Raw genomic sequence first — 57,671 nt, 5'->3', positions numbered from 1 at the left:
AAAATAACAGCGGCTTTGTGCTTGTTACCTTCGTCACGCTGTTTATGGCAAGCTTTTCGGTAATTTGGTTACTGCACTTAAATAGCTTGCATCGGCAACAGTTAGAGTTTGAAGGCAGGTATCAATACCAACTACATCAAGCGCGAGTGCAATTATTTTGGCTGGCACGAGACAAGCCTGAAGAACAAAGCTGGCTGGCATGGCAAACAAGCTTAAATGTACAGCAATGGCTAACAGCGCTTGTGCAACAGGGTATTGCTGCACAAATTGAAATAAACCCAGTGAGCCTAGTGGTGGAAACAGGATCGCCACGGCAGGCAAGCCAATTAAGTGAGCGCATGGTTCATAGTATCGCTGAAGGCTCAGCGGTAAAGCTGCAGCTACCTGAAGATACGGTCAGTGGAGAAAATGATTTATGGTTAGACCGACACTACCGACCGCACTTACCCATGGCCACAAACTTGGTTAGTAATAGTACCAAGGGGGTGAATATAGGTACTTTAGAAGGTGACCAGGTGCATTTCCATCAATTACAGAGCAGCCAATTAAACAGCGAACATTTAACGGCAACAGTGTTAGAAACACAACATATTCGGCAAGGGCAGGCGCTTAATGTAACTAGCTTGCAAGCAGTAAAGGTTACTAATGAGCAAACCGCAGCTGTTGCTGCAGAAATACTGACGAGCAAGGTGGGTTCCGCTGCAGTTGGCTCTGCAACGTTAGAAAATTCAACAGTGGCTACAGCTACAGCGAAAATAAGCTCCGCTTTTAATATTGCCGCGGAGCAGGTTAAGGCTTATCAGCCGGTTCAGTTACAAGGCGATGCGCGGGTGCGTTTAAATACGATTTATAGTCAATTGGCAGGGCTTGAGCAGTCTATTTATTACTGCATTGAAGAAACATTATGGTGCCTTGCGCCAGTTAAACCAAACGCGGTAATTCAAAGCTGTAAAAATTGTCAGTTAGAGCAGCAAGCAATACACTTTGAAGCTGAAATTACTATTAATGTTGGCTTGTGTATTCATGGCTGTGGAGTCCGGCTTTCAGCGCCTACGGGTGTAGCAGTAAGCTGCTCAGCACCAAGTATACCAGCAAGGCAGCAGGGGCAGTTACGTTGCCAGCTGTCGAGTACCTTAGCAAATATGGATGAGCTAGCATTTGATTTGCAAGTAGACATTTACAGCGAGAAAAATGCAGCAGTGTACACGCGGCTTATAACGCCTATTCGCTGGCAAGTAAGCGCTCTTTCGTGCGCACCAGAAAACCATACCGTAACTGTTGGGGATTCAGCGCCTACCATGAGCTACACCTTTTATTTACCGGAACACCCAGGTGGCGAACTCTATTTTTGGAGTGGTATGGTTTACCAGCAATGTCGTGCATCAGGCCAAACAACATTTATGCGCTGCGAATTATTTGCTTCTTGTGGTACTAATGGCCAGTGGCAAACAATAGAAGGGCGCTGCAGTTGCCTGAATTGATAAGCAAGGGTTAACGGTACTGCCGTTAACCTACTTTGTGTTTCAGCATACGCTCTTTCTCGCGGGCCCAGTCACGATCTTTAATAGTGTCACGCTTGTCATGAGCCTTTTTACCTTTTGCGAGGTAAATTTCTAGTTTAACCCAGCATTTTTTCCAGTACATAGCGGTGGCAACAATGGCGTAGCCTTCGCGATCAACTTTATTCATTAACGTACTTAATTCACGTTTTTTCAATAAAAGTTTACGCGTACGTTCAGGATCGCACACAACGTGCGATGAGGCACTTTGCAGCGGTTGGATGTGAGAGCCAAATAGAAAAGCTTCCCCATCTTTCAGGATCACGTAGCTGTCGGCAATATTTACTTTGCCTTGGCGAATACTTTTTACTTCCCAGCCTTGCAGTTCAATACCCGCTTCAAATTTATCTTCAAGGAAGTATTCATGGCGGGCCTTTTTATTCAAGGCAATGGTGTTATTAGCTGATTTTTTTGATTTCATAGGCCTATTATACCTTTTGCAGCGCAACAGAAAAGGGGAAAGAATAATTACAATGCTATAAAGTCGTCGTGGCTCGATGTAGAATGCTTGCTTCGTTTATTTTGTCGTAAATTTAGGACTTAAGTAATGTCTCGAATTGAGCGAAGCGCGCTCGTACCTTATAGCGATTATCAAATGTTCTTGCTAGTAAATGATGTGGCGCGTTATCCAGAGTTTGTCCCTAGTTGTGAAGCGTCACGTATTATCAGTGAAACAGAACAAGAAATCGTTGCCGAGCTGTCTATTAGCAAGGCGGGTATCCGCCATGCCTTCACGACGCGAAATATATTAACTAAGCCTACTGAGGTTAGGCTTGAGCTGGTAGATGGGCCTTTTAAGCGATTGTCCGGGAGCTGGGAATTTCAAGCCTTAGCTGCAGATGCTTGCAAAGTAACCTTGCGGCTCGACTTTGAGTTTTCTAGCAAACTGTTACACTTTGCCTTCGGTAAAGTGTTTAACGAGGTTACTTCACGTATGGTGGACGCATTTGCCCAACGGGCGCGGCAGGTTTATGGTCATGGCAAATAATATAAGTATTGAAGTAGTTTACGGCACGCCGGAGCGACAAAAAATACTCAATATTAGTGTACCAGCAGGAACAACAGTGGAACGAGCCATTGAGCTTTCTGGTATGCAACGATATTTTCCCGACATGAAAGTAGAAAAAAACCGAGTGGGAATTTGGAATCGTAGCTGTAAGCTAACCGATATAGTTAAAAACCATGACCGCATTGAAATTTATCGCCCATTGATCGCTGATCCGAAAGAAAACCGGCGGCGTCGAGCGGAGCGAGCAAAAGAAGAAGGGCGAGCTGATCAAACCACCGGTGGCCGCCCAGATAGAATGCGCCAAACTGGCACGGCTTCAAACTCAGAAAATGAGTAGGGGTATATGGTCATGAAGTTGTATGTAATGCGACACGGAGAAGCTGAGCCTCCTCGTGCTGGTTATGGTTTGCCAGGCGCCGACGCTGCTCGTGTGCTTACTTCGGCGGGTCATGCAGAAGCTGAAAAAGCTGCTCAGTGGCTGAGTATTCAGCAGCCTAAAATAGACTTAGCCATTGTTAGCCCTTACGTGCGGGCACAGCAAACGTTTAAGCACGTGGCGCACCAGCTGCCTATAGAAGTGATAGAGCAAAGTAATGAAGTAATGCCTGAAAGTGATCCGCAGCTATTTGCTGGCGCATTACTCGCTCGGCTACAAATTGAACCGGCAGAGTCTATTCTGGTAGTGTCGCACATGCCTTTTGTGTGTTACTTGGTCAATTATTTAGACGCCGGTATTCAACCGCCACTTTTTCCAACGTCGGGTATAGCGGTGCTCGATTTAGAGCCGCTTGCTATGAGTGGCAAGTTTAAGCAATTTTACCGTGACACCGATGACTGAGAGTAACTTGCTATGAGTGATGAAAAAAATAAGCTGGGCGATGGTTTAAAAACCATCGGCGATTGGCAACGCTACATTGCCACTCAGCTACATCAAGCGGAAATATGGTTTGGCCATGGAGCGGTTGACGGCTGGGATGAAGCAAATTTGTTTTTATCGGAATTAACCCAAATACACCATACTAAACTAGCCAATTACTTAAACTGTCGTTTAGCCAAGCACGAGCGCAAACAATTGGTGCAATGGTTAGAGCAGCGTTTAGAAAAACGTATTCCGGCAGCCTATTTGGTGAACAAAGCCTGGTTTGCTGGTTTACCTTTTTATGTCGACGAGCGGGTGCTTATTCCGCGCTCGCCTATTGCCGAACTTATTGAAAACAACTTTGCACCTTGGTTAAGCACAGAGCCTGAACAAATTTTAGACTTGTGTACCGGCTCCGCTTGTATTGCCATTGCCTGCGCCTATGCCTTCCCAAATACTATTGTTCATGCCAGCGATATTTCCGACGATGCCCTACAAGTAGCAGAAATAAACGTAGTTGATCATGATTTAGAAGAGCGGGTGGCGTTATTTCAGTCCGACGGTTTTAACCGCCTACCCGAAACAAAATATGATTTAATTGTAACTAATCCGCCCTATGTGGATTCAGACGACATGGCCGACTTGCCAGAAGAGTATTTGCACGAACCAGAACTGGGCTTGGCGGCAGGTAACGACGGGCTAGACTTAGTTCGCGAAATACTGCTTCAAAGCCCCGACTATTTAACCGCTGATGGTGTGCTTATTTGTGAAGTGGGTAACAGCTGGGTACATATGACTGAATTATGGCCTGACGTGCCCTTTGTATGGTTGTCATTTGAACATGGTGGCGAAGGTGTATTTGCTATTAGTCGTACTGACTTAGTAGCTGCACAGGCGCTATTTAGCACGCAATAGTTTCTGTAACATATAATTTCAGCAATAACCGAACCTGTGGGAGTAATATATGGCCGGTAATAGCTTTGGTGTTCTTTTCACAGTAACAACAAGCGGTGAAAGTCATGGGCCGGCATTAACCGCTATTGTCGACGGTTGCCCACCAGGCTTGGAGCTCACTGAAGCCGATTTACAGCGTGAGCTCGACCGCAGAAAGCCAGGCCAAAGCCGCTATACCACAGCCCGCCGTGAAGCCGATGAAGTAGAAATACTCTCGGGTGTGTTTGAAGGCAAAACCACCGGTACCCCCATTGCGCTGCTTATTCGCAATACAGATCAACGCAGCCGCGACTACTCCGACATTAAAGACTTATACCGCCCGGGCCATGCGGACTATACCTATGATCAAAAATATGGGGTGCGTGATTATCGTGGTGGAGGACGTGCCTCGGCCCGTGAAACAGCCATGCGCGTAGCTGCTGGCGCAATTGCTCGTAAGTTTTTAGCTCAGCAAGGTATTACTATTCACGCTGGTATGACGCAAATGGGGCATATTGTTGCCGAGCAATACAACTTTGCTGCCGCCAAAGAAAATAGCTTCTTCTTTACTGATCCAAATAAGCTCGATGAGCTTGACGCATCTATCCGTGAATTACTAAAAGCCGGTGATTCAGTTGGCGCCCGCATTCGCGTGGTGGCTAAGGGTATGCCAGCAGGTTTGGGCGAGCCAGTGTTTGATCGCCTCGACGCAGATATAGCCAAAGCATTAATGAGTATTAACGCCGTAAAAGCGGTAAGCATTGGTGACGGTTTCGATGTTGCGGCCCAGCGCGGCAGTACCCACCGCGACGCTATGACTCCAACAGGCTTCAGCAGTAATCATGCTGGTGGCGTGCTCGGGGGTATTAGCTCAGGGCAACCATTAGTAGCCGATCTTGCCCTAAAGCCCACGTCGAGTATTACCGCACCTGGTCATACTATTAATACCCAAGGTGAAGCACAGAGCATTAGTACCAAAGGGCGCCACGACCCATGTGTTGGAATTCGGGCTGTACCTATTGCCGAAGCCATGTTGGCATTAGTGGTTATGGACCATTGGCTACGCCAACGGGCTCAAAATGGTGGCATTACACCCGCAGGATATAAAATCCCATGAGCGAAGTAATGAGCAAGCAAGACGGTAACAAGCTACGTTGGTCCTACTTCGGTTACTTTGCCGTATTAGCACTGATCATGCCTTACTTGGCAGTGTTCCTAGATGCGTTAGGGTTTAAGTCACGTGAAATAGGTGAGCTCATCGCTATTTCAACCCTGTGCCGTATTGTTGGCCCACCACTTTGGGCCACCTATTGCGACTATAAAGGCAAGCGCCTGCCGGCGATTCGCGTCGGTGTATTCACCACCTTTGCGTTATTCTTTGCCCTAAACCAAGTCACCAGTTTTGCTGGCGTTGCTTTGGTTATGGCCTTAATTAGCTTTTTTTGGTCGGCCATATTGCCTCAGCTAGAAGTGGTTACGCTGAATACTTTGGGCAACGAACAGCATAAATACAGCGGTATTCGAGCCGCAGGTAGCATGGGCTTTATTGTGGTTGCTCTAGTTGCAGCCTGGCTCATTGATTGGGGTGGCAAAACCAGCTTCCCGTTACTGGCTGCGTTTTTAATGATCCCGCTCATGGTGTCGGTGGTGCGGCTTAAGGAAGTTCGCCAAATCGCACAGCAGGTGGTGGAAGGGGCCAGTGCTTCTTTGCTGCAAAATATACTGAAGCGGCAGTTTTTGTCGTTTATGGCGGCAAGTATATTACTGCAACTTAGCTTTGCGCCATTCTATGCCTTCTTTGCATTGTATTTAACGCAGCTTGGCTATTCACCTTTTGCCATTGGCGCCGTTATTGCCGTTGGTGTTGTGGCCGAAGTGGTTATGTTTTTGGTTGCCAGTAAGCTATTAGTGCGGTTTCGCTTGTCGCGTGTTTTGGCATTTTGTATGGCCTTTACGGCTTTGCGTTGGTGGTTAGTGGCAGACTTTGGCGCCACACTATGGTTACTGGTTTTTTCCCAGTTACTGCATGCTTTTAGTTTTGCGCTCCAACATAGTGCCGCCATGCGGTTTTTACACCGCCATTTTCCCAAATCGCAACAAAGCCGTGGCCAAGCCATTTATATTAGTGTGGCTTGGGGTGGCGGTGCCGCCATTGGTGCTTGGGTGTCGGGTATTACTTGGCAAGACGGTGCTGGCGCGTCATTTACTTATTCATTAGCCGCTATAGCAGCGTTGATCGGTATGGTGTGTGCATTAGGTATTGCTCGCGACAAACAGCCCCAATGAGATTACCCGCTCCCTGCATGCGATTGGCGGGTAGCTATAGGCTAGCAGTTGGTGGTTGAATCCTAGATAATCGAGATAGACCTTTTGCTTACCATTCATTATTAATTGATTTGAGGCGGCTTCATGCGACACCCAATTCATCATGCTTTCCAAGCCCTTGTACTGTTAGTTTTTACCAGTGCAAGTTTTATGGCGACCGCCACAGCGGATACACCAACAAACGCGCTGCGCCCCTTAGCCGTTACCGACATTATGAAGTTCCGCGAAATAGAACGCCAAACATGGAACGAAACAGGCTTGGTGTATGCTTACGGTGCGGTGCCCGATAGGGGTGACGCTACCGGCTATGTGGTGCGCTTAAATGAAGCAGGCACTGCAGTAGCAGAAGAATTTAGCGTTGTGAGGGGAGTGAAGCCGCAGCTGAGTAAAAGCGGTAACCATGTTGTTTTTGAACAAGAGCCTAGCTTGCTCGCCCGCGAACAAGCTACCAATGCGAAAGAGCGTAAAGCCCTGAAGAATAATGCGGTGCTGGTAAATACCCTTACTGGTGAACAAACCGTATTTGAAAACGTAAGCAGCACAGCCTTTACCGGCGACAGCGCAACCCTTGTTGTGATGTTTGCTAAAGACAATGGCAGTGAAGAGAAAGACGACAACAAAAAAGCCGGCCAGCGCGTGATGTTTTATCGTTTAGCCGACGGTACTCAGCGTGAAGTGACCAACATTGCTAGTTATGCCGTAGCAGAACAAGGCCCACGAGTTGCTTTACTTACCCAAGCCAACGACGACACGCCGGGCAAAGTGATTATTCGCAATACTCAAAACAATTCGCAATTAGTACTACGCGATAATGTGGGAAGTGCATCAGCAACATTTCAGTTTAACGAAGTAGGTTTGGCCTTAGCTATGGCCGTTGGCGCAGCAGACAGCGACAAAGACGCTGCCGTACGTGAACTATGGGTTTGGCGCTATGGTGAAAGCATTCAGCAGTTAAACCTTGCAGAAAACCACTGGGACATTTCAAAACACACCTCGCTGCGTTGGATTCTAGATGATCAAGCCTTAGTGTTTGGTACGCGTCCAAGCCAGCCTGAAAAACCTGCTGAATTAGCGAAACCAGAAACCGAAGCCGATCTGTATAACCTCGAGCGTATTCTTGACGACCGTCGCTTGCAAGTTTGGCATGGCGAAGACGACCGCATTATTACGCAGCAACGAGTAGTACAAAAGCAACGTGAACGTGCCACAGCCGAAGTGGTTTACTGGTTTACAGACCAGCGCATGGTGAGGCTAAGTGATAACACTGAATATAATCTGCGTATTAATAAAGACACACCAAGTGCATTGTTAGTCGACGCGACACCTTATTTACGCGAGTTTACTTGGAACGGATCTTATCAAGATCTGTATCACGTTAATTTAGTTACTGGCGAGAAGCAGAAAGTTGCTAGCCGCTTACCTTCTTCTTGGGCACGTGGCAGTTTATCGCCAAATGGTCGTTATGTTGCTTATTTAGAAAATGAGCAGCTATATGTATTCGACAGCCAAACAGGCAGTTCACGCCAGGTAGCAAGCAAAGTAAACACCACGTGGACTGACGAACTAGAAGACCGGCCTAGCGAGCCTTCTGCCTATGGTTTTGGTGGTTGGTTAGCCGACAGTACAGCGTTTTATGCTTACGACCGTTTCGACATTTGGCTGGTTAGCCCGCTCGACACTGCCCGTAACATTACCGCCGGCTTAGGCAGAAAGAACACCACGGCTTATCGTATTGAAGCGAAAGACGAAGGCCATTATCGTGCGGGGGAGTCATTGTTAGTAAATAGCTTTCACGACACCTTAAAAACAGCTGGTTTTCATCGCTTAAATCCAACCACGAGCGAGTTAACAGTACTTCGTGAAGGTGAAAAGTCGTACCGGTTAGTGAAACAATTCCCAGCTGAAAACCGCTACTATTTTACCGAGCAAGACTTTCGTCAGTTTCCGAACATGCAGGTGGCCGACGTAAACTTCGCTAATAGTTTGCAAATTACCGATGTAAACCCACAGCAAAGCGAGTTTATTTGGGGTAATGCCGAGCTGGTTGAATGGACCAGTGCAATTGGCGAGCCCTTGCAAGGTGTGTTGATTAAGCCAGACAACTACGACGCAAGCCGTACTTACCCTGTAATGGTGTATTACTACGAGAAGTTTTCGCAGCGGGTGTACCAGTACAACCAAATGAAAGTAAACCATCGCCCTAACTTCCCGCTTTATTTAGGGCAAGACTACTTAGTGTTTTTACCCGACGTGAACTTCCGTATTGGCGCACCAGGGCCTAGTGCTACTGAATCACTCGTGCCAGCCATGCAAATGCTGATCGATAAAGGCATTGCAGATCCTAAAGCCATTGGCCTACATGGTCACAGCTGGTCAGGGTATCAAACCGCCTTCGTGGTTACTGAAACCGATATGTTTGCGGCGGCGGTTTCTGGCGCACCGGTGTCGAATATGACCAGTGCCTATAGTGGTATTCGTTGGGCCAGTGGCTTAGCCCGCCAGTTCCAGTATGAGCGTGGCCAAAGCCGTATTGGTCCGAGCTTGTATGAGGATCTCGACTTGTACGTTAAAAACTCGCCAGTATTTTTTGCGGACAAAATTAATACCCCAATGTTGATTCAATTCGGCGACAAAGACGGTGCAGTGCCGTGGGAGCAAGGCATTGAGTACTACTTAGCGCTGCGCCGCTTAGACAAGCCCGTGGTTATGTTACAATACGAAGGCGAACCGCATCACTTACAGCGTTATGCGAACAAAGTTGACTACACCATTAAAATGCTCGAGTTTTTCGATCATTATTTGAAAGGTGCTGAAGCGCCGAAGTGGTGGGAAGAAGGCTTAGAGTTCCAAGTGTATAAATAACGTATTGGCTTATTGGGTAAACAACCATTGTTAGACCAAAACAGAGTAAATGAATTAGCGGCGTTATTTAACGCCGCTTTTCTTCGTTCAGAAAACACCATGTTATGTGGCGGTGCCGCCGAGCCTGTGTATTTACCGGCAACCAATAAGCACCCGCACCATCGAATATTTTTTACTCGCGACTATTTTCGCTCTGCCTTACACGAAATTGCGCATTGGTGTGTGGCCGGTAAAGTACGGCGGCAACTGCTCGATTACGGTTATTGGTATTACCCCGACGGCCGTGACCAACAGCAGCAACTTGCTTTTGAAGCTGTCGAGGCTAAGCCACAAAGTTACGAATGGTTATTAAGTTTAAGTGCGGGTCAGCAATTTGAAGTTAGCCTCGACAATTTAAGTGGCAGCTACGAGCCCGATCGCTTTGCTTTTACCCTGAGGGTTATGCATGAAGCGCAGCAATTATTTAAGCCTAATGGCGGGGGCTTACCGCCGCGCTTAGCTTTATTTTGTCAGCAGCTTCAGGCCCATTATCAGCAGCCGCCATTGTCGTTGCAGCTATTAGCCAAAGCAGGGCATAAGTTACTACAGAGTATAGATCCTATTCGGGCAGACAGTTTTTTAGAGGAGCAGCAACAATGCAACGATTTCGTTTCGGTTTAGTTATTAATCCCTATGCGGGTATCGGTGGCTCAGTTGCCCTAAAAGGTAGTGACGGTCCAGAAATACGCCAGGAAGCGTTAGCCCGTGGAGCAGAGCAAAAGTCAGCGAAGCGTACCATAGCTGCACTAACAGAATTAAACGATGTAGCCGACCGTATAGAGTGGTTTACTGCGGCCAACGACATGGGTGCCGACGTATTGGCCGAGTTAGGTTATAACGCACAGGTTTGTTACCAGCCTGCGCAGCAACAAACAGAAGCAAACGACACCCACGCCGCCATTACTAAACTACTTGAACAAGGTATCGACTTGCTCGTGTTTGCTGGCGGCGATGGTACCGCCCGCGACGTGTATTCAGTAATGGGCGATAACACTACACCGGTTGTTGGTATTCCGGCTGGGGTTAAAATTCACTCGGGGGTGTATGCCATCACACCAACTGCAGCAGGCCGAGTGCTACATCAAATGGTGAGTGGCGAACTTACCACATTACGTGGTGCCGACGTGATGGATATCGACGAAGTAGCGTTTCGTGAAGGCGTTGTACGAGCGCGGCGCTTTGGCGAGTTAAATGTGCCCGGTGAGTTGGAATACATGCAGGCCGTAAAAATTGGTGGCCAAGAAAGCGATGAGTTAGTGCTGGTAGATATAGCGGCTGATGTGATTGAAGGCATGGACGACGACGCGCTGTATATTATGGGCTCGGGTTCAACCGTGGCAGTTGTAATGGAAGAACTAGGCTTAGAGAATACGTTGCTAGGCGTTGATTTAGTGTCGAACAGCGAACTGGTTGCCAGCGATGTTACTGCAGCAGATATCGAAGCGGCGATACATAACTATTCGAGTGTGCACTTGGTGGTAACCCTTATTGGTGGTCAAGGACACTTATTTGGTCGTGGAAATCAGCAGCTATCACCGGCAGTGATTCGCAGTGTACCCCGCGAAAATATTACAGTAGTGGCCACTAAAGAAAAATTGTCTGCTTTGAATGGTCGACCGCTTATTGTAGATACGGGCGACAGTGAGCTTGATCGAGAATTAGCCGGCTTTATCGCGGTAACCACCGGCTACCACGACAAAACCATGATGACCATTGCTTCGTTTAACTAAACGGAGCAATTAAAACTGTGAAACCGGTAAACGCACAATAATGCCGTCGAGTTCCTCAGTCATTTCGATCTGACAACTTAGGCGGCTATTATCCATTGGGTCGCGTGCCACGTCGATCATGCTTTCTTCCAAGTCGTCTGCGGGCGGCAATTTAGCCAACCACTCAGCGTCTACGTAAACATGGCAGGTGGCACAAGAGCAAACACCACCACATTCGCCTACAATACCGTCAATCATATTGTCGGTTGCGGCTTCCATTAATGTTTGCCCAACGGCTACATCTACTTCATATTCGCCACCGTTGGCTTCAATAAATACTGCTTTTGGCATTGAATTTCCTTTCACTATTATTTCGCTAATGTATCAAAAGCGATGAGGTGCTATTATCAGGCGCAATATACTACCACAGCTGACCTGCCGTAGCAGCAGGAACGAAAGGAGAACTCATGACTCAACATGAACACCGCGAGTATTTTGTATCTTGGGAAGAACTACACCGTGCCACGCGCGAGCTTGCTCGCCGCCAGCTACCAGCTGAACAATGGCGTGGTATTATTGCTGTTAGCCGCGGCGGCTTAGTGCCTGGAGTTATTATGGCGCGTGAGCTCAATTTACGCTTAGTCGACTCGGTTTGTGTGAGCTCGTATGAGTTTCAAAGCCAGAAAGCAGAGCCAGAAATGTTAAAAGACGTGACCTGCACGGAAGACGGCGAAGGCTTTATTGTGGTTGACGACCTAGTCGATTCAGGAAATACGTTAAAGTTTTTACGTAAACGCTTCCCTAAAGCAAAGTTTGTTACCGTATATGCCAAACCTGCCGGCTTGCCATTTGTAGACGAGCATATTGCCGATATTGAACAAGACACCTGGATTCACTTCCCATGGGACATGCACTTGCATTATATCGACCCAATAGCTGGTGCTGAAACCTAAACGCTAAGCCCTAAGTGTTAAATCTAGTACATTTAAAGGTGCATTTTACATAGCTAAAATGCACCTTTTTATAATTAAAAAGTTATGAGTGGTTTACTTGTTCGTGTTCTTGGTTTCGCGTAACTCAGGCAATGCCGTCTCTTGGCTTACTAAACCTAATGAATACTGACCAGAAACACTCGACACACCACCTAAAAAAGCAGCATCGGTTAAAGTTGCTGTTAAGCGAATGAAATAGGTTTGATTTGCTTTTAATTCTGCATTTATTAGCAAAGGGCCTGCTCGCCAATTTGATATCAAACCGCCTTCTTTAACGGAGAAAGTAGTCACTCCAGGATTTAAAGATAAAAGCTGATAGCCACCATTGCTAATTTTGAAGCTGGCTTCGTTATTAATTTGTACGGTCGGAGATGCAGCTCCGTCGAGCATTGCCCAAGGTCGGTAAAAGTACACCTGAGCCATATTGTTTTCAGGTTTGGTGAGTTGCGAAAAATTTTCACCCGTAGCGCTACATCCAAGTACAACAAAGGAAACAATACTTATAAAAGACAACTTTTTGAGCATATAGGTTGGCCTCACCAATGAATGTTACAGTAATGGAATAAGTTAAGTCCAAGCTTCAAGCTTAGACAGTATAAATATTAACTTTCAACGTAATGTGCTTTATTTCTGAAGTATCAGCAACAATAATTTTCACTCCGATTTCAGAGGTATATGCAGAAGTTAAGATAGTTTCCTGTCCATCGGGAAATCTAAGGTACAGTGAAAATTTTTGATTCCCTTTCGAAAATTTCGTTGTATCTAGGCCATTGCTTATGGTCGAATTAGCTAGGTCTCCATTTTGCTTTGAGAAAACAGCGCTTTTTCAACTTCAACTTTGCCCCACAAAACGTATTCAATAACACCAGAAAACACTAATCACTTGTGTAATAATTTTAGACCTGGCAACGTTTGACGGTATAGAAACGGATAATAATTCTGATATCCACCAGGTTGTTAATTGTTTACCTTTGGATAGATTGTATTTGAAACAAAGAGGCTTAGGAGAATTCATTGCATATTGGCATTTTAACCATCAGCTTTTCATTACCAGGTTGTGGCTCATTAAAAGAAAAACGTCAGCGTATGGGAGGCATACATGAACGTTTTGGGCGAAGCCCCTCGGTGGCCGTGTGTGAAAGTGGCGAACGTGACAAGCACGACGCCAGTGAATGGTCTTTTGTGGTGGTGGCCCCCTCACGGCGCGAGATTGAATCGCAGTGTAGCCAGATAGAAGATAAGATACTGCGTACCGTAGATGGCCGGGTGATGAATGTTATCCGCGAATTCATCTAATTTACTTTTCAGACCACAGGTACCTCAATGAGCAATTTACAAATAAATATAGTGCCGGATATTGCCTGCCCTTGGTGTGCTATTGGTTATGCCCGACTCTGTTTGAACTCTTGAGCGTTAGGCCTATATTGCCTACAATGTCGCACTTTTTACTTATGCTGGAACCATCATGAACGATACTAAATTATTACCTGCTTTACCGGATCGCCTGTCTATTAACCCGCGTAGTCCGCATCATGTGAAAGAAGTGTTTGAACACAATATTGGTATTCGGTTAAATGGCAAAGAGCGTACCGACGTTGAAGAATATTGCATAAGTGAAGGCTGGGTAAAAGTTGCTGCACCGAAAGCGTTAGACCGCCGTGGCCAGCCTTTACTTATAAAGTTGAAAGGTACGGTTGAAGCCTTTTATAGCTAAGCTGAAAAAGCTAAGCAGGCAAAAACTTTTGCTAAAAAGCCCCATAGCCATTCAAACAGCTATGGGGTTTTTTAAACTTAAAGTGCTTTTAAGTAGTTAACAACATCACTAATAGGCATTTTAACTTTGTCGCTGCTGCTGCGCGAAGTGTACTCCACCGCTTGTTCGTCAAGGTTACGCTCACCAATAACGATAGTGTGCGGTATACCAATCAGTTCCATGTCGGCAAACATAACGCCTGGACGCTCTTTACGGTCGTCAAAAATCACCTCAAAGCCAGCTGTTTTAAGGTCACTATAAAGCTGTTCTGCTACTTCTTTTACCCGTACCGACTTATGCATGTTCATAGGTAGTATGCACACGTCGAATGGTGCCATAGAAGCAGGCCAGATAATGCCGTTGTCGTCGTGGTTTTGCTCAATAGCGGCTGCCACAATGCGCGACACGCCAATGCCATAACAGCCCATAGTTAAGTTTTGGTTCTTACCAGTTTCGTTCAACACACCTACTTTCATGGCGTCGCTGTAGGTGGTGCCTAATTGAAAAATATGTCCTACTTCAATACCGCGGGCAATGCTTAGGGTGCCTTTACCGCATGGGCTTAGGTCGCCTTCAATAACGTCGCGTAAATCGGCCACTTCAGTACAAGCAACGTCGCGCTCCCAGTTCACCCCAAACAAATGGAAGCCGTCTTCGTTTGCACCGGTAACAAAGTCGCTTACTACGGCTGCGCTGCGGTCTACAATGGTACGCAATGGTAAACCAACAGGGCCAATTGAGCCTGGGCTTACACCGGTTGCTTCGCGAATTTCGTCGTCGTTGGCAAATTCAAGAGGCGACAGCAAACCTTCAATTTTAGCCGCTTTAATTTCGTTCAGGTTGTGGTCGCCACGCAACACCAGCGCGACTAAGTTTGGCTGGTCGGTTTCAGACACACCATGAACAATAAGTGTTTTAAGTGTTTTCTCAACAGGTACATTAAACTGTTCAACCAAATGCTGAATCGTTTTTGTATCTGGGGTGGCTGTTTTCACCATTTCTTCAGTGGCAGCGCTGCGCTCTGCTGCAGGCGCAACTGCTTCAGCAAGCTCAACGTTAGCGGCATAGTCCGACTCACTACTAAAGGCGATGTCGTCTTCACCAGAGCTGGCTAAAACATGAAACTCGTGCGACATGCTGCCACCAATAGAGCCGGTATCAGCAATAACCGGGCGGAAGTTTAAACCTAAGCGGGTAAAAATACGCGAGTAGGCGTCGTACATGGCTTGGTAGGTTTTTTCTAAGCACGCTTCCGAGGTATGAAATGAGTAAGCGTCTTTCATAATAAATTCACGCGAACGCATTACACCAAAACGAGGGCGTATTTCGTCACGGAATTTGGTTTGAATTTGGAACAAATTAAGTGGCAGCTGTTTGTAACTGCTCACTTCTTTACGCACTAACTCACTAATAACTTCTTCGTGGGTTGGGCCGAGCACAAAGTCGCGTTGGTGGCGGTCTTTTAGCCGTAATAATTCTGGGCCGTAGTCATCTAAACGGCCTGATTCTTGCCATAGGTCGGCAGGCTGTACCATGGGCATGAGAATTTCAATGGCGCCCGTGGCATTCATTTCTTCACGAACTATTCGTTCTACTTTACGCAATACGCGCAAGCCAGTTGGGGTCCAAGTATACAGGCCCGAAGCGACTCGACGCACCATACCGGCGCGCAGCATAAGCTGATGACTAACTACTTCGGCATCAGCGGGGATTTCTTTTAAAGTGCCAAGAAGGTACTGACTGGTACGCATGTTTAATGTCTCGTTGGTTTCAAATAATGCCAGCAACGGCATAATAAATGTCGTGCCTGAATTCTAGCAGGCTCGTTAGGGGGCAGAAAGCCTTTTAACTGGAAAGCGTTACGATAGTTCCATTATGGAGGTAACGTAATGGGTATTACCTTGCACGTGCCAGTTAATATTTAAATTGTATAGCTGCATTCCATAAATGCGATCGCTCTCATTTTTCTTTTGATAAGCAGGGCGAGGGTCCTGTTTTAATACATCGACAATAAAATTGTTTAAGTTGGGGTATTGTTGCTGCAGTGCTATTAATGCCTGTTTGGCTGCGGCACTAAATTCAACTTGAATATGTTGTTCAGGAGCAGTGTGGGCGTAACCACCACGAGCCTCTGGTATAGCGTCGGCATAGGGCAAATAGGGCTTTATATCGATAATAGGTGTGCCGTGTAATAAATCGAGGCCGCCAATATCAATATGGGCTATTCCTCGCTGGTAATGAATACCAAGTAATTCAACAACCGACAAACCTAAAGCATTAGGCCGAAAGGTAGACCTACTTGCAAACACACCTATTTTAGCATTACCGCCAAGCCGAGGTGGGCGAATAAGAGGTTGCCAACCGCGGTCTATATTTTCATGAAAAACAAACTCTAACCAAATATGTGAAAAAGAATCTAAACCACGAAAAAAGTCGGGAGAAGAGAACTCTTTGTTCATTACAATACTACCTTGGGCGCTTTTAACTAATCCCGGTTGCCTTGGTATTGCAAACTTCTCACGATATGGCGATTCAATTATACCTATGGGCTCAATATTATAACGCAATTGTATTCCCCAATGGCCAACTAAACAGGTGATATATATACACAAAGAAAACAACCCGGTGAACCGGGCTGTTGGTATTATAAAATAAAGATATTACTTCTTGATAAGGAAGTCTTCTTTACTGCCACCTGCGTCTATTGCTTGTTGAATAGGGCGTGGGCTACGACCTTGGCCTGTCCATGTGCGGTACATGCCATCTTCGTCTGTGTATTCATACTTTGGTGGTTTAGGAGCGCGCCTACGAACAGGTTTAGCACTTGCGGCTACGGCAGCATCACCTAAAATATCACTAGCATCTAAACCAGCGGCTTCCATTTCACGACGAATACGATCAATGTGAATTTGTTTCTCTTGCTCAATTCGCATTAATTCAGCTTCATCTTCCGTACGTTTTGCAATAACGCCATCTAGTTTATCTGCAACTTCTTTTAGCTCAGCTACACTAAGGTCCTTTGTGGCTGCATTTAATCGACGAGCATGAGTCAATATATCTATAAAGGTCGACATGATAGTTCCTATAAGTAGGTAAATGAGTTGCGTATATTCAGAGTCGTTAATTGATAATTCTATTCAGCAAGATAATGAATAAAAGATATAACCTTGCAATTAGCAATGAATTAACATTCATACTTTAAACTAAAAATAGGCGAATAAACAACTAAAAGGAAAGATTAATTATAAAATAAGCGTTAGCTTACAAAATAATTACACTGGCTATGCTTGGTGTTATAAAGAAATAAGGGGTGCTGTTGCGCCCCTTATTAGTTAATTAGATAGCGAATTACATATTAGGATAATTAGGACCACCGGTGCCTTCGGGTGTTACCCAGCGAATATTTTGGCTAGGGTCTTTAATGTCACAAGTTTTACAATGAATACAGTTTTGAGCATTAATTTGAAATACTTTGTCGCCATTAGACTGTTCCACCACTTCGTAAACGCCAGCAGGGCAATAGCGTTGCGCAGGCTCTGCATATTTAACTAAGTTAACACTAATAGGAATAGTTGGGTCTAGTAACTGTAAATGACATGGCTGATCTTCTTCGTGGTTAGTATTCGATAAATATACCGACGAACTGCGATCAAAGGTAATGGCATTATCAGGCTTTGGATAGGTTAATTTTTTAGCTTTATCAGCTAGTTCCATACCTGCATAATCAGGGCGGTTGTCTTTGATATTAAAAGGTAACTTACCACCAAACCAGTTTTGGTCTAGGGTATTATAAGCACCGCCTAACCAGGTTCCCCACTTATGAATAACAGGACCAAAATTACGAGAGGTATAAAGCTCGTTGAATAGCCATGAGTTTTTAAAGCGTTCCTCATGCTCAATCAGGTCGGTGTGCGACTGTTCAGCGGATAATGCTGCATACACGCTCTCGGCCGCTAACATGCCGCTTTTCATTGCCGTATGGTTACCTTTAATTTTGGCAAAGTTTAGTGTGCCGGCTTCACACCCTGCAAAAATAGCACCTGGCATGGTCATTTTAGGCAAGCTGTGGAAACCACCTTTGGTAATTACACGAGCACCGTAGCTAACGCGTTTACCGCCTTTTAAGGCCTTCAAAATGGTCGGATGCTGCTTATATTGTTGAAACTCAGCAAACGGATTCACATGGGGGTTGGTATAATTCAAATCAACAATTAAACCCACAAACACTTGGTTGTTTTCTGCATGATACAAATAGCCGCCACCGCTGGCATGGCCTTCAAGCGGCCAACCAGTGCTGTGTACCACTAAGCCTTCTTGGTGTTGATCTGCTGGAATGTCCCAAATTTCTTTAAAGCCTAAGGCATAGTGCTGCGGCGAACGGTTTTTATCCAGTTCAAACTTAGCAATTAGCTCTTTGCCTAAATGGCCACGACTGCCTTCAGCAAATACCGTATAACGGGCCCGTAGCTCCATCCCAGGCATGTAGCTGTCTTTGTGCTCACCAGAGGCAGAAATACCCATGTCGCCAGTAATAACCCCTTCTACAGCACCGTTTTCGCCATAAATAACTTCAGCAGCGCTAAAACCAGGGAATACTTCAACACCCAATGCTTCCGCTTGTTCGGCTAACCAACGGCATACATTACCCATGCTGGTAATGTAGTTGCCTTTATTATGGAAGGTTTTCGGCACCATAAAATTAGGCAGTTTAGTGGCTTTTTCAGCATTTTTAAAAAGGAATATATCATCGCCAATGACAGGGGTATTTAACGGCGCACCGCGCTCTTTCCAGTCAGAGAAAAGCTCGTCTAAAGCACGAGTTTCAAATACAGCGCCAGACAGAATATGGGCACCTATTTCGGAGCCTTTTTCAATAACACAGATTTGTAATTCTTTTTCTTCTTGTTCTGCTAATTGTGCCAATCGGCAGGCAGTACTTAGTCCTGCAGGACCACCGCCAACAATGAGTACGTCAAACTCCATACTTTCGCGTTGCATGGTTACTCCTTAAATAAATCTAATCAATTTGAATAGGCACTAGGCCTTGATAACGAGTGAGCAGCTCGGTCATCTCTGAGCTTGGAATAGGACGGCTAAATAAGAAGCCTTGTCCTATTAAACAACCACGCTCAATTAAAAAGTCGACTTGCTCTTCAGTTTCAACACCTTCAGCAACTAAACCAATGTCTAAACTATTCGCCAAGTTTATGATGGTTTGCGTAATAGTTGCGTCGTCTTTGTCATCGGGTAAGTCTTGCACAAATGAACGGTCTATTTTTAATACGTTTACAGGGAAGTGTTTTAAATAAGACAATGACGAATAACCAACACCAAAGTCGTCAATGGCAAGGGTCATTCCTTGCTCCCGCACCGCATGCATAAAGTTAGTGTGCGACTTAATATTTTCAATAAATACTTGCTCCGTTAGTTCAAGCTCAAGCAAATGCCTTGGAATACCTGTTTCTTCTATAACGCTAAGGATAAACTCCATTAGGCCGTCAGACTGTAATTGTTTGCCTGATAAATTTACAGACAATTGCAAGTCATTTAAGCCAAGATCATGCCACCTCTTCAATTGTATACAAGCAGTTTTAAGCACGAAATTAGATATTGGAATAATTAAACCGGTGTCTTCAGCTAGTGGAATAAAGGTATCAGGACCAATAATGCTGCCGTCCTGATCAATCCAGCGCACCAAGGCTTCAAGGCCCACAATACGACGACTCGACATATCTATTTTAGGTTGATAGAAAACTGCCAATTGCTCATTGTCGACAGCTTCCCGTAGGCGTTTAACTAATTCAATACGCTCAGTTAATTCTTTATGCAGAATATGGCTGTAGACGTGATAAACCGAACGTCCAAGCTCTTTTGCTCGGTACAGCGCGGTGTCGGCGTTACGCATTATGTCGTCTGCTTGGTCTTCATCGGTTTGGCTGATAGCAATACCAATACTACCGCTAATAAAGAGTTCATAACCTTCAACGGTGAAGTGTACTTTTAAGGCATCGAGTACCTGCTGTGCTAACTCCTCAAGCACAGTGACCGACTCAATGTCAGTCACTGTCATTGCAAATTCATCGCCGCCTAGGCGTGCTAATACACCCGATGCAGGTTGCAATTCAGTTAGCCGTTTAGCCACGGCCTTTAGCAATTCGTCACCAAGGGTGTGGCCTAAGGCGTCGTTCACATCCTTAAAGTTATCAAGATCGATAATTAAAGCGCCCACCAGCTTTTGTTGCGAGTTATATTTTTTCATCGCAATGTCTAAGTTTTCAATTAAGGCGTGGCGATTCGCTAAACCAGTTAAAATGTCGTGCGAAGCCAAGTACGCCATGCGTTTTTCTACTCGTTCGCGCTCTTCTATTTCAATATAAAGGTCTAGGTTAGTGTCGGCTAATTCTTGTGCGCGTACTCGGCTTACTGCTAATACATAAAGTACAAAGGTCATTAAACCGGTAGTAAACAAACCGGCTAAAACAAAAAATAGCGGCAAGGTGCTACGCATTTCATTTAAGCGCTCCACCGACGGCCAAAGGTCTAAGCGAAATACTTCGCCAAAAATTGGTAAAGTATGTGACACGCGCCAAGTATTATAAAAACGTTGATCGTTGGCAGCCTTGTAGAACACATTATTAGACGTAATATTGATAATTTGAAATTGTGAGCTCGGGGTTAAATATGCAGCAAGCGTAATGTTCAATAATTCTTTGGTATTGAGTAGTGCCATGTAATAGCCACTAGGCTCGGAAGTAAGGTGGGGTATAACCATAAGTAAATCAGAATGTTCACGTTGGAGCAATCCGGAACGAGAAATATAACGCTTAGCATGTTCATAATCGGTAAGGTTTTTACCCGTTTGCTCAGTAAAGTTTGTATTTACAATGCCTTCAGCAAAGGCAGGAGGGTAAACGGCTTCAATGGTACCGCTATTATTAACCCACATAAGAATACGAAAGTTAGAATAACTATTTGTTATTACAGGGCCTTCGGCTAACCATGAAGCGCCGGTTCGATTCTGATTTGACGCATGCTGCTTTGCAACCCACTCTAGGCCAAACAAATGTGCGCGCATTTCGCGGGTAATTTCACTTTGTAATGATGAAAGCTCATCTTGCAAGGAGGCATGGATCCTTTTATTGTCGACAAAACGCAATACCGACGCAACCGCCAAGGTTACGACAACGCCAATTAAAGCAGCAATGATAGCTTGGCGGAAATGAGAAAAATATTGCATCTGTATCCAGTAATCCCGCTATTTAATAAGATGTACGATAATTACCTAATCATCGTACTTTGGCAACCCAAAAGCCCTTAGCTATTGAGTTCACTTCTATTTTTAAACTCAGCTAATGCTTCTGGGTTGGCTAATGCATCGGTATTTTTAACTATTTCACCGTGAATAACCTGGCGTACCGCTAGTTCTACAATTTTGCCACTAATGGTGCGTGGAATATCATTTACCTGAACGATAATGGCCGGTACATGGCGCGGTGTAGCATTCGCCCGAATGGTTTTTTTAATTGTATCACGCAAATTGTTATCAAGCGTTATACCTTCGCGTAACCGCACAAATAGAATAACCCGTTCGTCGTCTTGCCATTGTTGGCCAACGGCAATACTTTCCAATACTTGCTCTACTTTTTCAACTTGGCGATAAATTTCAGCGGTGCCTATACGCACACCACCTGGGTTTAATACTGTGTCGGACCGGCCGTAAATAATAATACCGTGCTGCGGCGTTATTTCCGCATAGTCGCCGTGCGCCCAAATATTTTCAAAGCGCTCAAAGTAGGCACTGTGGTATGTGCTTCCGGTGGGGTCATTCCAAAAACCTGTAGGCATACAAGGGAAGCTACGTTCGCATACTAGCTCGCCTTTCTCGCCTAATATGGCCTTGCCTTGTTCGTTATACACATTCACCGCTAAGCCTAAGCCAGGGCTTTGTAGCTGACCGCGATACACGGGTAAAATTGGGTTGCCAAGGGCAAAACAACTAATAATGTCGGTTCCGCCGGAAATAGACGACAAGCAAACATCTTGCTTTATATCGCGGTAAACATAGTCAAAACTTTCCGGAGTAAGCACCGAGCCGGTGGTTAAAATAGTGCGTAACGTGGTTAGCTGATGGCTTTTTTGCGGTTTAACGTTAGCTTTTTCTAACGCTGAAAGAAATTTAGCGCTGGTACCAAATACGGTAATTTGTTCGCGATCAATTAAATTGAACATGGCTTCAGGGCTTGGGTAAAAAGGGGAGCCGTCGAATAAGGCTAGGCGCGCCCCAATAGCTAAACCAGAAGCAAGCCAGTTCCACATCATCCAACCGCAGGTGGTAAAAAAGAATAGGGTGTCGTCGCGGGTTAAGTCGGTATGCAGGGCGTGCTCTTTTAAATGTTGTAGCAACGTTCCGCCAATACCGTGCACAATACACTTAGGCACACCAGTTGTGCCCGAGCTAAACATAATATAGAGCGGATCGTTAAAGCGTCGCTGCACAAATTCAATTGTGGTGGCATGAGGGTCTAAAAAGTCAGCCCAAAGCTGGCTGCCGGGAGCGGTATCGGCTAGCTGTGCAAAAGGAATAACCACTAACTGTTCAATGCTTACAATTTGTCTGTGAATATTATTTACTTTGTCGCTAATGTCGATGGTTTTACCATTGTAAAAATAGCCGTCGACGGTAAATAACACTTTGGGCATGATTTGGCCGAAGCGGTCGAGCACACCTTGTACGCCAAAGTCGGGTGAGCAGCTCGACCACACAGCACCTAAACTGGTGGTAGCTAACATGGCTATAATGGTTTCAATGCAGTTTGGCAGCATACCCGCAACTCGGTCGCCTGCCACCACACCAACGTCTTTCAACCGGCTGGCAAGGGCAGCTACCTGTTGGTAAAGCTCGGCGTAGGTCAATTCGTTGCGGTCGCCATTCTCACCGTTAAACACCATGGCAATGCGGTCGTCGCGGTAACGCAATAAGTTTTCTGCAAAGTTTAATGTAGCGCCTGGGAACCACTCAGCGCCTGGCATTTTATTACCGTCGACAAGTACGCGTTCACCGGTATTACCGATAACCTCAAAATAGCGCCAAAGCAGTAGCCAAAAGTTTTCTTTATCGCTAATTGACCAAGCATGTAAGCGTTCATAACTACCGTTAAACGACTGTGGAGGGCTGCTGTTCTTTTCCACAAAGCGCATAAATGCGGTCATTTGTGCTTGCTCTATTTGGCTGGCACTAGGCTGCCACATAGGTTTCAACAGGGCTTGTTCATGCTTGGTCATATTTTTACTCTTTGTTTGCTAGTGCAGCTTGGCTCACCAAAGATCTTGGTTTTAGCTGCAGAGTGGAACAAATATCGTGACCGGCTTGAATAACCTGCTCGAGGTTCACGCCGGTGGTAATGCCCATGCCATGGAGCATATAGAGTACGTCTTCAGTGGCCACATTGCCGCTAGCACCCTTGGCATAAGGGCAGCCACCTAAACCAGCTACAGCACTATCAAGCACCTGCACACCTAAAGGTAAACAGGCACTAATGTTCGCTAATGCTTGGCCGTAGGTGTTATGAAAATGCAAGGCTAGTTGCTGCATTGGCACTTGCTCGGCTACCGCATCTAGCATGCGCTGGGCATGTAGGGGCGTACCTGTACCTATGGTGTCGCCAAGAGAAATTTCATAACAACCCATGCGGTATAACTCTTTGGCCACTCGCACTACATCAGCAATAGGTACATCACCTTGGTAAGGGCAGCCTAATACGCACGACACATAGCCACGTACCGGAATGTTAGCGGCGCGAGCGGCTTCCATAATTGGCGCAAAGCGTTCGAGCGACTCGGCAATAGAACAGTTAATGTTCTTCTGGCTAAAAGCTTCTGAAGCGGCACCAAAAATAGCTACTTCGTCGGCGCCGGCCGCTAAGGCTAATTCAAAGCCTTTTAAGTTTGGGGTCAGAACCGAGTAAGTTACACCTTTTGGGCGGCTAATTTGTGCCATTACGTCGGCACTGTCGGCCATTTGTGGCACCCATTTAGGGCTCACAAAACTACCCGCTTCAATGTTCACTAGGCCGGTTTGCGAAAGGGCGTTAATCAGCCCCACTTTCGCTGCGGTACTTACTGTCTGCTCGTTCTGTAAGCCGTCGCGAGGGCCAACTTCAACAATACGAACTGCTGTAGGTATACTCATTCAATTAACCCCTAGTCTGCTTCTGCAAGGCTTACTAACTCGGCGCCGTCGCTAACGAGTTCGCCAGCATGGAAAAACACTTGCTCTACCACACCATTAAAAGGTGCACGAATAGTGTATTCCATTTTCATGGCTTCCATAATAACCAGTGCCTGTCCTTCTTCCACATTGTCGCCAGCGGCAACATTAACCGCCACAATAGTACCATTCATGGGCGCTGTCATGGTGCCAGCTTCTTCTTCATGGGCTAACTCAGCTAAAGCGTCGTAAGGCGCAGCGTCGAAGCGGCCTTTGGCGGTAAATAAGGTGTAGCCCTTCGAGCAAGCAACAAAGCGGGCGGCAAAGCGTAAACCGTTCACACTTACATCATGGTTGTCCATTAGCTGCACGGTGCGGTCTAGCTCTGTAACAAAGTAGCCTTGGGCTGTGTGAGTAACACTGAAATTTTGCAGTTCTTCGCTTACTAATAAGTTCACGGGGTGGTGCGTTGGCGCATTCATTTGCCAACCACTTAGGCTGTCCCAAGGGTTTTCGCTAGTAACAGTTGCTTGGTGTTGCAGCGCGGCATGTACGGCAATAACAGCTAAGGCGTCTGCGGTATCGTTGGCGCTATGGTGAACCACTAGGTCTTTGGCGTAGTCGTCAATAAAGTGCGTGCTTACGTTGCCTTTAACAAACTCAGGGTGGGTCGCAATGCGGTGAATGTAGTCGGTGTTGGTGGTTACGCCAACAATATGGGTGTCGCGTAATGCCAGTTGTAAGCGACGTAAAGCCGAAGCTCGATCTTCATCCCACACTATTACTTTTGCGATCATGGGGTCATAGAAAGTCGACACTTCGTCGCCTTCAATTACGCCCGAGTCAATACGCACATAGGTAGACTCCACCGGGAAGCGTAAATGCTCAAGAATACCTGTGCTTGGCATAAAGTTGTCGTCGGGGTTTTCGGCATAAATACGGGCTTCAAAGGCATGACCGCCGAACTCAACGTCTGCTTGCTCCATAGGGAGTGTTTCGCCAGCAGCAACACGTAGCTGCCAATCGACTAAGTCGACGCCAGTAATCATTTCGGTAATAGGGTGCTCAACCTGCAAGCGGGTATTCATTTCCATAAAGTAGAAGCTACCGCTGCTGTCGAGTAGGAATTCTACGGTACCCGCACCCACATAGTTAATGGCTTTAGCTGCACGTACAGCGGCTTCACCCATGGCTTGGCGGGTTTCAGCGGTTAAACCTGGCGCTGGGGCTTCTTCCACTACCTTTTGGTGGCGGCGCTGTACTGAACAGTCGCGCTCAGCAAGATAAATTGCATTGCCATGTTGGTCGCAGAACACCTGAATTTCAACGTGGCGAGGTTGGGTAATGTATTTTTCGACTAGCATTTTGTCGTTGCTAAAAGCTGCTTTAGCTTCTCGGCGCGCCGAAGCTAAAGCTTCGTCAAACTCGCGTGCCTGCGACACAATACGCATACCTTTACCGCCACCACCATAAGCTGCTTTTAGCAGCACTGGGTAGCCCATTTTGTCACTTTCAGCGCGTAATAAATCGTCGGCTTGGTCGTCGCCATGGTAGCCCGGCACTAACGGCACGTCGGCTTCGGCCATAATGGTTTTCGCCGCACTTTTTGAGCCCATAGCCTGAATAGCAGCTACTGGCGGGCCGACAAAAATTAACCCCGCTTGTTCTAAAGCTTCAGCAAAGGTTTCATTTTCTGCTAAAAACCCATAACCCGGGTGAACCGCTTCAGCCCCAGTACGTTTGGCTGCGGCAATAATTTTATCAATGCACAAATATGACTCATTACTTGGCGCTGCACCAATATGCACGGCTTCATCGGCCAGCTTTACATGTTGTGCGTTACGGTCGGCGTCGGAATACACCGCAACCGTTTGAATACCCATTTCTCGCGCCGTGTGAATAATGCGACAAGCAATTTCACCGCGGTTTGCAATTAGCACTTTATTTAACATTAGTTCGACTCGCTTTTATTCATGGCTGTAGCGGCTAGGGTCCAGTTTGGCGAACGCTTTTCTAGAAACGCACTTAACCCTTCTTGACCTTCATTTGACACCCGTATTTCGGCAATACGGCGGGCAGTTTCAGCAACCAATTCTTCGTTTAGCGGTGCATTGCTAACATGCTGCACCAATTTTTTGGCGGCGGTAACGGCAGCAGGGCTGTTGTTTACTAGAATATCCACCAGCTCTTGCACCTTGGCTTCGGCTTGCTCTAATTCGGCAAACACCTCGTGTACTAAGCCGCATTCGGCCGCTGTTGCGGCACTAAAGCGCTCTGCCGTAAGCATATAGCGCCGCGCCGCGGCATTGGTCATGGCGCGCACCACGTAAGGGCTTATTACCGCTGGTATTAAACCAATTCGCACTTCCGATAAACAGAAGCTGGCGCGTTCGGTGGCAATGGCTATGTCGCAACAGGCCACTAAACCCACGGCACCACCGAAAGCTGCACCTTGCACTAAAGCAATAGTGGGAATAGGTAACTGATCAAGTTCCCACATTAACGCACCCAGTTCGGCGGCGTCGGCTACGTTTTCTTGGTAGTTCTTTTGCGCCATACCGCGCATCCAATTTAAGTCGGCACCGGCAGAAAAGCTTTTGCCTTCACCGCGTAACACTAACGCGCGAATTTTATCCTGGCCTTCGTTTTGTGCCCGTAGCTGGGCTAAAGCAGCCCGTAACTCGGCAATCATGGTGTCGTCGAAGGCGTTGTGCACGTCGGGCCGTGCCATGGTTAAGGTGGCAACGTTACGGGCATCAATAGTTAAAGAAACATAATTCATGCTAGCTCCTTACATGCGGAACACGCCAAAACGTGTTTCTTCAATAGGTGCATTTAAGGCGGCGGAAATACTTAAGCCTAAAACGTTTCGCGTTTCTTTCGGGTCAATAATACCGTCGTCCCATAAGCGTGCCGAAGCAAAATACGGATGCCCTTGGCGCTCGTAGGTGTCAATAATAGGCTGTTTGAACTCGGCTTCTTCTTCGGCGGTCCAGCTTTCGCCTTTGCGCTCTTTGTTGTCGCGGGTTACTTGTGCCATAACGCCGGCCGCTTGTTCGCCACCCATTACTGAAATGCGGGCGTTGGGCCACATAAACATAAGGGTTGGGTCGTAAGCACGGCCACACATGCCGTAGTTACCTGCGCCATAGCTACCGCCAATTAACACAGTAAACTTTGGTACCTTGGCACAGCTTACCGCCATCACCATTTTGGCACCGTGTTTAGCAATGCCTTCCGCTTCGTACTTTTTACCCACCATAAAGCCGGTAATATTCTGTAAGAACACTAGCGGTATTTTACGTTGCGAGCACAGTTCAATAAAGTGAGTGCCTTTTAAAGCCGACTCAGAAAACAAAATGCCGTTATTGGCCACAATACCCACAGGGTAGCCATGAATGCGAGCAAAGCCAGTGACTAAGGTATTGCCATAGTTCTGTTTAAACTCATCAAAGTCGGAGTCGTCGACAATACGGGCTATCACTTCACGGGCGTCGTAAGGCTTGCGTAAGTCGGTGCCAACAATGCCGTAAATTTCTTCAGCAGCGTAGCGGGGTGGCTTCACTGGTGCTTCGTCTAGCTTGGTTTTTTCACCACGGTTTAACCGGGCAACTGCTTTGCGAGCAATGTCTAAGGCATGGTCATCGTTAATGGCAAAGTGGTCGGCTACACCAGAAATACGGGTGTGTACATCGGCACCACCTAGCTCTTCAGCCGACACTTCTTCACCGGTGGCCGCTTTTACTAAAGGTGGGCCAGCAAGAAAAATAGTGCCTTGCTCTTTCACAATAATCGACTCGTCGGCCATAGCAGGAACATAAGCGCCACCGGCAGTACATAAGCCCATAACTACCGCTATTTGCGGAATACCTTTGGCCGACATGGTGGCTTGGTTAAAGAAAATACGGCCGAAGTGATCGCGATCGGCAAACACGTCTTCTTGGCGCGGTAAGTTAGCACCACCAGAATCCACTAGGTAAATACAAGGCAGGTTGCAGCGTTCGGCAATTTCTTGCGCGCGCAAGTGCTTTTTCACCGTTAGCGGGTAGTAAGTGCCGCCTTTTACGGTGGCGTCGTTGGCCACGATCATGCATTCAATGCCGTTCACACGACCAATGCCCGCCACCAAGCCGGCGGCAGGCACATAGTCGTCGTACACGTTCCAACCGGCGAATTGGCCCACTTCTAAAAATGGCGAGCCAGCATCTAACAAACGTTGAATACGGTCGCGCACCAATAATTTACCGCGCGACACATGGCGCTCTTGGTAGCTTTTACCACCGCCTTGTTTTATTTGCCCTACTTTAACCTGTAAATCAGCCACCAAGGTGCGCATGGCTTGATCATTAGCAATAAACTCTTCGTCGCGGGTGTTCACTTTACTGGTCAGGATTGCCACTATGTAGCTCCTTATTTAAATACGTTACTTAAATGGTTAATGAAAACCTTTACTTCGATTCGTTAAACAATTCGCGGCCAATGAGCATACGGCGAATTTCTGAGGTGCCCGCACCAATTTCATATAGCTTGGCATCGCGCAATAAACGGCCAGTAGCATATTCATTGATGTAACCATTACCACCAAGTAATTGAATAGCATCGAGAGCCATTTTAGTAGCAAGTTCCGCTGCATAAAGAATAGCACCTGCGGCGTCTTTACGAGTGGTTTCACCGCGGTCGCACGATTTAGCAACAGCGTATACATAAGCCCGAGCAGCATTCATTTGAGTGTACATGTCGGCAATTTTGCCTTGCACTAATTGAAATTGGCCAATTTCTTTACCGAACTGAGAACGCTCATGAATATATGGAATTACAATGTCCATACAGGCTTGCATAATGCCTAGAGGGCCAGCGGCTAATACTGCGCGTTCGTAATCAAGGCCGCTCATTAATACTTTTACACCTTCGTTGAGGCCGCCAAGAATGTTTTCCGCCGGTACCCGTGCGTCAACAAACACTAATTCACAGGTGTTCGAGCCACGCATGCCGAGTTTGTCGAGTTTTTGCGCCGTGCTAAAGCCTGGGGTTTGGTCGCGCTCTACAATAAATGCAGTAATGCCTTTGGCGCCTGCTGCAGGTTCGGTTTTTGCGTATACCACTAAGGTATCGGCATCTGGGCCATTGGTGATCCACATTTTGTTACCGTTAAGAATGTAGTCATCGCCGTCTTTTTTGGCATGCAGCTTCATGCTCACCACGTCGGAGCCCGCATTCGGTTCACTCATGGCTAAGGCTCCCACATGCTCGCCAGTAAGTAACTTAGGCAAGTACTTTTCTTTTTGTGCTTGGCTGCCATTAATGTTGATTTGGTTCACACATAAGTTGGAATGAGCGCCATAGCTCAAGCCTACAGAGGCAGAAGCACGGCTAATTTCTTCCATGGCAATAACATGTTCAAGGTAACCCATACCTGCGCCGCCAAATTCTTCCGGTACAGTAATGCCTAATAAGCCCATGTCACCAAACTTAGCCCATAAGTCGGCAGGAAATTCATTGGCTTCGTCGATAGCCGCCGCACGAGGGGCTATTTCTTCACGGGCGAAAGCATTCACTGCTTCACGCAGCATGTCGGCAGTTTCACCAAGGTCGAAATTCAGTGATTTAAATTGACTGATCATAAGGTATTCCTAAGTTAATTTGGCTTCGAGCTCTGTGCGGCACCCGGCTTCAACAGCGTTGAGCTCGTGAAGTACCACTTTAATGTCGTCGAGTTGTTGGCGTAGGGCAGCTTTCTTGTCTTCAATAAGCTTAAGCATTATTTGCAGCTGATTCACGCTGCTGCCGTCACGGTCGTACATGTCGAACAAGGTTTTGGTTTCGGCTAAGGTAAAGCCTAAGCGTTTGCCGCGTAAAATAAGCTTTAACCGCACCCGATCTTTTTGATGGTAAATACGTGTTTGTCCGCGGCGTTCGGGGGCCAGCAAACCACGGTCTTCATAAAAGCGGATGCTGCGCGTGGTTACATCAAACTCGCGAGCTAAATCACTAATGCTGAAGTCATCTTGAGTACGCCGAACCCGTTCTGGGTTGGTCGCAATATTGTCTACCATGGTTGGTCCTCGTTACCACAAGCGTGTACTTATATTCGACGCTAGCTTAGATGAAGTTTACGTTAACGTAAAGGTTGGCTTTGAGTTCGCTTTTGCTAAGGTTGTATCGATATTTTAACGCCAAATGCAGCAGCCACTAACTTAAGTATAAGGCCGTTTCATTTGTTTTACGGCTCAGGTGTGCCAAAATGCGCGCATAAAATATAAAAAGCCATCAAAAAGGAATAGACCATGAGTTCTAACGCCATAGTAATAGTTGCTGCCGCTCGTACCCCAATGGGTGGCTTCCAAGGCGAGTTAAGTGCAGTAAGCGCAACTGAATTAGGAGCCACCGCCATTAAAGCGGCACTTGAGCGTGCAAGCATAAGCGGCGACGATGTCAGCGAAGTATTAATGGGTTGTGTATTACCTGCTGGTTTAAAACAAGCACCAGCTCGTCAAGCAAGCCTTGGAGCTGGCTTACCTTATAGCGCTGGCGCCACGACCTTGAATAAAGTGTGTGGCTCAGGCTTAAAAGCCGTCATGCTAGCCCATGACTTAGTGGCTGCAGGCAGTGCGAAAATTGTGGTGGCAGGGGGCATGGAAAGCATGTCGAATGCACCGTACTTACTCGACAAAGCTCGTAGCGGTTACCGCATGGGTCATGGCCAAGTACTCGACCACATGATGTGGGACGGCTTGCAAGACGCCTACGAAGGTTTACCCATGGGAAACTATGCCCAAGCAACCGCCGACGAATATGGCTTTAGCCGTGAAGACATGGACAACTTTGCTATTCGTTCGCTAACTCGTGCTCAAGATGCAATTAAAATCGGCAGTTTTGTGGATGAAATTACTCCTGTTACTTATAGCACCCGTAAAGGCGACGTAAGCGTTACCTTCGACGAGCAGCCTGGTAAAGCGCAGGTAGAAAAAATTCCTACGTTACGCCCAGCCTTTACCAAAGACGGCACGGTTACAGCGGCCAATTCTAGCTCAATTTCCGACGGTGCAGCCGCGCTGGTGGTTATGAGCGAAGCGGAAGCCAAAGCCCGCGGTTTAACACCACTTGCTCGCATTGTGGCGCATGCTACGCATTCACAAAAACCAGACGAGTTTACCCTCGCCCCGGTTGGCGCCATGAATAAGGTGTTAACTTCAGCCGGTTGGACTAAAGACGATGTGGATTTGTGGGAAATTAACGAAGCCTTTGCCATGGTCACCATGGTAGCAATAAAAGACATGGCGCTTGATGCTGAAAAAGTAAACGTGAACGGCGGAGCCTGTGCTTTAGGCCATCCTATTGGTGCTTCTGGTGCGCGTTTATTAGTTACATTAATTCATGCGCTGAAAGCGCGTGGCAAGCAAAAAGGTGTTACCTCGCTCTGTATTGGTGGCGGTGAAGCCGTTGCCTTAGCGGTGGAAGTTTCCCTATAAACGAGTGCTTCGTAACAATCGTATAGCCCGCTGCTTAGCAATAAGCTGCGGGTTTTTTTATATGCGGTATAGGTTGAAATTATGCAGGAAGCCTCTTGAAAATAATGCGCCGTAGCAGATCGTGGCAAAACCCAATAAAAGCGATTAACCAGGCGGTAAGGGCGATATAAAAGAACGTAGGGGGTAAGAAGCTTAAAAAATGGAACCCCATGGCTTCATTCATACGCTCGGTGCTTACGGCATACATGCCCAAGGGGAACACAGCCCCCCAATACAGCGGATCGTACTTTAAGGGAAAACGTTTATAGACATGGCGCCAAATAGCCAGAATTACCAACATGGGAATCCACCAGGTGCCGGTGGCCCAATAAAAAATAGTGAAACCTTTAATAAAGGGTAACAAAGAGGTGAGGTAAGGGGCGTCGGCTACATTAATTATAAGTAACGAGCCAGCCAAGGTAGAAATAGCCATGGCACCCATATTAATCCAATAGGGGGGTGACAGATCGCCAGGCGCTAATGAAAAAAATGTATAGCGGTAAAAAATCAGCGACATCATCCAAATATAAAGCATGCCACCCCAAAGCCACATAGAAAGAGCAAGAAAGTTCATTTCTAACTTACCCGGCTGGGTAACGTGCACAGCCAATAACACACTTAACACCGCAATCGCTTGTGTGGCAACTACGGCTAGCAACCAAGCGCCACTAATGCCTTTGTCGAGAGTAGGTTTGCGTTCCTTTACGGTTAAACCAGTAAATATTGTATAAGTAAGGCCAAACCAAAGCAGCAGGGCAACCGCCCAAAGTACGGTGGCAATGCCATAATTGGCGGTTAGTAAAACAAACTGCGAGCCTAAAATACCGGTTGCGGCCACAACCGTGAAAAATCCAGGCCCGCGCAAGTGATCAATCATGTCGCCGAAAAAGTGTTTCGGGTATCGAATAGAGCGAATTAGCATTAATATCCAGAGGCTAATGTACACCACAATATTAAGCAGGAATAAGGCTTTGGCAATAAGTGTGTGTTGAAGTAAATGGGCCGCAAGCGACACAATACCTGTGGCCATCACCATACCAAAATAGGCGGGTGACAGCTCTGCCAAATCAGACGGTTGTTTACTAGTTTTTTTACTGTGTTTTGATGAATTTATCATTCAAGTTACCTGCTTTCTTGTGCTCAGTTAGCTCGACTTTATTACTCTCTTTATTTGTATTTTACAAATGTGTGGTCATTGGTTTAAAAAAGAGAAAGCAAAAAAAACGTGCACCGAAGCGCACGTTTTAATAGTAAGAGTTTTAATAGTTACTCGTTTAGAAAGAATAGCTTACTTTACTATATATAAAGCGGCCTCTTGGGTTATGCACGCTTGAAGCATAACCGTAAGTGGCTGAATTAAATGCCACAGGTGGCTTTTCATCTAGTAAGTTTGACGCACCGACAGACAAACGTAATGCTGGCGTAACGTTATAGCGTACTTGTAAATCGACTAACATTTGACTGTCAACCATACGCGTTTTAGACACTTCAACTTGCGCCGGCGGTTGATAGTCTTCAAATTCACCAATGTAGTTCAAGCTTAAATTAACGCCTAACGACCCGTGAGACCACTCAGAACGGGCTGTCCAACGGTGCTCTGGATACTCATATTCACCACTGTAGTCAATATTGTTTTTCTCAAACTTCTGTAAGTAAGACCAATCGATACCAAAACGTAGGTCACCGTATTTTTGCAAACTCATTTTGTAGTTTGCAGACATATCTATACCAGTAGCTTTTTGAGAAGCGAAGTTAACATAGCTATTATGTAGTTCTGCTAACCCGCCTAATCTTTGCCCTGGCAAAGGATCATGTCGCACACAAACGGTACTGTTTTGATTATTACACTCAGCTGCGTAAACAGTTTCATAGTTGTTTTGATCGATCTTGTTATCTTGCTTAATCGACCAGTAATCAACTGACATATCGAGAGAGCTGGTTAGCTGCCAAACAACCCCTAGGTTATAGTTGGACGAGTCTTCCGCTTCTAATGAGTCTGAGCCACTAAAAATAATAGTGTAATCAAGCTCGTTACAGCTCGCCCCAGAGTCTTGGCAGCGGTAAGTATCGACGAAGAAAGTTGATACTTGTGATGGGCCTAAACCTATTTGCGCAAGGGAAGGGGCTCTGAAACCTTCACCATAAGAAGCTCGGAAGGTTAAATCATCAGTGGCACGCCAGAGCAGCTTAGCCTGTGGGTTAAAGGTAGAGCCAAAATCACTATAATCGTCATAGCGACCTGCCACAGTTAATTCTAAATCGTACGTGATCGGAATCAGAAACTCCGCATAAGCCGCCCATTGGTCGCGTTTAGCTTGTGCTTGAACCGACTCAGTACCGAATATCAAGCCACGCTGGAATTGGTCATCGGGTTGGTCGAATACATCTTCTTCTCGATACTCAACACCAGCAGCCATGGAAATATAACCGTCGCCAAACTTAAACAGCTCACCAGTAATGTTTGCATCCAAAGCTGTTAAATGAGACTCACCACGACGCACTAAGGTGGTTGTAATGGCCTCAATTACTTCGGGGCTGTTTATAGTGCCGCCAAATGGATTGTAGTTACCTAAGTTAATCTGCTCTTGGAGAAAGTCGGTTCGAACCCAGCCTTGTCCATAGCCACCCGTTTGCATACTAGAACTACGACCTTTTTGAACGGAAGTGTCCCACTGCCACTGATTAAAATCGCCACGGAGCCCAGCAACAAAGCGGAGCGTATTCGATTCAATGTCCCACAAGCGAGAGCCGGCATCAACGGTACGGAAAAAGTTAATGTCTACATATTCGTTCCATGGGTTGTTAGGATGATCGGCACGCACATAAAGTCCTGCATCGGCGTCGAGCGGTGTTGCAGCTCCGCCCGCTTTTGAACGGTTATGTTGTGTTGCTATTTCTATATATGCTTCTACTGAATTAGTAAGTTGTCGACGAGACATTATCAGCGCACCGACTCGCTCAGCCGCAGGGAATACTTGAGCATAAGGACCATAGTCAAATACGCATCGGCTACCACTAAGCGAGTCTGGAGGGCAGTTAGGGTCTGCAACCTCCACGCCATTTAAAATAAAGCTACCTGGGAAACCGCGTGATGAGCGTCTATCCGGGCCACCTTGAGCGCGTTGATCTGGGTTACCAAACTGACCCATTTCACTGCCAAAAATAGAAGTGTTTTTCCAGTAATCCAATACTATGGTGGTATTGCTTTTTTCTCCAGCCATGCCCCACACTAGGCTCATAGTGGACTCTTCATAGCTAGCGTCACCTGTAGTGCCACCATGGCTGGCTGAAACTTCTACGCCATCAAAGTCGTCACGTAAGATAATATTCACCACACCGGCTACGGCATCAGAACCATATATAGCTGAGGCACCGTCTTTTAGAATATCAATTCGCTCAATGGCAGTGACAGGAATTGAGTTAATATCTACAAATGTGTTTGCTACACCTTCTGCAAATGAAGAAACGGCAATGCGACGGCCATTTAACAAAACTAGCGTTGAGTCAGCGCCAAAGCCTCTTAAACTTATGGCTGCTGCGCCATTAGCGGTCGTATCTTGGCTATTGCCTTGTGTTGAGAAAGTACCCACCCCTGCGGCGGGTAAACGCTCTAATATTTGTTGTAAGTTATTAAAGCCTGAAGCTTCAATTCGGTCGCGATCAATCACTTCAACCTGTGAAGCTCCTTCCATACTTGTTCGGCTAATACGTGAACCTGTTACTTGTATTCTTTCTACTGGCTTGGCATCCGCCTCGGCCTCTTCTTGTTGCTCTTGGGCGTAAATAGTCGGAGCTATCAATGCAGAAGCGATGGCAATCATGCAAAGGGATTGCTTGTACTTTAATTCCATGTCCATAGTCCTTTAGTATTAACGGGAATAACATTAAGTACACAAGCTATTATAAGTGTCAATAGAATTGCTGGGTAATTAGCCGTAAAAGTTGTTTTTGTGAGTTTGCTTACACTGTTACTATGCATTTGTTATATTTTGGTTTGGCAGCTAATACAATCCTAAAACAAATGCATTATTACTAAACCTCAAAATTACTAAACCTCAAATATTTAAGCGGCGGGCAACACCATGAAACTATACCTGTGGGTCTACAAAGATATCTTAAAAATTGGCACGTTTATCTTGTTTGACTTGTGCTTTAGTTTGATTCGTTGAATTCTGTAGGTAAGCAAAATTAACATACTTAACGCAGGATATAACAATGAAAACTTGGCTTTACGGTGCAGCACTTGTTTGCACAGTTGCATTTAGCGCTGGAATAGCTCCGGCAGTAGCACAAGAGGCAACCACCGACTTTCGCCGTACAGTGGAAGCAGAATCGGTGGTGGTTACCTCACACCGCACAACTATTAACGGTAAGCGCGTAGACTACAAAGCCTATAACGGCTTTTTACCCGTATGGGACGACGAAGGTTACCCCATAGCAGCAGTGCATTATGTGTATTACGAGCGCCAAGGTGTTCGTGAACAAGAAAAACGCCCCATTATGTATTCATTTAACGGTGGCCCAGGCTCGGCGTCGGTATGGATGCAAATTGCTTACTCGGGCCCCAAAGCACTACGTGTTGACGATGAAGGCTTTCCTATTCAGCCTTATGGGGTGAAAGACAACCCTTATTCCGTACTCGACACCACCGACATTGTATTTATTAATCCAGTGAACACCGGTTATAGCCGCGTATTGCCTGGCCGCGACGGTAAAATGCCTTCACGCGAATGGCAGCGTGAGCAATTCTTTGGTGTGAATGCCGACGTAAAGTACCTAGCCGAATGGTTAAATACTTTTACTACCCGCTACAACCGCTGGCGCTCGCCTAAGTTCCTGATTGGCGAAAGCTACGGTACCACCCGTGTTGCAGGCTTAGCTCATGCCTTACAAAACTCCCAGTGGATGTACATTAACGGTGTGGTGCTCGTGTCACCAACCGAAATGGGCATCGATCGCAGTGGTCCAGTAAAAGCAGCTAACCGTTTGCCGTACTTTGCTGCCACAGCTTGGTTCCACGAGAAGTTAGCTGCTGACTTACAGGAGAAAGATCTCTACGACATTTTACCTGAAGTAGAAGAATTCACTATTAACACCTACCTACCGGCATTAGCTATGGGGGCGTGGTTAGCAGAAGACCAGCGTAATGAAGTGGCTCGCCAGGTAGCGCGCTATTCAGGTTTAAGTGAAGAGGTTGTTTTGCAAAGCAACTTAGACATCGACACTGCATTCTTTTGGAAAGAGTTAATGCGTGAAGAAGGCTTTACCGTAGGCCGTTTAGACTCACGTTACATGGGTATTGACCGCAAAGACGTTGGTGTACGGCCCGACTTTAACTCAGAGCTTACTTCATGGTTGCACTCATTCACGCCAGCTATTAACCATTACTTGCGTGAAGAGCTTGGTTTGAAAACCGACCTAAAATACAACATGTTTGGTCCCGTTCACCCGTGGGACAGAAGCAACGACAGCACTGGGCCTAATTTGCGCCATGCTATGGCCCAAAACCCCTACATGAATGTAATGATTCAGTCGGGTTACTACGACGGTGCCACCAACTATTTTGACGCCAAATACAGCATGTGGCAGCTTGATCCTAGCGGCAAAATGCGTGATCGCTTATCGTTCAAAGGCTACCGTAGTGGGCACATGATGTACTTACGCCACGACGACTTACGTTTGTCGAACGAACACTTGCGTGAGTTTATTTTGAACTCATTGCCGGCAGAAGGTGAAGCGGCAAAGTACTAAATACTTTTGCTGCTAGGAAAACAAAAAGGGGGCGCTTTACAGCACCCCCTTTTTTAATGTCTGTTGCTTTAAAGCAATACTTTACTTCGGCTGACTTCTGCCACGACGGTCGCGAGCAGCAGGCTTTTGTGAACCAGTTCGTTGCCCACCAGCGCGGTTACCTGGCTGGCCTGAACGTTGGTCTTGACGTGGTCGGCGAGGTTGACGATTCTGCCCTGGCGGCGGTAAAGAAACTTTGCCAGTTAGCTCTACGGGCGCAAAGCCTTCAAGCTCACCGCGCTCAATTTTTTGGCCTATTAACTTTTCAACGGCCCACAATAACTTTGTTTCTTCATCGGTTACTAAGGAAATAGCATGGCCGCTTTCCCCAGCACGGCCGGTACGACCAATACGGTGTACATAGTCTTCAGCAACGTGCGGTAAATCGTAGTTCACCACGTAGGGTAGCTTTTCAATATCTAACCCACGGGCAGCAATGTCGGTGGCAACTAAAACCTGTACTTTGTTGGCTTTAAAGTCGGCCAGTGCTTTTGTTCGTGCCCCTTGGCTTTTATTACCATGAATAGCCACGGCCAGAAAACCATCTTGGCTGAGCTGCTTCACTAACCGGTTAGCACCATGCTTTGTTCGAGAAAATACCAGCACTTGGGGCAGGTTCAACTCACGTAAAATTTGCATTAACATGCGTGGCTTTTGCGTCCGCTCAGCGGTATACACTAACTGCTCAACTTGGTCGGCAGTGGCGTTTGCTGGCGCAACAGAAACTTCAACTGGGTTTTGCATTAAACCTTTGGCAAGTTCACGAATGTCGTTCGAGAAGGTAGCCGAAAACATTAAGGTTTGGCGCTTCGGGGGTAAAAAGCGTATGAGCTTTTTAATGTCGTGAATAAAACCCATGTCGAGCATACGGTCGGCTTCGTCAAGTACCAGCATTTCTAATCGCGGAAAACGAATGGCATTTTGCTGGTATAAGTCGAGTAAACGACCAGGCGTGGCCACTAAAATATCAACGCCTTTTCTTAAGCGCATCATTTGCGGGTTTATTTTCACCCCACCAAATACCACGGCGTGCGATAAAGGCAAGTTCGTACTGTATTCAGCCACACTGGCTGCAACTTGCGCCGCTAATTCGCGGGTAGGCGTAAGTATAAGTACCCGCGCCGTATTTGGCTCGGCACGTTCGCCTTTACTCAGAAGCTCTAAAATAGGTAAGGTAAAACCTGCAGTTTTGCCAGTGCCAGTTTGCGCCGCAGCCATCACGTCTCTGCCTTCGAGCACGGGAGGTATGGCTTGGGCTTGTATAGGAGTTGGAGAGGTATACCCTGCGGTTTCAAGGGCGCTTAAAATTAAATCACTCAGGCCTAATTCGGAAAATTTCATCAGTAACGCGGTACTCTATCAAAGGAATAATACAAAAATGTGGGCTAATCATACAGCAGAACGGGTTTTACTGCAGTTGTTTGTTAGGTTGGGAGCTTTTTAAGGTTCTACGCTACCAAATTGCCAAGACACAGATTCACAATGTTTTGTTTTAGCAATTTTCTGGCCAAATAACTTATTGGCAGGATGCCACCCTTGCTCAGGGAGTATGATATTGGTTAAACCAAAGCGATATAGGTCTGTGCTTGAATAGGTAAAGCCTGCAATGGGCGTAATTTTCAATCGCGCCAATAACTCGTCAACGATATTAATATGGTCAAACCCACAGACAGTCATTAACGATGACACATTAGCACTGGCAAAGAACGCCTGTTCTAACTTACGCCATTTATAAGAGTTTTCATCGCCTTGCTGTACTTTCTTGCTGATGCTTTTTTGATATGAACTGCCATGCCACATTAAAGTTGAATAGGGGGCTAAATAGGTTCTTTTGCCAGCAGCAAGAATGTAATTGGCGCAAGAAGAGGCACATAAATACCCTATTGAAACGTCTAACTCTTGGGCTTTAATCCATTCTGCTAACTCAATACCATATTGAACACTACCGCCACTCGAGTCGATATGAAATAGAGCCACACTTTTTGTGCCGGTTAAACGAGCTTCTGCAGCGAGCTTATAAGCTAATTCGTTTTGAGCCTTGGTGATTTCGCCCAAATATATCAGCGTGTTACCTTGCAGGTAAACCGTTGATTCGCCAAAGGCAGGGTGACCATGTTCAGGCTGGCTAGTTGTGGTAGTACAAGCTGCTAAGGCAACGGCTAAAACAAATACTTGAGCAACAATTTTCATTTATCAACCTACTGAAAGCTACTCAGGTATTGTTCCAAGCTTTCGCTCATTACCATGTGCCAATACTCTAAATAAGCTGGGTCGCAATTACTGTCTAACAGGGCTTGTGTGGACATTTCCGCCTGCGCTTTAACGTCTTCAGGGTCACTAAGTTGCGACACTAAGGCTTGGTAACTCATTCCTGTTTTGGCTAAAACGAGTTGGTTAATTTCGGCAAGCTTTTCTTCTGTCAGCGATATTTGAGTATTGCAGTTCGAATCAATTATTTTAAAGGAAGTTTCGTGAATGTGCATGTGCTTAACGGAATGCATAAAATCGTCTGTTTCAGCTTGCGCTGCAAAAATAGTGCAGGTAGCAAAAGCTAAAAACAGCGATAATATAAGGGTTCGAGCGTTCATAAGGGTGCTCCAGAACATTAAGGGTTTAATGGTTATTATTAGCCTAAAAGCGCTGTTACGCAAAGTTAGGTAACCCGTAATTTTCTTGCTTAGTGAGTATATCTTCGTTAATTTCAACTTTGCTGGTTAAATAATATACGCATACGCTTGATAGGAGGTATACCTCATTGCTTGAATTTATCATTCCAAGGAGGCCAATGTCTCACCAGACTAAAAATAGGGGTAACTTACAGGCCTGGAAGTCCTACGTAGAGCGGTTTGCTCAGCGTCATTGGAAGAATCCGTATATACCAATAGGCACAGACCTAAGGTTAACCTTAGTTTATCTTTGTGATGACTCACCAGCCGATATCGACAATATTATTAAACCAATTCAAGACGCTATGGTTGGAATTGTGTACGAAGACGATGTTCAAATATCTGACGTTGATAGCCACAGAAGATACCTAACCGACGTTATTATTATCACCGGTTTACCTAAAATATTGGCTGACGCAGTAAAGGTTGGCAATGAAATCGTTTATGTAAGGGTGCAAAGTGCAGACAAGCTTGGGGTGTATTTATGAATAACAATAGAGCAGACGAATTTGATAAAGCGAAAGAAATAGCCTTGGAGTTTGAAAACAAAGGGTACACAGTTTTCATAGCGCCATCTTTAGATAAAATACCCATCGATACGAAAGGTTACCAACCAAGCCTGCTCGCGGTTAAAGATAACGGCGGTGTTGTGGTGGAAATAAGACCAAGTTTAAAACGCTTACCTATTCAAAAATTTCAAGAAATATCGCAACAAATATCTGCTAATGAAGGCTGGAAATTTGCTTTAGTAACGTTGGATGACTCTGTCAACAAGGTTGTGTCCATCGTTGACGCAGACCTTCCAGACCAGCAACTGTTAAAAGAAAAAATAAAAGACATAGACACTTTAGTTAGTATGAATATGTTACCCAATGCGTTAATTTCACTTTCCACTCAACTTGAATCATGGTTAAGAATAAAGTCTAGGTTAGTTAACTTGCCATTGGATTTATGTCAGACGAAACGAATGATAAACCATTTATATTCAGACGGTGAGCTGTCTATGGAACAAACCGACAAACTGAATGAACTGATAGAATTAAGAAACAAGGTAATGCACGGGTTTGACGTCACAATAACCGAAAAGCAAGTAGCGGAAGGCATTTTATTGTTGAATGAAATTATAACTAGTATTGAGTCAACGGGCAGCCGTTAAGTACCCCTTGCTTGCCTATGCTAGGGCTCTTAGAATGACACTCATTCTCTCTTTTCAAACAAGTCCCCGTTAGGCTAGGGCGAACATATACAGGAATCAGAAATGCAGGAACCAGCAATGCAAGAAGTAACAATGCACGGTGAATACAAAGTACCAGGTGGCAAGCTTGTGGTTGCAGATGTGAACGTGGAGCAGGAGCTATTAAGCCAAGTGAGTATTTCTGGTGACTTCTTCCTAGAGCCCGATTCTGCGTTAATCCAAATTAATGAAGCACTCAACGGCTTACCTATTACCGCCAGTCACAAAACACTTACCACGGCAATTGAAGCAGCGCTCGACGACGATGTGATGATGTTTGGTTTTTCTGCGGAAGCGGTGGCCACGGCCGTGCGCCGCGCTTTAGGTAAGGCGAGTAGCTGGCTTGATCATGAATTCACCCTTATTCCACCGGTCACTTTACCCGCCGCAGAGCATGCCGCTTTAGATGAGGTATTAGCCAACACCGTGGCCAAAGGGTTACGCGGACCAACCTTGCGTTTTTGGGATTGGAGCGACTCTGTAGTGGTGATTGGTTGTTTTCAGTCCGTTAGAAATGAAGTGGACATGGAAGCAGCGAAAGCAGCCAACATACAAGTGGTGCGCCGTGCCACCGGCGGCGGGGCTATGTTTATGGAGCCGGGCAACTGCATTACCTATTCACTCACTGTGCCCACCTCAATTGTGGATGGCATGAGCATAGAGCAGTCGTACCAGTTTTTAGACGCATGGGTGTTAGCGGCCTTAGGCGAGATTGGCATTAAAGCGCACTATAAACCCTTGAACGATATTAGCTCAGAGCAAGGTAAAATTGGCGGCGCCGCACAAAAGCGTTTTGCCAACGGTGTCACAGTGCACCATGCCACTATGGCCTACGACATCGACGCCGATAAAATGCTGCAAGTGTTACGTATTGGCCGTGAAAAACTTTCCGACAAAGGCACCAAAAGTGCCAACAAGCGAGTCGACCCCATGCGTAGCCAAACCGGCTTAAGCCGTGCCGCTATAATCGATGCGTTCATTGGCCACTTCGCCAGCACCTACCAAACTCAATTGGGAGAATACTCAGCCGAAGAGCTTGCCAGCGCGAAAACCTTAGTGGCCGAGAAGTACTTAACCGACGACTGGCTATATAAGGTGAAATAAGTTTAGCCCGCAAAGGCAAACCGCCTTATACAAAGGACAACCAATGAACTTAACAATGTACCAAGTGGATGCGTTTGCCGAACGTGTGTTTGAAGGTAATCCGGCGGCAGTGTGCCCCCTAAAGGCTTGGCTTGATGACAACTTGCTCCAAGCCATTGCTGAAGAAAACAACCTTTCTGAAACGGCGTTTTTCGTACCCGCCGGAAATGCCTTTGAATTGCGCTGGTTTACGCCAGCTGAGGAAGTTGACTTATGCGGCCACGCCACACTTGCGGCAGCGCATGTTATTTTTAATCAGCTCGCCTATTCTAAGCCTGAAATAGTTTTTCACACGCGTAGCGGGCCATTGAAAGTAACTCGTAATGAACCAGGTTATTCGATGGACTTTCCAGCGACCCCATTAATGGCTACAGAAGTTCCGCAAGCGTTAATAGACGGGCTAGGCAAAGCACCCATACAGGTACTGGCTGGCTTTGATTATGTGGCGGTGTATAACAGCGAAGCAGACGTACAGTCGTTAACACCGAATTTAGCCATGTTTCAGCAGATAGGGTTACGTGGTGTTGTGGTTACCGCGCCTGGTACTGAGGTTGATTTTGTCAGCCGCTGTTTTTTTCCAAAATTGCGAGTAGACGAAGATCCAGTCACAGGCTCGGCCCATTGCGAACTTGCACCCTATTGGGCCGCACGGCTTGGCAAAAGCAAACTCACTGCCTGCCAACTTTCTAAGCGAGGTGGCAAAATAGTTTGCGAAATGAAAAATGATCGCGTTGTGCTGAACGGGCAATGTGCTGATTACATGACAGCTGAGATTTATATCCCACATTAGTTCATAGCTTTGGCCTGCTGAAGATACCCAGTAAGTGGTAGCCCTAAAGGTCTGGTGTATTGGCATAAAATTGCATCGTAGACGTAGTAACATACGGCCACATTTCAATAACTAAGTGGTTCCCATGACAGTTGACTTAAATAGCCGTTACGGCTTAAACCCTGCCCATAGTGAAGTAGTTGAAGCGTGCAAAATTATTGAACTGGGTAAAGCTAACGAGCCCTGCAACGCCCTAGACATGGGCTGTTCGAATGGCCGCAATGCCTTATACCTAAGCCAGCTTGGCTTTAATGTTACCGCAGTGGACAACAACCCCAGCGCTATCCATATGCTGCAGCAAATTATTAGCGAAGAAAATATTGATAACATTCAGGCGCAGGTATACGACATTAACAATGCCAGCTTAACGAAAGACTTTGGTTTTATTGCCTGCACCGTTACGTTAATGTTCCTCGACCCCAGCCGTGTTAATGCCGTGATTGCCAACATGCAAGAGCGCACCTTACCTGGTGGTTATAACTTAATTGTTTGCGCTATGAGCACCGCCGCTCACCCATGCCCCATGCCATTTCGGTTTACCTTCAAAGAAGGGCAGCTAGCAGAAGCCTACCAAGGCTGGGAACTGGTTAAATACAATGAAGACTTAGGCACCATGCATAATGGCGCACAGCTACAGTTTGCCACTATGTTGGCGCGGAAAACGGAGTGAATATTGACGCTTTAACGCCATAGCGATATGGTGCGCTTTGATACGCAAGCTACTTGGAGAATGCCATGGGTGAAGCATCAAAGCTGGTTGTTAAGCAATCCGTGGCAAAAATCTTCGGCTAATTCTGCCATACAATGAAAAGCTTACAACACACAACATAGGATACCCATGGCGAAGCTACTAAAAATAATAATGATCCACGGTCATATGCCGGGTGTGGTTGAATTAGAACTGGATGGCCACACCAATATTTGTGGCAGTAATGCCTCGGGTAAAACCACGTTGCAGCGCATGATTCCGGTGTTTTATGGCGAACTACCAAACAAAGTGGTACCCCGTACCCGATTAAGTTTCGATAAATATTACCTGCCGCATAAAAACAGCTACGTTATTTACGAATACCAACGCCCACAGCATGGTGTGGCACAGGTGGTGTTAACCAAACGCGCCGATGGTATCGATTATCGTTTTGTTGATGCGCCTTACCAAGCCGAGCATTATTTACTGCAGAAAAACGACGGCGTAGTCGCCCGTGAATACAACGACTGGGCACAAGAAATGCGAGCCAGTGATGTAGATATGTCGGCAAAAATTTCTAATACCACCGAATACCGCAACATTATTCTGAACGACATCAAGAACGACCGTAGCAGTCGCAGCGAAAGCTTAAGGCATCGGCAGTTGGCATCGCGCTACGGTTTGGCGCACGACAAATACAACTTACGCCATATAGAAAAGTTGGTGTCGGCAGTGCATGCCAAAGAAGGCAAAATGGACACGCTAAAAAGTATGTTAGCGGCTATTTTGGAAGAAGACGGTTACCAACGCCCAGCCAACACCATGACCGGCGATAAAATTCGCAGTTGGTTACGCGACATGAAGCAGTTTATGAAAATGGAAAAACTGCAAAAGTCGTTAGCTGAAATTGAACGAGTCAGTGACAAGCGGGCACTAAACTTAGCGGTGCTTTGGCATTTAAAAGCCTTACTTGAAAACAGTTTTAGTCAGCAACGTTTATATAAAGCCGACACCGAAGAAGCCATGCAAACGCTAAAGCGCAGCATGAACGAAGCCAGCAGTGTATATGAACAACGCCGCAGCACCCTGCGCGACAAACAAAACGATGCAAAAAACGACTTAGCCAGCAGTGAAGGGCATTTAGAGCGGGCACAAAACCAGTACGACACTTACCGCGACGCCGATATTGAACGTGTTGGCCGTGAATTAGAGCAACTGCCTGAACGGCGTATTGAACTGCAAGGGCTTGAGCAACACTACAAGGTAATGATGGACGCACACCGTGGCGCTGAACAAGAATTGCAGTCGCACAAACTGAAGCTGGCGCAGCAGTTTGAGCAGGCAAACAGTAAAATTCAGGTACAGATTAAAGAAAAAAACGAACAGCAAAAAGTTATTCATGATAACGAATTAAACGCCACCAAAGCCATGAGCCAACAGCTTCAGCAACAACAAGAAGCGGTTCGTACGCAATACGACAGCCAGCTGGTGAAGCTGCAAGGTGATTTAGCGGCAAAACAAGCTCAGGTTAACTTGTCGATGCTAAATACCGACGAGCTTGAACAAAGAAACCTAGTCGACCTGCGATTAGACAAAGCCCAAGAGCAGCTCGACGGGCAAATAAAGTTAGTTAATAAGCAGCAAGGTACTTTAACCACTGTGCTGCGTCAGCGCGAGCAGGCTGTAATAGTTGCAAAAGAAGCTCGCAGTGCCGCGGCACAAGGCGAACAGCTAATAGAGCAATTACGGTTGCGCTTAGAGCCAACGAGCGGAAGCTTGCAACATTTTTTGGCGCAACATGTAGAGCATTGGCAGCACAGTTTTGGCCGCGTGCTGGCCGAGCCATTGTTGCAACGGACCGACTTAGCCCCACAACTGTTTGATGGCTTAACCAAACAAGAAGAAGCACACAATACGGTGTTTGGTGTGCAGCTTGATTTGCATGCTATTGAACTACCCGAATATGCACTAACCGAAGAGCGGTTACGCGAACAATTTGAGCAAGCCATTGAACAGTGGCAACGGCAAAAAAACCAGCTCGATGTGGCTGAAAAAGCATTAGCTAAAGCCGTTGACGAGGTGAAACAACAGCAACAGGCACTCGACGTGGCACAGCAACAACAGCGCAGCTTTGAAAATGACGTGGCCTTCGCCCGTGATCACAAACAACGCTTGGCCCATGAACATGCGCTACTAGACAAAGAGCGGAAAAAATCCATTGCTCAGCGTATTGAACAATTACAACAGCAACTAGTACAGGTGCAACAACAACGGCAAACGGCCTTAGCTGAACTTGCCGCTGAGCATCAGTCGCGGGCACTTGAACAAACCGCCGAGTTCCAAGAGCAATTGCAAATGCTACAAGACGCCATAGACGACTTGGACAGTGAGCGCTCTCGCTTAGAAGCGAATACCAAAGAGCGTAATAAAGAGCTTGAACAAGCCTTTAGCGCTGAACTGGCCGAAAAAGGGGTTGATGAAAAAACTTTACAGCGCAATAAGCAAAAAACACTTGAGCTACAGCAGCATATTCGTGACATTGAAAGTCAGCGCGACGAATTTAGCGCCTACCAACAATTTATGCAGGTAACCTGGGCAACATTGCGGCCCAAGTGGCTTGAAACAGAACAGTTAGCGAAACAACAATTGCGTGAAGCGAGTGCGGCGTTAGAGCGCCATGAAGCCGAGTACAAAACCAACCAACAAGCCGACAACGCAAAGCTGACGCAGTTAAAAGAGCAGTTAGAAAAAGCCGAAAAGCATGTGCAGAGCTTGCACAACTTAGTTACGCGCATGGCCGACTTGCCTGTTGCCACCCAACCACCGCCCGCTGAAACAATAGCAGGCCTTGAGCAGGGCGACGTGAGTGAGCACATTGCGCGGGCACACCAACTGCTAGACGACAAGCAAAAACTAGATAAACGGCTAGAAGACAGCGTGAACGCCCTCGAAGCCGACATTCGTAAAGACTCCGACCTGCAATTTGTTCGCTTTATGGAAGACTCTTTTGCCCATTTAGGCGAAGCGCCCGACATGCAAGCGCGGGTTAACGCCTTGGCGGAAATTATCACCGTGCTTGAGGCTAAACAGCAGCAAACGATCGAGCAGGGCAAAACCATTGGCAACGCTTTGTTTAAGTTTTTCACCGTGTTCAACGACATTCATAAGCGGGTAAGTGACTACAGCCGCCGTTTAACCCAAGCCGTGGGCGACGAACTCACCCTCGATGGCATCGACAAAGCGGAAGTGAAAATTAGCTCTACCATTGATGAACTTAGTTTTTGGCAGCCGTTAAAAGAAATGACCTACCATTATCGGCAATGGCAAAGCTCGGGCGAACCCATTCCGCCAAGTGAATATTTAGAACATTTAAGCGACGTGGCAGACTTATTAAAAGCCAACCAAGAATACAGTATCGAGTCGTTACTTAAGCTACAGCTCAACTTAATTGAAAACGGCGAGCCCGTGGTGATCCGCAACGATCGCCAATTAACCGACTCGTCGAGTAATGGCATGGCCTACCTTATTTTGTGTAAGTTTTTATTGGCCTTTACCCGTTTGTTACGGCCCGAAGCAGCAGGGGTAACCATTCATTGGCCCATTGATGAACTTGGCACCTTGGCTTACCACAACGTAGAAAAATTATTTGACGCTTGTAACCACAACAATATTAAAATTGTGGGCGCGTTTCCGAACCCTGAATCAGACGTGTTGTTGCTGTTTAAGCACCGCTATTTAATTGAGCCCCATGCGGAACTACCCAATAAAGGTCAGTTAAAGCGTATTAAGCCGCGGGTGTCGGAATTGTCGAAAAAACTACAGCAGCTTCAGCTTAGTGCTAAGGCGCAGGAGGCACAAGCATGATGCTACATGGTCCATTACTGGAAAAGTTGCTAGCTGGTCAGTTTGTTTGTGCCATTACCGACGAAGAGTTTTTTGCCAAGTTGCAGCGCGACGAAGTGCGAGAAAGCATTGACGACTATTTAAAACCACTGAACCGACGGGTTGCCGCCAACGACGACAATAGCGTGTATTTTTTGGCTTACCGCGACATTGACGACCCTGCCCGCGAGCATTTAAAGCAACAGTTAGGAGTAGTAATGGGTTCGTTACTGCCATTACTTGAATGGCTTACCTACGTGCAAGAAGCTATGGGCAGCGACGGTATTTTAACCGCCGGCGACACCCTAAAGCTGCAAGAGCTAATGGTAAAAACCGAAGACAACCCTAGTTTGCGCCAACGCCTACAAAACCTTGCGAACGATAAGTTTTTTGGCTCTAGCGCTGATTCCGTCGATGCCCAAGGCAAACAAGTTGCCAGACGCTTGGTGGAACACGGTTACCTAATGCAGCCGCACAGTAACCGTTTATATTTCACTGTAACGGGAAAAATAGACTACCTGCTTGAGCTAGTTCGTTTTATTAAAGACGAAGAAAACATTCCACTCGATACCAGCCAAACGCAAACGGAGTTGCTGTAATGGCCGAGCACGACGACAAACACCATTTAAGTAGCCTGTTTGAAGTGGGCGCCGAGCGTTTAAAGCTGATTGGCGACAACGCTAAATTACTGATGCAGGGTTATTTAACCGGCGGTATTGATCCGGCCACAGTGAGCGAGCGCACTTTGCGCCGCCTTATTAGTGCCCGGGTGTTGTATCAACCCGACGACAGCCACGAACTCAAGCTGCGCCACCCAGTAACACAACTGGTTGCGGCTTTGGTTACCGACGAAAGTCGCCGTGCCATTCACGCCGACATTGCCGATAAACTGGTTAGTATTCGTGGCTTTGTGGAAGGGCTAAAAGAAGCCCAGCGCATGGGCGACAGCCTGCGCGTCGACAGCCAAACGTTACGAATAGACGAAGCCGTATACGACTTAACTTCGCAATTTGAAGAAGCTATTTTCAGTTTGTGGCATCGGCTAAATAGCAATTTCGGTTTTGTGAGTAATTTAAGCGATAAAATTCGTGAAAACAGCCGTGCACAGCAACAAATACAACGCTTAATCGACGGTTTGTCGCTGATCGACTTCGATGATTTGATCGAGCTTGCTGAAGGCAACCCCACCCTGCGCAAAATATTGGTAAGCCGATTACAGCAACAAATGAGCGCCCACCACGGTAGTTTGCTTGAAGTACAAATTCGTTTAGTTGAACTAATGACCCGCTTCCGAGAGCAACAAGAGCGGAGTTTATTGGTGCTGAACATGGCGGGGTTTTTACGCGAGCACCCAGGCTTTATGGTGGGCGACTATTCGTACCGCAGCCAAGTACCAGCTTTAGTGAATTGTGCCGCGCCCATTTTCCCCGCAGCAGCCGTGTCGCTCGACAAACGCGAACAACAACCAGAATTAGTGCATCTAGTGCATACTCTGTATCGCGAATTAGCCATCAAAGCCAAAACAGATGTGGTTAGCGTAACTGCCGACGCGGTAAACGCCAGCGCTCAGCAACAAGTGGTGGAAGCGCGGCAACAGCAGCTAAAACAAGACACCATGGCTTATTTTCTTTATGTGTGCGACACACCGCAGCCGCACTCTGCGTTGGCATTTTTAATTGAACAACAGTTGGAATGGCCAGCCGAAGCCTGGTTGTTTCAAGTGCTGGCAGAATACAATGCGCTACCGCGCCATGAACAAAAATTATTTACCCTCACGCGCGACGAACGACCAATAAGTCAATTTAACCATGTGCGTATTATTGAAGACCTAAAAGTTAGGTACCAAGCCGCATGAACCGAGACCTAACACGCAGCGAACGCAAACTGCTACAGGGCCTAAAGGTTAAATTGCAGAGCCAAAGTCGGGTGGTTCGGAAGCTGAAGGCCACCGACTTACGAGTACTTTCCTGGTGCCAACAGCAAGACCTTATAGCTCATGCCATAAGCCAAAAGGTGGAATACGGCTACACCAGCGAACTGCTGCATGCCATTGAAACACGCCTTAGCCAACTTGGTTTGGCGCCTTTAGAGGCTGATTTAAAACAGTCGAGTTTAGATCAAGCCAAACAGGGCGCCGCTGAGCATAAGCCACAGCGTGTATCGCCACGAGAACAACGGGTACTTAGGGTTGCAGGGCAGCTGATTATTGATGAAAACCATAACCAGCTCGAATTAGCGCAGTTTTCAGACCTTATAGTTGTTGAAAACCTAGACTGCTTTTATGAATTGTCGCTTTTTAAGTTACCTTTAACGGCGCATAGCTTAGTTATTTACCGCGGCGACAGTCATTACGGTAGCGGCAGAGCCGAGCTTTTAAAACGCTGGAAAGAGGGGGCCCATGGCCCATTAAAATACTTTGGCGACCTCGACCCACAAGGCCTACAAATAGCTATTAGCGAAGGTTTTAGCCATCTTGCCGTGCCCACCTTTAACTGGTTTAGCAGCCATGCCACAGAACAAGCTTATGCAGCCAAGCAACACGACACCGCCATTAAGCTTCAGCATACGGGTGAACTAGCACCCTACATTGGCTTTATACAACGCTACCAACGCGCAGTGCTGCAACAGTGGTTGCAAAACGTGCCCCTGCAGTGGGTGGTTATTTAACCTACATGATTTGTGCGCAATTAGTATGCGCATATAATGTTTCAAGAACTGCGGAATCTGGAATTCAAGCAGCAGTGGTAGAAGAGAAGCGCAAGCTTTGGTTGCAAGAAAATGCAGCTGCTATTGACAGCTCTATCGGATCTACTCAGCGGCTTAAATACACGTATGGTCGTGCCTCTATGAGAACGGCCTCATGCACCAATACCGCTCAATAACAACCTAACAAGAGCTCGAGCTCGACGCTGATGTCGCCGCTGTTATTGCTGGGATCATAACGGCGATCATTACCGCCGCTTCAATCGCTTGTATCGCTTCTTTGGCCGCTTTCGATACCAGCTCGCCAGTTTCTAGTTGTTTAATACGCTGCTTGCGCTCTTTTAATTCCTGTTTACTAAACACCTGCGGTAATAACTTAGCGCTATTGGCTAAGGCAATAGCAATGGCTATACGTGGCTCAATGTCGTCGTTATCGGCTAGTACCGCGTCGCGCATAGCTTGGCGAAGTTGTAGCTCTGGCTCAGGATTTATTTCTGGGTACACCCGGCGTTCAAACAGCCACAGCACCTTTTCTTTTTCAGCCGACACAATACCGCTTGCGGCCAAAGCTTGAGCCACTTTGTGCTTTAAGTCTTTCATACCCGCAAGTTTCATTACCCAGTCTTTTAACTTACGCTGGCGTTTCGACGCTTCAATTGTGGTCAAGGCTTCGTCTAATAACTCATCACCCGTAGGGCTGTTATCAAGCACGGCCACTCTAGCTTTATTGTCTTCGTCTACCTTTATGCGGCTGAGCATTAAAAGCTCGGCTGTTAACGCCCCCGCAGTAGCGTATTCCACATACATACCGTTCATAGTGCCTTTTTCCTCGTTCAAGGCAAGTAGCATAATGGCTTCGTACAGCTTTAAATTATTCGGCATGGTGGCACCTGTGTTGAAAGTTTATGGGGTTGCTAGGTTGCTAAGCTAGAAGGGCTCATAGTAACCACTTCTACTAAAACTGAGCAAGTTGGTCAGCTTGAGCGCGTAACAAGGGTAAAAAGTTACGCACTATCAATAATCTATTGCTTCGAAGTTGAATACAAGTGTATAACAATCAAGCTTAAAAAAGCGTACTTGTAAACAATGACACACCTTACTAGGAGAGCGCGGTTGAAACCTTATTATGCATTGTATTTAATCATTCTATTTATAAGCGGCTGCTCGTCTGTGCCAAGTGTAAAGCTGACAAAAAGCAACTTCGACGCGCTAGAAACAATTAGTATTGAAGCAAACCCGAACAACAACGAAATGCTTACTGCTATTACGACAGTGGAAGTGCACTGGCTTGGTGTATTTTACTATGAAGCGAACGACGGACTAGGGGTAAGAGAACTTGCGTTAAAGTTTATGGACGAACACGACATAAGCTTAAATAACCTTGTTCAACAGCAACTTATTGAAAAGATAAACGCAGACAACCTTCAGGTAAGTATAGATAGCCATTCACCAAACAAGTTAGTTATTACCCTCAATGTGGTTGTGTTGGGCATGAAACATGGTTTTTCCGATGAGCTTACGGCGCGCTTTAATATCGCCGGCCAGCTGCTCGACAGCTCAGGCGCAATGATTTGGTCGTACAATGCGATACCCGTATCACCCGTTGCCCCAGGTTACTCTATAAAGCTAAAAGACTTATTTGAGAGTAAGGAGTCGATGCTGCACTTTTTGAACGCCGCCGCCGAGCCCATAGTGCAGAAACTATATGAAAACTTTAAGAAAAATTTAGTGTAGGTTAACTTCTGATAGTCCTAAAAATATCGCTTCGTGTTATTTGGCCGTGGCGCTTGGGATGCGGCAATTGCAGCTACCCTGCAAGGCGCGAATGGCTAACAATTTATTTAATCAGCTGTAAAACATAATAAATTAAGAGAATAAGCAATGAATAATTCAAAGAACGAAATAACAAAATATGGCATAACCTTTGGCACATCACTCACTATTGCAATTTCGTGGAGTGTAAATAAGTCGGTGTTATGGGCAATGCTGCATGGCTTTTTGTCATGGTTTTATGTCATTTGGCATGTATTCACACGCTAATAAAAAAGGCTTTTGTAGTAGCACGCCATATTACCCGGGTAACAGTTTATTGTTCTGGCCTGTTAGCTCGGGTATTGGGTTATTTATCGGCGCTCAATTTGCTATAGGTACAGTACAGCGGTGGGCAGTTTAGATGGAAAAGACTAGGGAACGAAACCTAGATGATTATGTGCCTTGTTCGGCAGTAGAGCCTGAATTCCATGGCTTAATCTTACGCAATTGATCGGCAAGGGCGTCTGCAGCCACTTCAGTATCGTAGGCTGCTTGAGCTCGCAACCAATACCCATTAGATAAATCAAAAAAACGACATAGCCGCAGGTCAGTATCTGCGGTTATTGCTCGCTTACCCACCACAATTTGCCCAATTCTTTGAGCAGGTACCCCAATTTCTTTGGCTAAACGGTATTGAGTAATACCCATAGGGTCAAGAAACTCTTCTTTAAGTAATTCACCTGGTGTAACAGGGTTAATGTTGCGCATGAGTTACCTCCTAGTGGTAATCAACAATTTCGACATCTTCCGCACCGGCATTAGTCCAACGAAAGCACACCCGGAATTGCCTGTTTATTCGAATGCTATATAAGCCATGGCGATCACCATACAGCGGTTCTAACATATTACCGGGTGGAATTTTAAGATCATTCAGCTGACTTGCTGCCTGTAGTTGCCTAATCTTCCTCAAGGCAACACGCTCAAAATTAACAAAGCGCTTAACACGGGAGCCATTTGCTAGCTTCTCAGTATCCTTACACTTGAATGAAATGATCATAATTAATAATGACGCCTCGCAATAGTAACGTCAAGCGTTACTATAAATGAAATTCCTATAATCGTTAGGTTATGAAGTGTTGTAGCTTAAGTTTTCTTCTTAAGTTAACAAAGCAGGGTTTAATTATGGAAGAGAAAAATGGGGCTTGCGATCTCAATTTAGGAGGTAATAGAGGAAATTTATTACTTGTCTGGCAAGCTAACTAATATTAACCACCTGCCTACATTTAGGAAAGCTAGAGCAGCCCCAGAACGTATTTCCGGCCCTAGAGCCACGCTTTGCCGTACGTAACACCATGGCACTACCACACTTCGGGCAGAGCCTATTTGCAGTTGGCTCTGCTCGTGCTTTCAAATGCCGCACATGCTTTCGATTGGTAGCCAACGAAGGCGTATAGCGCGCCGACTCAATTTGAGAAATAATCGTATGCACTTGTTCTTCAGTAAAAACCGGCAGGTGAAAAGACTTGATGTACCGAAGGTAGCCCCCGCCATAAGTTACATTCGGGGGCATTTTAGTTTTAAACGTACAGCTGCCGACAAAGATCACAACAGAATGAATTTTATCTGCAGGAATAGAAAGCAGCGCTTCCAACGCTTTTACATGTTTATAGTTTTGGCGTAACGGGTTCTGAAACCGATATGACTTTTTATAAACTTTCTGTGTCCATTGCGCTTGGTGCTCAGATCCAAATATCCAGCCCTTCATGTTCTTCGTTTCTAAAACAAACACCCCATAAACAGACACCATAATATGGTCAATTTGAGTGGTGCCATCGGGTGTGGGCAGAGTGACATTATGCAGGGAGATGTAACCATATTTATTATTACTCGGCAGAATTGGCATCATTGAAGCACGAACAGCAAGCTCGCCAAGCCAGCCTTTTATTACCGGCGTTTTTAAAATACTAATTATTGCGCCTAAAAGAAAAAGCCACCAAACTTTCATAAAGGCGTCGAAAACAATGGGCGCGTAATACATGTTCATCACCAACTCACTTCATTTTGCTTATTTTGGCTGCGTGTTTATGAATGTTAGCAGCTTGCCTTATTACGTAGTACTCGCTACATTCAGATATAACAAAATTAATACAAGTATATGGCAAGTGTAAGCGGCTGGGTAAATGCGCATGCCTGTTATTACAATATAAGAGCATGCACGGTTTGATTGTTACTATTTAGGCGAATATTAGGGCGGAAGTCTAATTGATCCGTACCAGTACTTTTGGACACCGAGCTAAGTGAGTAAAATCACTTAACGAGGTGAATCATGAAAGCAAATAAAACACGCAAAGTCCACACACAAGAATTTAAAGCAGAAGCCCTGAAATTAGCTGAAAGAATAGGCGTTGCAGCGGCGGCTAGAGAACTGAAAGTCTACGAATCCCAGCTGTACAGTTGGCGGACTGCGGCGCAAAAAAAATCTAGCACGAGCGCCAGAGAAGCAGAGCAAGCCGCTGAAATTGCTCGATTAAAACGTCAATTAGCTGAACAGGCAGAGGACCTGGCCATATTAAAAAAGGCGGCTACCTACTTCGCGAAGAACCAAAAATAGCCAGATTTGAGTTTATTCTTGAGCACCAGCATCAATTCAGCTTAAAGCGGATGGTGAACGTGCTCAACGTATCGCGTAGTGGGTATTATGCCTGGCGGAAACATGGTCAGACAGTCAATCCTCGAGAGCAGCGTCAAATTGAGCGAGACGAGGCGATTAAGCAGGCATTTATTGACTCGAAAGAGCGCAGCGGCGCTCGGCGTATCCAAGTGGATTTGGCAGAGCTCGACATGACACCCGATATCAAAACTATTCGCAATAGTATGATACGCCAAGGCCTTGTACCTAAGGCTGCACGTAAATTTAAAGTCACCACGGACAGTAAGCACAATCAGCCTGTGGCGCCAAACTTGCTGGAGCAAGATTTTACGGCAAGTGCTCCGAATCAAAAGTGGGTTGGCGATATCACGTATTTATTCACTAGTGAGGGCTGGCTGTACCTAGCGGTAATCATCGATTTATATTCACGCTCGGTTGTTGGCTGGTCGATGAGTAACCGAATGACCGCAACGTTGGTGTGTGATGCTCTGAAAATGGCTTTATTTCGCAGAGGCTTTCCCGAAGGGATCATTGTTCACAGCGACCGAGGTAGTCAATATTGTTCAAACGATTATCGAGATTTAATTAAAAAACATAGACTTACTCAGAGTATGAGCCGAAAAGGAAATTGTTGGGATAATGCCTGTGCCGAAAGCTTCTTTCACTCATTAAAGGTCGAAGCCTTGCAGGACGAGCCCATCATGGATCGAGAAAATATGCGTCGAGCAGTCTTTGAGTACATCGAAGTTGATTACAACAAAACAAGAAGGCATAGTGCTATTGGCTATCACAGCCCAGAGAACTTTGAATTAAAAAATAGTGCTTAGCAAAGTGTCCACTTTTAGTGGTACGGATCACTAATGTGAAAAGCCAGATAGTTAAGTCACCCGAATATCAGGAGCTCGCATCAAGTCCACTGTTTAAATTGATGGTCAATTCATGGATGGCATTTAATGACGAATATGATAGGGATGTTAAGAAGCACATATCACCCGCACTATTTGACGGATGTAGTCAAGTTCTAGAGAACATGGTTGTTACGCCGCATTATTTGGCATCTAGTTGTTGTGGGCTCACTTATGAACATATCCCAGAAATGAAAATCGGGGATTTGCGGACTGACTCGCTTTTAGAATCATATAAATCTCAGCTTAAAGATTTTATGAAATTATGGATTAGAGTAAAAGGGCCTCTAAATATAGTCAAAGATGTGATGGGAGAGAAGTACATGCAGGATAATTTCAGCGGTTCTAACCATATTTGCGAAGTTTGTTCGAAACTATACAACACACCTGAGATTGTAGAAAAGGTCAAAGAAAAATATGAAAATTATATTAACGACATAATATTTCGTTTCTCAACTGAATTTGAAATCGGCCGATTGCCAGTAAAGGAAGTGTTATGATTTACCACTCTAAAATAGATTTTTGGTTGTTATTGGTTTTTATATTTGTTATTGGAGTATCGACTTATTCTGCTTTTACTTTATTAAATAAATCAAATGTCCAGCAGGTATTAATTCCTCTAATTATTAGTGTGGTATTAGGAATACTATTTCCATTGTCAGCCCTACTGTGTACTTACTATAAAGTAACAGATGACAAGCTAATTATTATATCAAGTATATTTTCGTGGAAAATACCTATAGAAGATATAAGGGGATTAAGGGAAGAATTTATATTAGCATCTTCCCCAGCATTATCCATGGATAGAATCGTAATTTCATATCGTCATTCTGAAATAGCAATATCTCCACGAGATAAAGAGGGATTTATGAATTCTATTATCCAGGTAAGCAAGGAAGGAACTTTTAATACCGGGTATGAATCTAAATCGGAACCGGATTGACTTTATACTAATTCATTCAGTAGACTTCGCGATTTTGCGAAGTCTACTTTGCTCAATTAGTAGAAAAATGTATTTTCTGTATAATTCTTGTATACAAAATTGATGCATTTGCTCTTAGTGGCAATTATTCGTATGAAAAACTCTCATCAGGTCTTTTCTCGTTTTATGCGTGATAACGAACCGTCGGCATCCATACAGAATTTAAATCATACAGACGGCTACCTTGGTTTTTTCAAAGACGCAGCTTTGGTGAATTATAACTGACCTAGTCGTTTAATGGCGATAGACATGGCCCAAAGAAAGTGATGAATGATGATTATTTAATTGGGAGACGGGATCCAATATAAACGGTCTTCTAGATTCACCAAATAGCCATCATGTGTCTTTTGGTAATTCAGAACATGCTGCTTTGCGATATCTACGCTATGAAGTATGAATAGCGCAAGGGATAGGTATTCTTGAATTAATCTACTAGATAATTTTTCATCAAGGCTTTTATTTACTAGATAAGCGAGGCGCAACGCGTGAGTGTTTTTCGGTCGTTTTATGGGTTCACCTATAGCGTGTCCCATAAAGGTTAGAAATTTCCTCAACGCATTCAGATTGTAATCCCCCCATTTATAACCGAAGTTAAAAGTAGAGAGTTAAGCCGCGTCCAGTAAATACCTTGGCGGTACGCGACCAATGGCTGTGTTTGGTCGTTCGTTATTGTATGTCCAAAGCCACTCTGT

The 57,671-nt window shown here is 45.9% G+C and carries 53 protein-coding genes (1 of these 53 running past the window's edge); 29 read left to right on the top strand and 24 right to left on the bottom strand.

Annotated features, from left to right (window positions below; all coding sequences use genetic code 11):
• Window positions 1-1,481 carry the 3' portion of a hypothetical protein gene (locus M1L23_RS09745; protein WP_252627180.1) on the top strand. 7 nt of this gene lie to the left of the window's left edge, so 1,481 of the gene's 1,488 nt are visible here — the last part of the coding sequence; its start codon lies off the left edge, out of view; it ends in the stop codon at window positions 1,479-1,481.
• A 25-nt stretch (window positions 1,482-1,506) separates the two neighbouring features.
• On the opposite strand, the gene smpB is transcribed toward M1L23_RS09745, so the two are convergent.
• Window positions 1,507-1,980 carry an SsrA-binding protein SmpB gene (smpB, locus tag M1L23_RS09740; RefSeq protein WP_252627179.1) on the bottom strand — a complete coding sequence of 158 codons (474 nt, stop codon included), beginning with the start codon at window positions 1,978-1,980 and terminating at the stop codon, window positions 1,507-1,509.
• Between the two features lie 126 nt (window positions 1,981-2,106).
• Between smpB and M1L23_RS09735 the strand changes: the two genes are divergently transcribed.
• The 9 genes from M1L23_RS09735 (at window position 2,107) to M1L23_RS09695 (ending at window position 11,316) form a co-directional block, all read left to right on the top strand.
• Window positions 2,107-2,547 (top strand): type II toxin-antitoxin system RatA family toxin, encoded by a 441-nt coding sequence (locus M1L23_RS09735; RefSeq protein WP_252627178.1) that lies wholly within the window; start codon window positions 2,107-2,109, stop codon window positions 2,545-2,547.
• Window positions 2,537-2,905: an RnfH family protein gene (locus M1L23_RS09730; RefSeq protein WP_252627177.1), complete on the top strand. Its 369-nt coding sequence runs from the start codon at window positions 2,537-2,539 to the stop codon at window positions 2,903-2,905. The genes M1L23_RS09735 and M1L23_RS09730 overlap by 11 nt, the downstream gene beginning before the upstream one ends.
• Window positions 2,906-2,917: 12 nt before the next feature.
• Window positions 2,918-3,406, top strand: coding sequence for a phosphohistidine phosphatase SixA (sixA, locus tag M1L23_RS09725; protein WP_252627176.1), 489 nt, complete (start codon window positions 2,918-2,920; stop codon window positions 3,404-3,406).
• A gap of 12 nt (window positions 3,407-3,418) precedes the next feature.
• Window positions 3,419-4,342 carry a 50S ribosomal protein L3 N(5)-glutamine methyltransferase gene (gene prmB / locus M1L23_RS09720; RefSeq protein ID WP_252627175.1) on the top strand — a complete coding sequence of 308 codons (924 nt, stop codon included), beginning with the start codon at window positions 3,419-3,421 and terminating at the stop codon, window positions 4,340-4,342.
• A gap of 49 nt (window positions 4,343-4,391) precedes the next feature.
• The gene (gene aroC / locus M1L23_RS09715) at window positions 4,392-5,477 is read left to right on the top strand and encodes a chorismate synthase (RefSeq protein WP_252627174.1); all 1,086 of its coding nucleotides are present in this window, start codon (window positions 4,392-4,394) and stop codon (window positions 5,475-5,477) included.
• Window positions 5,474-6,646 (top strand): MFS transporter, encoded by a 1,173-nt coding sequence (locus M1L23_RS09710; RefSeq protein WP_252627173.1) that lies wholly within the window; start codon window positions 5,474-5,476, stop codon window positions 6,644-6,646. The genes aroC and M1L23_RS09710 overlap by 4 nt, the downstream gene beginning before the upstream one ends.
• A gap of 123 nt (window positions 6,647-6,769) precedes the next feature.
• Entirely contained in the window at window positions 6,770-9,547 is a 2,778-nt protein-coding gene (locus M1L23_RS09705) for a S9 family peptidase (RefSeq protein ID WP_252627172.1), read from the top strand.
• Between the two features lie 12 nt (window positions 9,548-9,559).
• A complete protein-coding gene (locus M1L23_RS09700; protein ID WP_252627171.1) occupies window positions 9,560-10,207 on the top strand; it encodes an elongation factor P hydroxylase in 648 nt (215 codons plus the stop codon).
• Window positions 10,183-11,316, top strand: a complete 1,134-nt coding sequence (locus M1L23_RS09695; RefSeq protein ID WP_252627170.1) for an ATP-NAD kinase family protein — start codon at window positions 10,183-10,185, stop codon at window positions 11,314-11,316. Before M1L23_RS09700 ends, M1L23_RS09695 begins: the two co-directional genes overlap by 25 nt.
• 9 nt (window positions 11,317-11,325) lie before the next feature.
• Here the strand turns inward: M1L23_RS09695 and M1L23_RS09690 are convergent, their stop codons facing one another.
• Window positions 11,326-11,646: a 2Fe-2S iron-sulfur cluster-binding protein gene (locus M1L23_RS09690; protein ID WP_252627169.1), complete on the bottom strand. Its 321-nt coding sequence runs from the start codon at window positions 11,644-11,646 to the stop codon at window positions 11,326-11,328.
• Window positions 11,647-11,762: 116 nt separating this feature from the next.
• On the opposite strand from M1L23_RS09690, the gene gpt reads away from it, so the two are divergent.
• The gene (gene gpt / locus M1L23_RS09685) at window positions 11,763-12,248 is read left to right on the top strand and encodes a xanthine phosphoribosyltransferase (RefSeq protein WP_252627168.1); all 486 of its coding nucleotides are present in this window, start codon (window positions 11,763-11,765) and stop codon (window positions 12,246-12,248) included.
• Window positions 12,249-12,341: 93 nt separating this feature from the next.
• Here the strand turns inward: gpt and M1L23_RS09680 are convergent, their stop codons facing one another.
• Entirely contained in the window at window positions 12,342-12,812 is a 471-nt protein-coding gene (locus M1L23_RS09680; protein ID WP_252627167.1) for a DUF2846 domain-containing protein, read from the bottom strand.
• Window positions 12,813-13,301: 489 nt separating this feature from the next.
• Between M1L23_RS09680 and M1L23_RS09675 the strand changes: the two genes are divergently transcribed.
• Both M1L23_RS09675 and M1L23_RS09670 read left to right on the top strand, forming a co-directional pair.
• A complete protein-coding gene (locus tag M1L23_RS09675; RefSeq protein WP_252627166.1) occupies window positions 13,302-13,583 on the top strand; it encodes a DUF503 domain-containing protein in 282 nt (93 codons plus the stop codon).
• A gap of 169 nt (window positions 13,584-13,752) precedes the next feature.
• Complete coding sequence (locus tag M1L23_RS09670) at window positions 13,753-14,001, top strand: DUF3297 family protein (protein WP_252627165.1); 249 nt, start codon at window positions 13,753-13,755, stop codon at window positions 13,999-14,001.
• A 77-nt stretch (window positions 14,002-14,078) separates the two neighbouring features.
• Here M1L23_RS09670 and M1L23_RS09665 read toward each other — a convergent pair whose 3' ends face one another.
• From M1L23_RS09665 to M1L23_RS09610, 12 genes are all read right to left on the bottom strand, one after another.
• Window positions 14,079-15,791, bottom strand: coding sequence for a proline--tRNA ligase (locus tag M1L23_RS09665; protein WP_252627262.1), 1,713 nt, complete (start codon window positions 15,789-15,791; stop codon window positions 14,079-14,081).
• Window positions 15,792-15,899: 108 nt separating this feature from the next.
• Complete coding sequence (gene tsaA, locus M1L23_RS09660) at window positions 15,900-16,607, bottom strand: tRNA (N6-threonylcarbamoyladenosine(37)-N6)-methyltransferase TrmO (RefSeq protein WP_256473731.1); 708 nt, start codon at window positions 16,605-16,607, stop codon at window positions 15,900-15,902.
• 93 nt (window positions 16,608-16,700) lie between these two features.
• Window positions 16,701-17,114, bottom strand: coding sequence for an H-NS family histone-like protein (locus tag M1L23_RS09655; RefSeq protein WP_252627164.1), 414 nt, complete (start codon window positions 17,112-17,114; stop codon window positions 16,701-16,703).
• A gap of 274 nt (window positions 17,115-17,388) precedes the next feature.
• Window positions 17,389-19,038 carry an electron transfer flavoprotein-ubiquinone oxidoreductase gene (locus tag M1L23_RS09650; protein ID WP_252627163.1) on the bottom strand — a complete coding sequence of 550 codons (1,650 nt, stop codon included), beginning with the start codon at window positions 19,036-19,038 and terminating at the stop codon, window positions 17,389-17,391.
• A 19-nt stretch (window positions 19,039-19,057) separates the two neighbouring features.
• The gene (locus M1L23_RS09645; RefSeq protein ID WP_252627162.1) at window positions 19,058-21,277 is read right to left on the bottom strand and encodes a putative bifunctional diguanylate cyclase/phosphodiesterase; all 2,220 of its coding nucleotides are present in this window, start codon (window positions 21,275-21,277) and stop codon (window positions 19,058-19,060) included.
• A 77-nt stretch (window positions 21,278-21,354) separates the two neighbouring features.
• Complete coding sequence (locus tag M1L23_RS09640) at window positions 21,355-23,322, bottom strand: acetoacetate--CoA ligase (protein WP_252627161.1); 1,968 nt, start codon at window positions 23,320-23,322, stop codon at window positions 21,355-21,357.
• A gap of 4 nt (window positions 23,323-23,326) precedes the next feature.
• The gene (locus M1L23_RS09635) at window positions 23,327-24,229 is read right to left on the bottom strand and encodes a hydroxymethylglutaryl-CoA lyase (RefSeq protein ID WP_252627160.1); all 903 of its coding nucleotides are present in this window, start codon (window positions 24,227-24,229) and stop codon (window positions 23,327-23,329) included.
• A gap of 11 nt (window positions 24,230-24,240) precedes the next feature.
• Complete coding sequence (locus M1L23_RS09630; protein ID WP_252627159.1) at window positions 24,241-26,199, bottom strand: acetyl/propionyl/methylcrotonyl-CoA carboxylase subunit alpha; 1,959 nt, start codon at window positions 26,197-26,199, stop codon at window positions 24,241-24,243.
• Window positions 26,199-27,029 carry an enoyl-CoA hydratase-related protein gene (locus M1L23_RS09625; RefSeq protein WP_252627158.1) on the bottom strand — a complete coding sequence of 277 codons (831 nt, stop codon included), beginning with the start codon at window positions 27,027-27,029 and terminating at the stop codon, window positions 26,199-26,201. The genes M1L23_RS09630 and M1L23_RS09625 overlap by 1 nt, the downstream gene beginning before the upstream one ends.
• A 9-nt stretch (window positions 27,030-27,038) precedes the next feature.
• A complete protein-coding gene (locus M1L23_RS09620) occupies window positions 27,039-28,646 on the bottom strand; it encodes a carboxyl transferase domain-containing protein (RefSeq protein WP_252627157.1) in 1,608 nt (535 codons plus the stop codon).
• Window positions 28,647-28,695: 49 nt separating this feature from the next.
• A complete protein-coding gene (locus M1L23_RS09615; RefSeq protein WP_252627156.1) occupies window positions 28,696-29,868 on the bottom strand; it encodes an isovaleryl-CoA dehydrogenase in 1,173 nt (390 codons plus the stop codon).
• A 9-nt stretch (window positions 29,869-29,877) separates the two neighbouring features.
• Window positions 29,878-30,300, bottom strand: a complete 423-nt coding sequence (locus M1L23_RS09610; protein WP_252627155.1) for a MerR family transcriptional regulator — start codon at window positions 30,298-30,300, stop codon at window positions 29,878-29,880.
• A gap of 231 nt (window positions 30,301-30,531) precedes the next feature.
• Between M1L23_RS09610 and M1L23_RS09605 the strand changes: the two genes are divergently transcribed.
• Complete coding sequence (locus M1L23_RS09605) at window positions 30,532-31,716, top strand: thiolase family protein (protein WP_252627154.1); 1,185 nt, start codon at window positions 30,532-30,534, stop codon at window positions 31,714-31,716.
• A 79-nt stretch (window positions 31,717-31,795) separates the two neighbouring features.
• Here the strand turns inward: M1L23_RS09605 and M1L23_RS09600 are convergent, their stop codons facing one another.
• Entirely contained in the window at window positions 31,796-32,872 is a 1,077-nt protein-coding gene (locus M1L23_RS09600) for a tellurite resistance/C4-dicarboxylate transporter family protein (protein ID WP_252627153.1), read from the bottom strand.
• Window positions 32,873-33,029: 157 nt separating this feature from the next.
• Window positions 33,030-35,606 (bottom strand): TonB-dependent receptor, encoded by a 2,577-nt coding sequence (locus M1L23_RS09595; RefSeq protein WP_252627152.1) that lies wholly within the window; start codon window positions 35,604-35,606, stop codon window positions 33,030-33,032.
• Window positions 35,607-35,970: 364 nt separating this feature from the next.
• Here M1L23_RS09595 and M1L23_RS09590 point away from each other — a divergent pair, with 364 nt between their 5' ends.
• Window positions 35,971-37,506 (top strand): S10 family peptidase, encoded by a 1,536-nt coding sequence (locus tag M1L23_RS09590; protein ID WP_252627151.1) that lies wholly within the window; start codon window positions 35,971-35,973, stop codon window positions 37,504-37,506.
• A gap of 81 nt (window positions 37,507-37,587) precedes the next feature.
• Here the strand turns inward: M1L23_RS09590 and M1L23_RS09585 are convergent, their stop codons facing one another.
• From M1L23_RS09585 to M1L23_RS09575, 3 genes are all read right to left on the bottom strand, one after another.
• Window positions 37,588-38,886, bottom strand: a complete 1,299-nt coding sequence (locus M1L23_RS09585; RefSeq protein WP_252627150.1) for a DEAD/DEAH box helicase — start codon at window positions 38,884-38,886, stop codon at window positions 37,588-37,590.
• Between the two features lie 99 nt (window positions 38,887-38,985).
• Window positions 38,986-39,735, bottom strand: coding sequence for an ATP-dependent Clp protease proteolytic subunit (locus tag M1L23_RS09580; protein ID WP_252627149.1), 750 nt, complete (start codon window positions 39,733-39,735; stop codon window positions 38,986-38,988).
• Between the two features lie 8 nt (window positions 39,736-39,743).
• Window positions 39,744-40,133: a hypothetical protein gene (locus M1L23_RS09575; protein WP_252627148.1), complete on the bottom strand. Its 390-nt coding sequence runs from the start codon at window positions 40,131-40,133 to the stop codon at window positions 39,744-39,746.
• A 197-nt stretch (window positions 40,134-40,330) separates the two neighbouring features.
• Between M1L23_RS09575 and M1L23_RS09570 the strand changes: the two genes are divergently transcribed.
• From M1L23_RS09570 to M1L23_RS15090, 10 genes are all read left to right on the top strand, one after another.
• Window positions 40,331-40,699, top strand: coding sequence for a RusA family crossover junction endodeoxyribonuclease (locus M1L23_RS09570; protein WP_252627147.1), 369 nt, complete (start codon window positions 40,331-40,333; stop codon window positions 40,697-40,699).
• Complete coding sequence (locus M1L23_RS09565; protein ID WP_252627146.1) at window positions 40,696-41,367, top strand: hypothetical protein; 672 nt, start codon at window positions 40,696-40,698, stop codon at window positions 41,365-41,367. Before M1L23_RS09570 ends, M1L23_RS09565 begins: the two co-directional genes overlap by 4 nt.
• Before the next feature lie 102 nt (window positions 41,368-41,469).
• Window positions 41,470-42,549: a lipoate-protein ligase LplAB gene (locus tag M1L23_RS09560; protein ID WP_252627145.1), complete on the top strand. Its 1,080-nt coding sequence runs from the start codon at window positions 41,470-41,472 to the stop codon at window positions 42,547-42,549.
• A gap of 43 nt (window positions 42,550-42,592) precedes the next feature.
• The gene (locus M1L23_RS09555) at window positions 42,593-43,378 is read left to right on the top strand and encodes a PhzF family phenazine biosynthesis protein (protein ID WP_252627144.1); all 786 of its coding nucleotides are present in this window, start codon (window positions 42,593-42,595) and stop codon (window positions 43,376-43,378) included.
• A 124-nt stretch (window positions 43,379-43,502) separates the two neighbouring features.
• On the top strand, window positions 43,503-44,087 hold the full coding sequence (gene tehB / locus M1L23_RS09550; RefSeq protein ID WP_252627143.1) for a tellurite resistance methyltransferase TehB: 585 nt from the start codon (window positions 43,503-43,505) through the stop codon (window positions 44,085-44,087).
• Between the two features lie 168 nt (window positions 44,088-44,255).
• A complete protein-coding gene (locus M1L23_RS09545; protein WP_252627142.1) occupies window positions 44,256-47,969 on the top strand; it encodes an ATP-binding protein in 3,714 nt (1,237 codons plus the stop codon).
• On the top strand, window positions 47,966-48,586 hold the full coding sequence (locus M1L23_RS09540; protein ID WP_252627141.1) for a hypothetical protein: 621 nt from the start codon (window positions 47,966-47,968) through the stop codon (window positions 48,584-48,586). Before M1L23_RS09545 ends, M1L23_RS09540 begins: the two co-directional genes overlap by 4 nt.
• Window positions 48,586-49,842: a hypothetical protein gene (locus M1L23_RS09535; protein ID WP_252627140.1), complete on the top strand. Its 1,257-nt coding sequence runs from the start codon at window positions 48,586-48,588 to the stop codon at window positions 49,840-49,842. Before M1L23_RS09540 ends, M1L23_RS09535 begins: the two co-directional genes overlap by 1 nt.
• A complete protein-coding gene (locus M1L23_RS09530) occupies window positions 49,839-50,654 on the top strand; it encodes a DUF7281 domain-containing protein (RefSeq protein WP_252627139.1) in 816 nt (271 codons plus the stop codon). Before M1L23_RS09535 ends, M1L23_RS09530 begins: the two co-directional genes overlap by 4 nt.
• 5 nt (window positions 50,655-50,659) lie before the next feature.
• Complete coding sequence (locus M1L23_RS15090) at window positions 50,660-50,869, top strand: type II toxin-antitoxin system CcdA family antitoxin (RefSeq protein ID WP_420840638.1); 210 nt, start codon at window positions 50,660-50,662, stop codon at window positions 50,867-50,869.
• Window positions 50,870-50,873: 4 nt separating this feature from the next.
• Here M1L23_RS15090 and M1L23_RS09525 read toward each other — a convergent pair whose 3' ends face one another.
• Entirely contained in the window at window positions 50,874-51,572 is a 699-nt protein-coding gene (locus M1L23_RS09525) for a GOLPH3/VPS74 family protein (RefSeq protein ID WP_252627138.1), read from the bottom strand.
• 231 nt (window positions 51,573-51,803) lie between these two features.
• On the opposite strand from M1L23_RS09525, the gene M1L23_RS09520 reads away from it, so the two are divergent.
• Entirely contained in the window at window positions 51,804-52,424 is a 621-nt protein-coding gene (locus tag M1L23_RS09520) for a hypothetical protein (protein ID WP_252627137.1), read from the top strand.
• A gap of 471 nt (window positions 52,425-52,895) precedes the next feature.
• Here the strand turns inward: M1L23_RS09520 and M1L23_RS09515 are convergent, their stop codons facing one another.
• The 3 genes from M1L23_RS09515 to M1L23_RS09505 all read right to left on the bottom strand — a co-directional run bounded on the left by M1L23_RS09515 (window position 52,896) and on the right by M1L23_RS09505 (window position 54,480).
• Window positions 52,896-53,210, bottom strand: a complete 315-nt coding sequence (locus M1L23_RS09515; RefSeq protein ID WP_252627136.1) for a HigA family addiction module antitoxin — start codon at window positions 53,208-53,210, stop codon at window positions 52,896-52,898.
• A gap of 10 nt (window positions 53,211-53,220) precedes the next feature.
• Window positions 53,221-53,499, bottom strand: a complete 279-nt coding sequence (locus M1L23_RS15085; protein WP_252627135.1) for a type II toxin-antitoxin system RelE/ParE family toxin — start codon at window positions 53,497-53,499, stop codon at window positions 53,221-53,223.
• 198 nt (window positions 53,500-53,697) lie between these two features.
• The gene (locus M1L23_RS09505; RefSeq protein WP_252627134.1) at window positions 53,698-54,480 is read right to left on the bottom strand and encodes an NERD domain-containing protein; all 783 of its coding nucleotides are present in this window, start codon (window positions 54,478-54,480) and stop codon (window positions 53,698-53,700) included.
• 288 nt (window positions 54,481-54,768) lie between these two features.
• On the opposite strand from M1L23_RS09505, the gene M1L23_RS09500 reads away from it, so the two are divergent.
• The 3 genes from M1L23_RS09500 to M1L23_RS09490 all read left to right on the top strand — a co-directional run bounded on the left by M1L23_RS09500 (window position 54,769) and on the right by M1L23_RS09490 (window position 56,940).
• Window positions 54,769-55,919 (top strand): IS3 family transposase gene (locus M1L23_RS09500; protein WP_252627133.1). Its coding sequence is split into 2 segments (ribosomal slippage): window positions 54,769-55,012 and window positions 55,012-55,919, totalling 1,152 coding nucleotides; the frame shifts between segments, so codons are not numbered across the junction.
• Between the two features lie 35 nt (window positions 55,920-55,954).
• Complete coding sequence (locus tag M1L23_RS09495) at window positions 55,955-56,497, top strand: hypothetical protein (protein ID WP_252627132.1); 543 nt, start codon at window positions 55,955-55,957, stop codon at window positions 56,495-56,497.
• Window positions 56,494-56,940 carry a PH domain-containing protein gene (locus tag M1L23_RS09490; RefSeq protein ID WP_252627131.1) on the top strand — a complete coding sequence of 149 codons (447 nt, stop codon included), beginning with the start codon at window positions 56,494-56,496 and terminating at the stop codon, window positions 56,938-56,940. Before M1L23_RS09495 ends, M1L23_RS09490 begins: the two co-directional genes overlap by 4 nt.
• Window positions 56,941-57,671 lie beyond the last annotated feature (731 nt).

The sequence above is a fragment of the Aliidiomarina quisquiliarum genome (genome assembly GCF_023922585.1).
Classification (GTDB): domain Bacteria; phylum Pseudomonadota; class Gammaproteobacteria; order Enterobacterales; family Alteromonadaceae; genus Aliidiomarina; species Aliidiomarina quisquiliarum.
Note: the sequence above shows the minus strand (reverse complement) of the source record. Positions and strands in the feature narration are given on the sequence as shown.

Excerpts from the sequence above, each read along its gene's own strand:
- smpB (WP_252627179.1), bottom strand. The coding sequence starts at position 1,980 with ATGAAATCAAAAAAATCAGCTAATAACACCATTGCCTTGAATAAAAAG.
- M1L23_RS09735 (WP_252627178.1), top strand. The coding sequence starts at position 2,107 with ATGTCTCGAATTGAGCGAAGCGCGCTCGTACCTTATAGCGATTATCAA.
- M1L23_RS09730 (WP_252627177.1), top strand. The coding sequence starts at position 2,537 with ATGGCAAATAATATAAGTATTGAAGTAGTTTACGGCACGCCGGAGCGA.
- sixA (WP_252627176.1), top strand. The coding sequence starts at position 2,918 with ATGAAGTTGTATGTAATGCGACACGGAGAAGCTGAGCCTCCTCGTGCT.
- prmB (WP_252627175.1), top strand. The coding sequence starts at position 3,419 with ATGAGTGATGAAAAAAATAAGCTGGGCGATGGTTTAAAAACCATCGGC.
- aroC (WP_252627174.1), top strand. The coding sequence starts at position 4,392 with ATGGCCGGTAATAGCTTTGGTGTTCTTTTCACAGTAACAACAAGCGGT.
- M1L23_RS09710 (WP_252627173.1), top strand. The coding sequence starts at position 5,474 with ATGAGCGAAGTAATGAGCAAGCAAGACGGTAACAAGCTACGTTGGTCC.
- M1L23_RS09705 (WP_252627172.1), top strand. The coding sequence starts at position 6,770 with ATGCGACACCCAATTCATCATGCTTTCCAAGCCCTTGTACTGTTAGTT.
- M1L23_RS09695 (WP_252627170.1), top strand. The coding sequence starts at position 10,183 with ATGCAACGATTTCGTTTCGGTTTAGTTATTAATCCCTATGCGGGTATC.
- M1L23_RS09690 (WP_252627169.1), bottom strand. The coding sequence starts at position 11,646 with ATGCCAAAAGCAGTATTTATTGAAGCCAACGGTGGCGAATATGAAGTA.
- gpt (WP_252627168.1), top strand. The coding sequence starts at position 11,763 with ATGACTCAACATGAACACCGCGAGTATTTTGTATCTTGGGAAGAACTA.
- M1L23_RS09680 (WP_252627167.1), bottom strand. The coding sequence starts at position 12,812 with ATGCTCAAAAAGTTGTCTTTTATAAGTATTGTTTCCTTTGTTGTACTT.
- M1L23_RS09670 (WP_252627165.1), top strand. The coding sequence starts at position 13,753 with ATGAACGATACTAAATTATTACCTGCTTTACCGGATCGCCTGTCTATT.
- M1L23_RS09665 (WP_252627262.1), bottom strand. The coding sequence starts at position 15,791 with ATGCGTACCAGTCAGTACCTTCTTGGCACTTTAAAAGAAATCCCCGCT.
- M1L23_RS09655 (WP_252627164.1), bottom strand. The coding sequence starts at position 17,114 with ATGTCGACCTTTATAGATATATTGACTCATGCTCGTCGATTAAATGCA.
- M1L23_RS09650 (WP_252627163.1), bottom strand. The coding sequence starts at position 19,038 with ATGCAACGCGAAAGTATGGAGTTTGACGTACTCATTGTTGGCGGTGGT.
- M1L23_RS09645 (WP_252627162.1), bottom strand. The coding sequence starts at position 21,277 with ATGCAATATTTTTCTCATTTCCGCCAAGCTATCATTGCTGCTTTAATT.
- M1L23_RS09640 (WP_252627161.1), bottom strand. The coding sequence starts at position 23,322 with ATGACCAAGCATGAACAAGCCCTGTTGAAACCTATGTGGCAGCCTAGT.
- M1L23_RS09635 (WP_252627160.1), bottom strand. The coding sequence starts at position 24,229 with ATGAGTATACCTACAGCAGTTCGTATTGTTGAAGTTGGCCCTCGCGAC.
- M1L23_RS09630 (WP_252627159.1), bottom strand. The coding sequence starts at position 26,199 with ATGTTAAATAAAGTGCTAATTGCAAACCGCGGTGAAATTGCTTGTCGC.
- M1L23_RS09625 (WP_252627158.1), bottom strand. The coding sequence starts at position 27,029 with ATGAATTATGTTTCTTTAACTATTGATGCCCGTAACGTTGCCACCTTA.
- M1L23_RS09615 (WP_252627156.1), bottom strand. The coding sequence starts at position 29,868 with ATGATCAGTCAATTTAAATCACTGAATTTCGACCTTGGTGAAACTGCC.
- M1L23_RS09610 (WP_252627155.1), bottom strand. The coding sequence starts at position 30,300 with ATGGTAGACAATATTGCGACCAACCCAGAACGGGTTCGGCGTACTCAA.
- M1L23_RS09605 (WP_252627154.1), top strand. The coding sequence starts at position 30,532 with ATGAGTTCTAACGCCATAGTAATAGTTGCTGCCGCTCGTACCCCAATG.
- M1L23_RS09600 (WP_252627153.1), bottom strand. The coding sequence starts at position 32,872 with ATGATAAATTCATCAAAACACAGTAAAAAAACTAGTAAACAACCGTCT.
- M1L23_RS09595 (WP_252627152.1), bottom strand. The coding sequence starts at position 35,606 with ATGGAATTAAAGTACAAGCAATCCCTTTGCATGATTGCCATCGCTTCT.
- M1L23_RS09590 (WP_252627151.1), top strand. The coding sequence starts at position 35,971 with ATGAAAACTTGGCTTTACGGTGCAGCACTTGTTTGCACAGTTGCATTT.
- M1L23_RS09585 (WP_252627150.1), bottom strand. The coding sequence starts at position 38,886 with ATGAAATTTTCCGAATTAGGCCTGAGTGATTTAATTTTAAGCGCCCTT.
- M1L23_RS09580 (WP_252627149.1), bottom strand. The coding sequence starts at position 39,735 with ATGAAAATTGTTGCTCAAGTATTTGTTTTAGCCGTTGCCTTAGCAGCT.
- M1L23_RS09575 (WP_252627148.1), bottom strand. The coding sequence starts at position 40,133 with ATGAACGCTCGAACCCTTATATTATCGCTGTTTTTAGCTTTTGCTACC.
- M1L23_RS09570 (WP_252627147.1), top strand. The coding sequence starts at position 40,331 with ATGTCTCACCAGACTAAAAATAGGGGTAACTTACAGGCCTGGAAGTCC.
- M1L23_RS09565 (WP_252627146.1), top strand. The coding sequence starts at position 40,696 with ATGAATAACAATAGAGCAGACGAATTTGATAAAGCGAAAGAAATAGCC.
- M1L23_RS09560 (WP_252627145.1), top strand. The coding sequence starts at position 41,470 with ATGCAGGAACCAGCAATGCAAGAAGTAACAATGCACGGTGAATACAAA.
- M1L23_RS09555 (WP_252627144.1), top strand. The coding sequence starts at position 42,593 with ATGAACTTAACAATGTACCAAGTGGATGCGTTTGCCGAACGTGTGTTT.
- tehB (WP_252627143.1), top strand. The coding sequence starts at position 43,503 with ATGACAGTTGACTTAAATAGCCGTTACGGCTTAAACCCTGCCCATAGT.
- M1L23_RS09545 (WP_252627142.1), top strand. The coding sequence starts at position 44,256 with ATGGCGAAGCTACTAAAAATAATAATGATCCACGGTCATATGCCGGGT.
- M1L23_RS09540 (WP_252627141.1), top strand. The coding sequence starts at position 47,966 with ATGATGCTACATGGTCCATTACTGGAAAAGTTGCTAGCTGGTCAGTTT.
- M1L23_RS09535 (WP_252627140.1), top strand. The coding sequence starts at position 48,586 with ATGGCCGAGCACGACGACAAACACCATTTAAGTAGCCTGTTTGAAGTG.
- M1L23_RS09530 (WP_252627139.1), top strand. The coding sequence starts at position 49,839 with ATGAACCGAGACCTAACACGCAGCGAACGCAAACTGCTACAGGGCCTA.
- M1L23_RS15090 (WP_420840638.1), top strand. The coding sequence starts at position 50,660 with ATGATTTGTGCGCAATTAGTATGCGCATATAATGTTTCAAGAACTGCG.
- M1L23_RS09525 (WP_252627138.1), bottom strand. The coding sequence starts at position 51,572 with ATGCCGAATAATTTAAAGCTGTACGAAGCCATTATGCTACTTGCCTTG.
- M1L23_RS09515 (WP_252627136.1), bottom strand. The coding sequence starts at position 53,210 with ATGCGCAACATTAACCCTGTTACACCAGGTGAATTACTTAAAGAAGAG.
- M1L23_RS15085 (WP_252627135.1), bottom strand. The coding sequence starts at position 53,499 with ATGATCATTTCATTCAAGTGTAAGGATACTGAGAAGCTAGCAAATGGC.
- M1L23_RS09505 (WP_252627134.1), bottom strand. The coding sequence starts at position 54,480 with ATGTATTACGCGCCCATTGTTTTCGACGCCTTTATGAAAGTTTGGTGG.
- M1L23_RS09490 (WP_252627131.1), top strand. The coding sequence starts at position 56,494 with ATGATTTACCACTCTAAAATAGATTTTTGGTTGTTATTGGTTTTTATA.